This is a genomic window from Jiangella alkaliphila (genome assembly GCF_900105925.1).
Taxonomy (GTDB): Bacteria; Actinomycetota; Actinomycetes; order Jiangellales; family Jiangellaceae; genus Jiangella; species Jiangella alkaliphila.
Genome location: NZ_LT629791.1, coordinates 4,904,539 through 4,960,530, shown reverse-complemented (window position 1 = coordinate 4,960,530; position 55,992 = coordinate 4,904,539). Strand labels below are relative to the sequence as shown.

Annotated in this window: 54 protein-coding genes and 2 pseudogenes (2 of these 56 cut by a window edge); 30 read left to right on the top strand and 26 right to left on the bottom strand. The window is 72.4% G+C overall.

Annotated features, from left to right (window positions below; genetic code table 11):
- The 4 genes in view from BLV05_RS22675 to BLV05_RS22660 are tightly spaced (at most 25 nt apart) and all read left to right on the top strand, a layout consistent with a single transcriptional unit that may run on beyond the window.
- On the top strand, window positions 1-69 hold the end of the coding sequence (locus tag BLV05_RS22675; protein ID WP_046770010.1) for an ABC transporter ATP-binding protein. The gene continues 852 nt to the left of window position 1, outside the view; 69 of the gene's 921 nt are visible here — the last part of the coding sequence; its start codon lies off the left edge, out of view; it ends in the stop codon at window positions 67-69.
- Complete coding sequence (locus BLV05_RS22670; protein ID WP_046770009.1) at window positions 66-869, top strand: ABC transporter permease; 804 nt, start codon at window positions 66-68, stop codon at window positions 867-869. Before BLV05_RS22675 ends, BLV05_RS22670 begins: the two co-directional genes overlap by 4 nt.
- Window positions 870-894: 25 nt before the next feature.
- On the top strand, window positions 895-2,073 hold the full coding sequence (locus BLV05_RS22665; protein WP_197683265.1) for a sensor histidine kinase: 1,179 nt from the start codon (window positions 895-897) through the stop codon (window positions 2,071-2,073).
- Window positions 2,070-2,765 (top strand): response regulator, encoded by a 696-nt coding sequence (locus BLV05_RS22660; RefSeq protein WP_046770007.1) that lies wholly within the window; start codon window positions 2,070-2,072, stop codon window positions 2,763-2,765. Before BLV05_RS22665 ends, BLV05_RS22660 begins: the two co-directional genes overlap by 4 nt.
- Window positions 2,766-3,573: 808 nt before the next feature.
- On the opposite strand, the gene BLV05_RS22655 is transcribed toward BLV05_RS22660, so the two are convergent.
- From BLV05_RS22655 to BLV05_RS22640, 4 genes are all read right to left on the bottom strand, one after another.
- On the bottom strand, window positions 3,574-4,047 hold the full coding sequence (locus tag BLV05_RS22655; protein ID WP_046770006.1) for a hypothetical protein: 474 nt from the start codon (window positions 4,045-4,047) through the stop codon (window positions 3,574-3,576).
- Window positions 4,048-4,060: 13 nt separating this feature from the next.
- A complete protein-coding gene (locus BLV05_RS22650) occupies window positions 4,061-4,480 on the bottom strand; it encodes a VOC family protein (protein ID WP_046770005.1) in 420 nt (139 codons plus the stop codon).
- 70 nt (window positions 4,481-4,550) lie between these two features.
- On the bottom strand, window positions 4,551-5,018 hold the full coding sequence (locus tag BLV05_RS22645) for an SRPBCC family protein (protein ID WP_046770004.1): 468 nt from the start codon (window positions 5,016-5,018) through the stop codon (window positions 4,551-4,553).
- Between the two features lie 22 nt (window positions 5,019-5,040).
- Window positions 5,041-5,367: an ArsR/SmtB family transcription factor gene (locus BLV05_RS22640; RefSeq protein ID WP_046770003.1), complete on the bottom strand. Its 327-nt coding sequence runs from the start codon at window positions 5,365-5,367 to the stop codon at window positions 5,041-5,043.
- 85 nt (window positions 5,368-5,452) lie between these two features.
- On the opposite strand from BLV05_RS22640, the gene BLV05_RS22635 reads away from it, so the two are divergent.
- Entirely contained in the window at window positions 5,453-6,451 is a 999-nt protein-coding gene (locus BLV05_RS22635; RefSeq protein ID WP_046770002.1) for a hypothetical protein, read from the top strand.
- Here the strand turns inward: BLV05_RS22635 and BLV05_RS22630 are convergent.
- Window positions 6,429-7,061: a GNAT family N-acetyltransferase gene (locus tag BLV05_RS22630; RefSeq protein ID WP_052762663.1), complete on the bottom strand. Its 633-nt coding sequence runs from the start codon at window positions 7,059-7,061 to the stop codon at window positions 6,429-6,431. The genes BLV05_RS22635 and BLV05_RS22630 overlap by 23 nt on opposite strands.
- 91 nt (window positions 7,062-7,152) lie before the next feature.
- On the opposite strand from BLV05_RS22630, the gene BLV05_RS22625 reads away from it, so the two are divergent.
- From BLV05_RS22625 to BLV05_RS22595, 7 genes are all read left to right on the top strand, one after another.
- On the top strand, window positions 7,153-7,779 hold the full coding sequence (locus tag BLV05_RS22625) for a hypothetical protein (RefSeq protein WP_046770001.1): 627 nt from the start codon (window positions 7,153-7,155) through the stop codon (window positions 7,777-7,779).
- Between the two features lie 21 nt (window positions 7,780-7,800).
- The gene (locus tag BLV05_RS22620) at window positions 7,801-8,811 is read left to right on the top strand and encodes a LacI family DNA-binding transcriptional regulator (RefSeq protein WP_046770000.1); all 1,011 of its coding nucleotides are present in this window, start codon (window positions 7,801-7,803) and stop codon (window positions 8,809-8,811) included.
- Window positions 8,812-9,109: 298 nt separating this feature from the next.
- Window positions 9,110-11,275 (top strand): glycoside hydrolase family 36 protein, encoded by a 2,166-nt coding sequence (locus BLV05_RS22615; RefSeq protein ID WP_152690848.1) that lies wholly within the window; start codon window positions 9,110-9,112, stop codon window positions 11,273-11,275.
- A complete protein-coding gene (locus tag BLV05_RS22610; RefSeq protein ID WP_046769999.1) occupies window positions 11,272-12,603 on the top strand; it encodes an ABC transporter substrate-binding protein in 1,332 nt (443 codons plus the stop codon). Before BLV05_RS22615 ends, BLV05_RS22610 begins: the two co-directional genes overlap by 4 nt.
- Window positions 12,604-12,609: 6 nt before the next feature.
- Window positions 12,610-13,512 (top strand): carbohydrate ABC transporter permease, encoded by a 903-nt coding sequence (locus BLV05_RS22605; protein ID WP_046769998.1) that lies wholly within the window; start codon window positions 12,610-12,612, stop codon window positions 13,510-13,512.
- Window positions 13,509-14,366, top strand: coding sequence for a carbohydrate ABC transporter permease (locus BLV05_RS22600; RefSeq protein ID WP_046769997.1), 858 nt, complete (start codon window positions 13,509-13,511; stop codon window positions 14,364-14,366). Before BLV05_RS22605 ends, BLV05_RS22600 begins: the two co-directional genes overlap by 4 nt.
- A 51-nt stretch (window positions 14,367-14,417) precedes the next feature.
- Window positions 14,418-17,165: a carbohydrate-binding protein gene (locus BLV05_RS22595; protein WP_052762662.1), complete on the top strand. Its 2,748-nt coding sequence runs from the start codon at window positions 14,418-14,420 to the stop codon at window positions 17,163-17,165.
- Between the two features lie 2 nt (window positions 17,166-17,167).
- Here the strand turns inward: BLV05_RS22595 and BLV05_RS22590 are convergent, their stop codons facing one another.
- The 8 genes and pseudogenes from BLV05_RS22590 to BLV05_RS22555 form a co-directional block, all read right to left on the bottom strand.
- Window positions 17,168-19,054, bottom strand: a complete 1,887-nt coding sequence (locus BLV05_RS22590; RefSeq protein ID WP_082155403.1) for a hypothetical protein — start codon at window positions 19,052-19,054, stop codon at window positions 17,168-17,170.
- Window positions 19,039-19,783, bottom strand: a pseudogene (locus BLV05_RS38695) (ABC transporter ATP-binding protein). The gene BLV05_RS22590 and the pseudogene BLV05_RS38695 overlap by 16 nt, the downstream one beginning before the upstream one ends.
- Before the next feature lie 87 nt (window positions 19,784-19,870).
- Window positions 19,871-22,186: a PQQ-dependent sugar dehydrogenase gene (locus tag BLV05_RS22580; RefSeq protein WP_046769995.1), complete on the bottom strand. Its 2,316-nt coding sequence runs from the start codon at window positions 22,184-22,186 to the stop codon at window positions 19,871-19,873.
- 12 nt (window positions 22,187-22,198) lie between these two features.
- The gene (locus tag BLV05_RS22575; protein WP_046769994.1) at window positions 22,199-22,957 is read right to left on the bottom strand and encodes an ABC transporter ATP-binding protein; all 759 of its coding nucleotides are present in this window, start codon (window positions 22,955-22,957) and stop codon (window positions 22,199-22,201) included.
- Window positions 22,947-23,684, bottom strand: coding sequence for an ABC transporter ATP-binding protein (locus BLV05_RS22570; protein ID WP_046769993.1), 738 nt, complete (start codon window positions 23,682-23,684; stop codon window positions 22,947-22,949). Before BLV05_RS22570 ends, BLV05_RS22575 begins: the two co-directional genes overlap by 11 nt.
- Window positions 23,681-24,754, bottom strand: a complete 1,074-nt coding sequence (locus tag BLV05_RS22565; protein ID WP_197683264.1) for a branched-chain amino acid ABC transporter permease — start codon at window positions 24,752-24,754, stop codon at window positions 23,681-23,683. Before BLV05_RS22565 ends, BLV05_RS22570 begins: the two co-directional genes overlap by 4 nt.
- A complete protein-coding gene (locus BLV05_RS22560; RefSeq protein WP_197683263.1) occupies window positions 24,738-25,616 on the bottom strand; it encodes a branched-chain amino acid ABC transporter permease in 879 nt (292 codons plus the stop codon). The genes BLV05_RS22565 and BLV05_RS22560 overlap by 17 nt, the downstream gene beginning before the upstream one ends.
- 43 nt (window positions 25,617-25,659) lie before the next feature.
- Window positions 25,660-26,892: an amino acid ABC transporter substrate-binding protein gene (locus BLV05_RS22555; protein WP_046769991.1), complete on the bottom strand. Its 1,233-nt coding sequence runs from the start codon at window positions 26,890-26,892 to the stop codon at window positions 25,660-25,662.
- Between the two features lie 146 nt (window positions 26,893-27,038).
- Between BLV05_RS22555 and BLV05_RS22550 the strand changes: the two genes are divergently transcribed.
- Entirely contained in the window at window positions 27,039-28,091 is a 1,053-nt protein-coding gene (locus BLV05_RS22550) for a LacI family DNA-binding transcriptional regulator (RefSeq protein ID WP_046769990.1), read from the top strand.
- 34 nt (window positions 28,092-28,125) lie between these two features.
- Window positions 28,126-28,575 carry a DUF1905 domain-containing protein gene (locus BLV05_RS22545; RefSeq protein ID WP_046769989.1) on the top strand — a complete coding sequence of 150 codons (450 nt, stop codon included), beginning with the start codon at window positions 28,126-28,128 and terminating at the stop codon, window positions 28,573-28,575.
- Between the two features lie 30 nt (window positions 28,576-28,605).
- On the opposite strand, the gene BLV05_RS22540 is transcribed toward BLV05_RS22545, so the two are convergent.
- The 3 genes and pseudogenes from BLV05_RS22540 to BLV05_RS22530 all read right to left on the bottom strand — a co-directional run.
- Entirely contained in the window at window positions 28,606-29,019 is a 414-nt protein-coding gene (locus BLV05_RS22540) for a MerR family transcriptional regulator (protein WP_046769988.1), read from the bottom strand.
- A gap of 47 nt (window positions 29,020-29,066) precedes the next feature.
- Window positions 29,067-29,795 carry an ankyrin repeat domain-containing protein gene (locus BLV05_RS22535; protein WP_083421363.1) on the bottom strand — a complete coding sequence of 243 codons (729 nt, stop codon included), beginning with the start codon at window positions 29,793-29,795 and terminating at the stop codon, window positions 29,067-29,069.
- Window positions 29,796-30,188: 393 nt separating this feature from the next.
- Window positions 30,189-31,151: pseudogene (locus tag BLV05_RS22530) on the bottom strand (helix-turn-helix transcriptional regulator); the annotation flags it as partial.
- 60 nt (window positions 31,152-31,211) lie between these two features.
- Between BLV05_RS22530 and BLV05_RS22525 the strand changes: the two are divergent.
- The 4 genes from BLV05_RS22525 to BLV05_RS22510 all read left to right on the top strand — a co-directional run bounded on the left by BLV05_RS22525 (window position 31,212) and on the right by BLV05_RS22510 (window position 33,711).
- Window positions 31,212-31,565: a YybH family protein gene (locus BLV05_RS22525; RefSeq protein ID WP_046769986.1), complete on the top strand. Its 354-nt coding sequence runs from the start codon at window positions 31,212-31,214 to the stop codon at window positions 31,563-31,565.
- Window positions 31,562-32,047 (top strand): DUF488 domain-containing protein, encoded by a 486-nt coding sequence (locus tag BLV05_RS22520; protein ID WP_046769985.1) that lies wholly within the window; start codon window positions 31,562-31,564, stop codon window positions 32,045-32,047. The genes BLV05_RS22525 and BLV05_RS22520 overlap by 4 nt, the downstream gene beginning before the upstream one ends.
- A gap of 104 nt (window positions 32,048-32,151) precedes the next feature.
- Window positions 32,152-32,589, top strand: a complete 438-nt coding sequence (locus BLV05_RS22515; RefSeq protein WP_083421362.1) for an NfeD family protein — start codon at window positions 32,152-32,154, stop codon at window positions 32,587-32,589.
- Window positions 32,590-32,607: 18 nt separating this feature from the next.
- Window positions 32,608-33,711 (top strand): SPFH domain-containing protein, encoded by a 1,104-nt coding sequence (locus BLV05_RS22510; protein ID WP_083421361.1) that lies wholly within the window; start codon window positions 32,608-32,610, stop codon window positions 33,709-33,711.
- Here the strand turns inward: BLV05_RS22510 and BLV05_RS22505 are convergent.
- A complete protein-coding gene (locus BLV05_RS22505; protein ID WP_197683261.1) occupies window positions 33,700-34,482 on the bottom strand; it encodes a GNAT family N-acetyltransferase in 783 nt (260 codons plus the stop codon). The two genes, BLV05_RS22510 and BLV05_RS22505, sit on opposite strands and share 12 nt — an antisense overlap.
- A gap of 238 nt (window positions 34,483-34,720) precedes the next feature.
- Between BLV05_RS22505 and BLV05_RS22500 the strand changes: the two genes are divergently transcribed.
- From BLV05_RS22500 to BLV05_RS22470, 7 genes are all read left to right on the top strand, one after another.
- Complete coding sequence (locus BLV05_RS22500; protein WP_046772689.1) at window positions 34,721-35,605, top strand: NAD(P)-dependent oxidoreductase; 885 nt, start codon at window positions 34,721-34,723, stop codon at window positions 35,603-35,605.
- On the top strand, window positions 35,602-36,234 hold the full coding sequence (locus BLV05_RS22495) for a TetR/AcrR family transcriptional regulator (RefSeq protein ID WP_046772690.1): 633 nt from the start codon (window positions 35,602-35,604) through the stop codon (window positions 36,232-36,234). The genes BLV05_RS22500 and BLV05_RS22495 overlap by 4 nt, the downstream gene beginning before the upstream one ends.
- Window positions 36,209-36,889, top strand: coding sequence for a YoaK family protein (locus tag BLV05_RS22490; protein ID WP_046772691.1), 681 nt, complete (start codon window positions 36,209-36,211; stop codon window positions 36,887-36,889). The genes BLV05_RS22495 and BLV05_RS22490 overlap by 26 nt, the downstream gene beginning before the upstream one ends.
- Window positions 36,890-36,919: 30 nt before the next feature.
- A complete protein-coding gene (locus tag BLV05_RS22485; protein ID WP_046772692.1) occupies window positions 36,920-37,855 on the top strand; it encodes an aldo/keto reductase in 936 nt (311 codons plus the stop codon).
- A 50-nt stretch (window positions 37,856-37,905) separates the two neighbouring features.
- Window positions 37,906-38,247 (top strand): hypothetical protein, encoded by a 342-nt coding sequence (locus tag BLV05_RS22480; protein ID WP_046772693.1) that lies wholly within the window; start codon window positions 37,906-37,908, stop codon window positions 38,245-38,247.
- Window positions 38,248-38,401: 154 nt separating this feature from the next.
- Window positions 38,402-38,626 carry a hypothetical protein gene (locus BLV05_RS22475; protein ID WP_046772694.1) on the top strand — a complete coding sequence of 75 codons (225 nt, stop codon included), beginning with the start codon at window positions 38,402-38,404 and terminating at the stop codon, window positions 38,624-38,626.
- 173 nt (window positions 38,627-38,799) lie between these two features.
- Window positions 38,800-39,345: a VanZ family protein gene (locus tag BLV05_RS22470; RefSeq protein WP_046772695.1), complete on the top strand. Its 546-nt coding sequence runs from the start codon at window positions 38,800-38,802 to the stop codon at window positions 39,343-39,345.
- Here BLV05_RS22470 and BLV05_RS22465 read toward each other — a convergent pair.
- Both BLV05_RS22465 and BLV05_RS22460 read right to left on the bottom strand, forming a co-directional pair.
- Window positions 39,272-40,648, bottom strand: a complete 1,377-nt coding sequence (locus tag BLV05_RS22465) for a pyridoxal phosphate-dependent decarboxylase family protein (protein ID WP_046772696.1) — start codon at window positions 40,646-40,648, stop codon at window positions 39,272-39,274. The genes BLV05_RS22470 and BLV05_RS22465 overlap by 74 nt on opposite strands.
- Before the next feature lie 25 nt (window positions 40,649-40,673).
- A complete protein-coding gene (locus tag BLV05_RS22460) occupies window positions 40,674-41,564 on the bottom strand; it encodes a helix-turn-helix domain-containing protein (RefSeq protein ID WP_082155824.1) in 891 nt (296 codons plus the stop codon).
- Here BLV05_RS22460 and BLV05_RS22455 point away from each other — a divergent pair.
- From BLV05_RS22455 to BLV05_RS22435, 5 genes are all read left to right on the top strand, one after another.
- Window positions 41,563-43,302, top strand: a complete 1,740-nt coding sequence (locus BLV05_RS22455; RefSeq protein ID WP_083421360.1) for an HNH endonuclease signature motif containing protein — start codon at window positions 41,563-41,565, stop codon at window positions 43,300-43,302. The genes BLV05_RS22460 and BLV05_RS22455 overlap by 2 nt on opposite strands.
- Before the next feature lie 79 nt (window positions 43,303-43,381).
- Window positions 43,382-43,975: a dihydrofolate reductase family protein gene (locus BLV05_RS22450; protein WP_046772699.1), complete on the top strand. Its 594-nt coding sequence runs from the start codon at window positions 43,382-43,384 to the stop codon at window positions 43,973-43,975.
- Window positions 43,976-43,992: 17 nt separating this feature from the next.
- Window positions 43,993-45,582, top strand: a complete 1,590-nt coding sequence (gene lnt / locus BLV05_RS22445; protein WP_197683260.1) for an apolipoprotein N-acyltransferase — start codon at window positions 43,993-43,995, stop codon at window positions 45,580-45,582.
- Between the two features lie 24 nt (window positions 45,583-45,606).
- Entirely contained in the window at window positions 45,607-46,557 is a 951-nt protein-coding gene (locus tag BLV05_RS22440; RefSeq protein WP_046772700.1) for an NAD-dependent epimerase/dehydratase family protein, read from the top strand.
- Window positions 46,554-47,471: an RNA polymerase sigma-70 factor gene (locus BLV05_RS22435; protein WP_046772701.1), complete on the top strand. Its 918-nt coding sequence runs from the start codon at window positions 46,554-46,556 to the stop codon at window positions 47,469-47,471. The genes BLV05_RS22440 and BLV05_RS22435 overlap by 4 nt, the downstream gene beginning before the upstream one ends.
- Window positions 47,472-47,487: 16 nt before the next feature.
- On the opposite strand, the gene BLV05_RS22430 is transcribed toward BLV05_RS22435, so the two are convergent.
- From BLV05_RS22430 to BLV05_RS22400, 7 genes are all read right to left on the bottom strand, one after another.
- Complete coding sequence (locus BLV05_RS22430) at window positions 47,488-49,287, bottom strand: dipeptide ABC transporter ATP-binding protein (RefSeq protein WP_046772702.1); 1,800 nt, start codon at window positions 49,285-49,287, stop codon at window positions 47,488-47,490.
- A complete protein-coding gene (locus tag BLV05_RS22425) occupies window positions 49,284-50,042 on the bottom strand; it encodes an ABC transporter permease (RefSeq protein WP_046772703.1) in 759 nt (252 codons plus the stop codon). Before BLV05_RS22425 ends, BLV05_RS22430 begins: the two co-directional genes overlap by 4 nt.
- A gap of 56 nt (window positions 50,043-50,098) precedes the next feature.
- On the bottom strand, window positions 50,099-51,079 hold the full coding sequence (locus BLV05_RS22420; protein WP_046772704.1) for an ABC transporter permease: 981 nt from the start codon (window positions 51,077-51,079) through the stop codon (window positions 50,099-50,101).
- Window positions 51,076-52,710 carry an ABC transporter substrate-binding protein gene (locus BLV05_RS22415; RefSeq protein WP_046772705.1) on the bottom strand — a complete coding sequence of 545 codons (1,635 nt, stop codon included), beginning with the start codon at window positions 52,708-52,710 and terminating at the stop codon, window positions 51,076-51,078. The genes BLV05_RS22420 and BLV05_RS22415 overlap by 4 nt, the downstream gene beginning before the upstream one ends.
- 108 nt (window positions 52,711-52,818) lie before the next feature.
- Window positions 52,819-54,006: an N-methyl-L-tryptophan oxidase gene (gene solA, locus BLV05_RS22410; RefSeq protein WP_046772706.1), complete on the bottom strand. Its 1,188-nt coding sequence runs from the start codon at window positions 54,004-54,006 to the stop codon at window positions 52,819-52,821.
- Window positions 54,003-54,773, bottom strand: coding sequence for a creatininase family protein (locus tag BLV05_RS22405; RefSeq protein ID WP_046772707.1), 771 nt, complete (start codon window positions 54,771-54,773; stop codon window positions 54,003-54,005). The genes solA and BLV05_RS22405 overlap by 4 nt, the downstream gene beginning before the upstream one ends.
- Window positions 54,774-54,815: 42 nt before the next feature.
- On the bottom strand, window positions 54,816-55,992 hold the 3' portion of the coding sequence (locus tag BLV05_RS22400; protein ID WP_046772708.1) for a calcineurin-like phosphoesterase C-terminal domain-containing protein. Its footprint extends 689 nt past the window's final position; 1,177 of the gene's 1,866 nt are visible here — the last part of the coding sequence; its start codon lies beyond the right edge, outside the window; it ends in the stop codon at window positions 54,816-54,818.

The following is a 55,992-nucleotide window of genomic DNA, read 5'->3' as shown; positions in this document are numbered from 1 at the left end:
CAGGCCTACATGGAGCTGACCGACGACTCGGTGGAGTACCGGGACGAGCGGGAGAGGAGTGCGGCATGACGATCAACGCTGCCGGTGCCGGCGGGTACCGTGTGAGTTTCAGGGCAGTGGTGCGCTCGGAGTGGACCAAGCTGTGGTCCTTGCGGTCGACGTGGTGGGTGCTGGGTCTGGCCGGGCTGTTCACCGTCGGCCTCGCGGGCGTCGTCGGCTGGGCGACGCGGCGAGACGACGTGGCCGTGACCGTCGACGGGGCCGTCGAGAGCGCGTTCTTCGGGGTCGACGGGCTGTCGCTGGTCCTCGGCGTGTTCGGGGTCGTGCTGATGACCGGCGAGTACGGGTCGGGGCTGATCCGGGCGACGCTGACGGCGGTGCCTCGCCGGGTGCCGGTGCTGACGGCCAAGGCGCTCGTGCTGGTCGCCGCGACGTTGCCGGTCACGGTCGTGGTGTGCGTGGCGGCGTTCGTGGTCCACCAGGCGTTCGCGGGCGCGGCCGGCGAGGTCACGCTCGCCGACGCAGGGGTCGTGCGGGCGACGCTCGGAGCGGCGGTCGCACCGGTCGGGCTGGCCGTGCTGGGTCTGGGCCTCGGGGCGATGCTGCGGCACACGGCGGGTGGGCTGGCCGCCTACGCGGGCTCCGTCCTGATCGTGCCCGCGCTGCTGCGGCCGATGCTGCCCGAGTCGATCGAGGGCGACGTCATGCCGTACGTCCCCACGTTCGCCGGCCAGGCGATGTACACGGTCGGGGGCAGCGAGACGTTTCCGTGGATGCTGTCGCCCGGCGCCGGGGCCCTGGTGCTCGCGGCCTGGGCCGGCGTCTTCATCGCCGGCGGCGTGGCCGTCCTGCGAGCTCGGGACGCGTAGCCGTGGCGACCGTACGCTGATGGCCATGTCGACCGTCCAGGCCGCCGCTCGGCGTCACCCGCAGGTGGTCGACGCGGCCTTGGCGGGCGTGGTGGCGGCGGTCTCGGCGCAGGCGGCGGCCGAGCTCGGCCAGGTCTCCGGCGGCGGCTGGGTGTGGTTCGCCGCGCTCCATGTGCCGCTCGTGTGGCGGCGCCGTGTCCCGGTGGTCGTCTTCTGGGTCATCGTGCTCGTCGGCCTGGTGTGGGTCGGCGACGGCGACGGTGACGACGTCAGCGGGTTCTCCCTGCTGGTCGTCCCGATGATCGCCCTGTACACCGTGGCCCGCTACCGGCCGCGGCGGCACCTCTGGGCGCCGGCCGCGCTCGTCGTCCCGTTCACCGTGGGCTGGGTGAGCAACGGCGGGCCGTGGTGGGACGTCGTGGCGCTGGCCGGCCTGTTCGCCGCGGCGGCGCTGCTGGGGGTGAACCTGCAGACCCGCCGGGCCTACCTGGCGGAGCTGGAGGAACGGGCCCGCCGCCTGGAGCGGGAACGTGACCAGCAGGCCAGGCTCGCCGCGGCGGCCGAACGGGCCCGGATCGCCCGCGAGATGCACGACATCGTCGCGCACAACCTCGCCGTCATGGTCGCGTTGTCCGACGGCGCGGCGGCGACGACCCGGGCCGCTCCGGAGCGGGCCGTGGGCATGATGGAGAAGTCGTCGGCGACCGGCCGCGAGGCGCTGGGGGAGATCCGGCGGCTGGTGGGCCTGCTGCGCGACGGCGAGGCCGAGGGACCCGCGGCCTCGCCGGCCGGTGCGCCGGCCCCGCAGCCCGGCCTCGACGACCTCGACGAGCTGGTCGATCAGGTGCGCGCCGCGGGCGTGGACGTCGCCGTCACCCAGGAGCGTGTGCCTGGCGACTGGGGCCCGGGCGCCGGCCTGACCGTCTACCGCGTCGTCCAGGAAGCGCTCACGAACACGATGAAGCACGCCGGGCCACGGGCCAGGGCGCAGGTCCGGCTGCGGTACTCGGCCGGTGGCGTCGACGTCGAGATCGTCGACGACGGCGCCGGCCAGCCGGCCGGTCGCGCGGCGCCGGGGCACGGCCTGACCGGGATGATGGAGCGGGCGGCCTCCTTCGGCGGACGGATCGACGCCGGCCCGTGCCCTGGGGCCGGCTGGCGCGTCCGTCTGCACCTTCCGATCGACCCGAGCGAGGACACGTGACCATCCGGGTGCTCCTGGTGGACGACCAGTCGCTGCTGCGGCTCGGGTTCCGCGCCCTGCTCGAGCAGCAGCCCGACCTCGACGTCGTGGGCGAGGCCGGCAACGGCGCCGAGGCCGTCACCATGACGCGCGCGCTCCGGCCCGACGTCGTGCTCATGGACGTGCGGATGCCGGCCATGGACGGCATCGAGGCCACCCGGCAGATCGTGGCGGCCGGCGGGGACGCGCGCATCCTCGTCCTCACGACGTTCGACCTGGACGAGTACGTGTTCGCGGCGTTGCGGGCGGGCGCGAGCGGGTTCCTGCTCAAGGACGCGACGCCGGCGGACCTGCTGGCCGGCATCCGGGTCGTCGCCTCGGGTGACGCGGCCGTCGCGCCCGCCGTCACCCGCCGGCTGATCGAGGCCTTCGCCCACCACCTGCCAACGTCGACCGGCCGATCACCCGTCGACGAGCGGCTGGACCAGCTCACCGAGCGCGAGCGTCAGGTCCTGGGCGAGCTGGCTCGTGGGCGGACCAACGCCGAGATCGCCGCGCGGCTCTTCGTCTCCGAGGCCACCGTCAAGGTGCACGTCGGGCGCATCCTGGCCAAGCTCGAGCTGCGCGACCGCGTGCAGGTGGTGGTGTTCGCCTACGAGAACGGCCTCGTGGACCCGGAGCAGGGCGGGCAAGGAGGACGGCACGGCGGGTGAACCCTCACGGATCCTTGGTCCCGCCGTGCCCTGGTTGACGCCCGAGGGGCAAAGGCGCACAACCTCCCTGCCGGCCTTGATCGGAGGGGGATCAGCCGGCACATCAGGAGGATGGGTAACACGGAAGGTTCATCGCAGGCGAGAAGGTGTCACCGGGCGGATCGGCAATTCCGGGTAGGTCCACATCGACGAAGGAGCGGTATCCCACGGTGGCGCTGGACGAGCATGCCTCCCTCGCCGTAGCCCGAAAGCCATGCCCGGTGCCTGGCCTGACGTTGAGGCTGCCGGACGCAACCGTCCTCCAACCACAGCCAGCGGGGGTACAGAACCTCGCCTGCAAGAAAATGTCCACGTTCGCCGTACTCGGACACGTGCCAGCCACCTGTTTCCAATAGCCGTGCGCCGATGCGGCTCGAGGCTGAGCCTTCGAAACATGCACATTTTCGGCACCCTGCCGGAAAAAACAGTTGCCGGCAATGATGATGGCTGACTCAGCCAGAGGCTCGATGATGTCGTCGGGAGGCGCCGAAAGCGGAGCCCAGTAGCCTGATTCGTCTGTTCGATCCGCCTGTGGCGCCGGCGTCGCGGACGAAGTGGGCGTCGCGGCGACAAGAGTGGCCAGGAAGCCATCAAGGCAGCCGGAAGTGCAGTGTGCTTGCGGCGTCGCAGCCGACTCATTCGCCGCTTGACAGCCGTCTTCGGGCGCGTCTTACTGCTGTCAGTGTCCACCTGGGTACTCCGTTCCCGAGGCGAAAGGTCTGGGGATCCGGTCGGCAGCGGAACGCCGACGGTTAGTGACCTGACTGGCCTACGGATAGGCGAGCCCGGTGAACCGGACGGGGTTGCTCGGGGCGGACAGCCTGCCGTCCTGGTCCCGGTATCGGAGGGTGATGTCGTAGGTGCCGACCGGCATGGGGAACTCGATCAGCGTTGCGGTGTTCCGCCACCAGTCGAAGCTCGCGTAGGGGGTGGTGGCGGGGCTGTGGGTGGCGCTGGACGCGAACGGCGTCGGGGAGTCGCCGAGGTAGAGCTCGAAGTCGACGTTCCGGCCGACACCGTCGGGAAGGCGCCAGTGGAAGAACAGGTCCGGAGCGTCCGCGAAGGCGACGGTCGTTCCCGCCAGGTGGGTTGGTGCGGGCAGGGTGGAGCTCTGCCGGCTCGGGGCGTGGGCGCTGCTCGTCGGAGCGGCTTGGTCGGGTGCGGCGAGCGCCGTCGCAGCATTGCCTGCTGTCGCTGCGATGACTGCCGCGGCGGTGAGCGCCGCCGCGATTCTCGGATACATGGGGCCTCCTTGATCAGCTGGCCGGCGGGGTGCCCTGAGCGGCCTGGGGGTCCATCCAGAAGACCTCCCAGAAGTGGCCGTCCGGGTCGCGGAAGCTGCGGGTGTACATGAAGCCGAGGTCTTCGGTCTCCCGGGCGAAGGACGCGCCCGCGGCGAACGCCTGCAGGGCCAGGTGGTCGACCTCCTCGCGACTGGCGGCCGACAGTCCGAGTGTGGCCTCGGTGACCTTGGTGGCGTCGGCGACCTCGGTGGTGAGGGAGCTCTGGAAGGTCGGCCGGGCCAGCAGCATGACGTAGATGGTGTCGCTGATGACGACGGTCGTGCTGACGTCGTTGGAGAAGTTCTCGTCGAGCGTGTAGCCGAGCGCCGCGTAGAACGCGCGCGACGCCGCCAGGTCCTCGACGGGCAGGTTGACGAAGATGGACGTGGACATCGGGTCTCTTTCCGGGGGTCGTTCCGCCGACGATCGTCGGCGGTGTGGCGGTCAGGGATGCGGGCGCTGGTCAGCCGGGTTCGACGGCGCCGGCCAGCGCCTCGAGCACGTCGCGCAGGCCTTGCCGGCGCTGCTCGGTGTTCTCCAGCCCGTCGAAGAAGACGCCCTGCTCGGTCATGGTCAGCAGGGTGCCGGCGGCGGTTCCGGCCAGCTCGATCGAGGTGATGGAGACCGAGAGCCGGGTGCCGTCGACGCGCATCTCGTAGCTGTAGACGATCCGCAGGTCCTCGACGATCTCGTGGTAGCGGGCATCGAACCGCGACACCGGGCCGTCCGTGCCGAAGCGGCTCTCGTTGTGCTCGTGCCCGCCCTCGCGGAAGTCGCTGGAGGAGTCGATCAGCGTCCACCCGCCGCCGGGGTCGTCGAACCAGGTCGCCTTGATCGACGGGTCAGCGAAGGCTTGGAAGACCTTCTCCGCCGGGACCTTGTACTCGCGTTCGACGGCGAAGGTCGAGTGGGTCAGCTTGCGTTCGATCATGGGTCTCTCTTCATCGGATGGTTCAGGTCTCGTCTTCGAGCAGCGCCCCGAGGCGATCGAGCTTCCGCTCCCAGCTGGTGCGGCGCTCGGCGATCCAGTCCTCGGCGGTCCGCAGCGCGCCCGGTTCGATGCGGCACATGCGCACCCGGCCCTCCTTCGTGGTGCGCACCAGCCCGCTGACCTCGAGGACCTTCATGTGCTGCAGGATCGCGGCCAGCGTCATCTCGAACGGCCGGGCAAGCTCCGACGCGGACGCCGGGCCGTGCGTCATCCGTTCGACGAGCGCACGGCGGGTGGGATCGGCGAGCGCCTGGAACACCAGGTCGAGGTTCGGCTGTTGGTCAAGCATGTGCTTTAGTAAAGCAGTTGCTTGAGTGTCGCGCAACCCCCGTCGCAGGATTGGGCGGCGTATACCTAACTGTTAGTGTGTAACGGTGAGCCATTCTCGCTCTGTCAACGCCGTCACCGGCCGTCGTCTGGCGTGGTCGCTGGCGATCGCGCTGCTGGCGGCCGCGGGGTGCGACGCCGCGCCCGCCGAGCCGGACGAGCCGGCGCCCGCTCCGACGAGCGCGTCCAAGACCCCGTCGGAGCCGGCCGGCAAGGTGGTGAACGACGTGGCGGCAAGCGTGCCTCCAGGAACCTTCGAAGCGGTGACCCCATGCACGCCCGGAGCGCCGCCCCTGCCACAGATCCCGGGCGACGCCGACTGCGAGATGGCCATTTGGCGGGTCGACCTCGGCGTGGACGGCACCTACGAACTGCGTGCCACCTACGGAATATCGCAACCGAACACCCCAGGAATCCGCGGCGGAGGCACGTCGATCGCCATGGCCGGCACCTGGTCGGCGTCGAACGGCGCGGACACCCCGGACACCGCGGGAGCGACGGTCATCGAACTGGCCGATCCGAGCACGTCACGCCCGGTCCGGTTCAGGATGATCAGCGACGACCTCATCCACCTGCTGGACGACGACGGCGGCCTCATGGTGGGCAACGGCGCGTGGAGCTACACCCTCAACCGCACCGGACCAGAGTCCGTCTCGGCGCCGGCGTCCCCGCCGGACGTCACCGGCACGTACGAAGGCCGCACGCGGTGCTCGCCACTCGTTCACGAGTTCACCAGGATCCCCGAGGATCCAGAGTGCCAGCGGATCAAGTGGTGGCTGCGCATCTCCGCCTCGGACGGAGACCCCGCACAGGGGACCTACCTCTACCAGGGCACGGAGACCGAGCGACGTGGCACCTGGCGGCTCGCGCAGGGCGTCGACCACGACCCCTCGGCGGTGGTCGTCGAGCTCGACATGGACACGAGCGATCCGTTGCGGCTCTTCGCGGCGGACGCCAACCACCTCTACGTCCTCGACCGCGATCGAGTCCCGGTGGTGGGGGACGCGCTCTTCAGCTATACGCTCAGCCGCGCGGCCGCCGGCTGACGGTCCGTGACACGCTCCGGTTCGGCGAACGGCTCAGGTAGAGCGCGAACGGGGCGTCGTCGTGGATGCCGTCGCGGTCGGCACGGAAGCCGCGGCCGGTGACGGTGCCCACGTGGCGCATGCCGAGGCGCTCCATCACGGCGCGCGAGGCCCGGTTGTGCTCCTCGGTGAAGCTGACGACGGCGCCTGCCCCCAGCTCCGCGAACGCGACGTCGAGGGCGCAGCGGCCGAGCTCGGTGGCGTAGCCGTGCCCGTGGTGCGCGCCGGCCAGCACCCAGCCCACCTCCAGGCGGTGCTCCGCCCAGTCGTCACCGCCTGGCACAGTGGCGGCGATCTGGCGCGTCATGGCCGCGGCGACGGCCAGCCGTGACAGCCCGCCGCGTCCGACCAGTGCGCCGGTGTCGCGGTGGTAGGCGATCCACTTGCCGACGCCCGCGGTGCGCCAGCCCGACTCCCGGGCGGCGGCGAACGCGGTGACCTCGGCCCGGTCCAGGTCACCGTACCAGCGCGCCACGGCCGGGTCGCGGTGCAAGCCGACCAGTTCGTCGACGTGGCGCGGGGCGATCGGTTCCAGGACCAGCCGTTCGGTCAGCCGCCGCGCGTCAGACATGGCGGGCGAGTCTAGCTGGGCAACCTGATCGCCGGCTCGCGCGTCATCGAGGTGTCCTGCGGTGCGGCGCTCACGGACGGGGGAGCAGGCCATGCCAGTCGACGGTGAGGACGAGGCAGTGGCGGCGGCCGAGCCCGGGCGGGTCGGCTGGGTGCCCGAGCGCCCGGCCGGACCGGACCGGCTGCCGGTCTGGTCCGCGCCGCCGCAACCCCCACGGCCGCCGAGGAACGGCTTCGCCGTCGCCGCCCTGATCGTCGGGCCGGTGGGCCTGGTCGCGGTCATCGGGGTGCTCTACGTGCTCGTCTACCGTGACGACGGGGACGACGACGGCGCGCCCTACTGGCTCGAGGACACCTGGGCGGCGCTGCGCGACGGCGACTGCGTCGACGGGCTCAGCACGATCGAGGGCGAGACGCAGCAGGAGCTCGACTTCCCGGTCGTGGCCTGCTCAGGGCCGCACGAGGGCGAGGTGTACGCGACGTTCGAGCTGGCCGAGGGCGACTATCCGGGCCTGACCGTCGTCGAGGAGCGAGCGGACCAGCGATGCGCGCAGTTGCTCGACGGCAGCCCGCCGGAGACCGTCAGCGGGCCCGAATACGGCTACCTGTACCTCTACCCGCATGGCGACTGGTGGCCGGAGATCCGCACCGTCGTGTGCATCGCCTTCGACATGGACGACGTCATGCCGCCGGGCCTGACACCGGCACCGCGGGCGTGACGCGGGGTACGCTCTGGCCATATGTCCAGGTCGTCGCGTGCGCCGTCCATCACGGACGTGGCGCGCCTGGCGGGTGTGTCGGTGCCGACGGTGTCGCGCGTCATCACCGGCTCGGTGCCGGTCAGCCCGGAGCGCACCGACCGCGTCATGGCCGCCGTCCGCGAGCTGGGCTATCGACCCAACGGCGCCGCCCGCGCGCTGGTGACGGGGCGGCAGTCGGTCATCGCGGTGCTGGCGAGCAACACCACCCGCTACGGCTACGCCACGACGCTGCAGGGCATCGAGGAGGCGGCCCGGCTGGCCGGCTTCATCGTCATGATCACCGTGATCGAGACCGACGAGCCCGCCGCGGTCCAGGCGGCCGTCGACCTCGCGTTGAGCCACCCGGTCGCCGGGGTGGTCGTGCTGAAGTTCGACCCGCCCGGCGCGGCCGCGCTGCACCGGCTGCCCGACGCGCTGCCGGTCGTCGCCGCCTCCGGTGGCCGCGGCGACGGGGTGCCGCACGCCGTCCTCGACGACACGGCCGGCGCCATGGCGGCGACGGAGTACCTGCTCGGGCTCGGCCACCGCACGGTGCACTATGTCGCCGTGCCGACGTCGGGACGCCGGGCCGGCCGGGCGACGGGCTGGAAGCGGGCCCTGACCCGGGCCGGGGTCGAGGCGCCGCCCGTCCTCGACGCAGGCTGGGACCCGGAGCGCGCGTACGAGATCGGCCGTGAGCTGGCCGGGCGCGACGACGTCACGGCCGTGCTGTGCGGCAACGACGAGCTGGCCATGGGCCTGATGCGCGGCCTGCACGAGGCCGGCCGCAAGGTGCCCGCCGACATCAGTGTGGTCGGCTTCGACGGCCACCCCATGGGCCGGTTCTGGACACCCGCGCTCACCACCGTCGAGCAGGACTTCGCCGATCTCGGCCGGCGCTCGTTCGCGCTGCTCGGAGGGCTGCTCGGCACCGGACACACGGCCAAGACGTCGTCGACGGCGGCCCGGCTGGTGGTCCGCGAGAGCAGCGGCCCGCCGCCGGTCCGCTAGCCTCGCTTGTCCTTCGAGCTGCGACGTTCGAGCCGGGCTTCTGAGCGACGTGGTGTTCGTCGGCCGGTGAGAACCGTGATCAAGGGCGATTTACTGCTGCCCTGGCGACACCAGACCGCCCATGATCATGGTTCTCACGTGGCCCTGGCGAGGACAGCGCACTCACACCGCCGAAGCTTGATGATCATGGAACGGTCGCCGCGACGTCCGGCCCGGACCCCTTGACGACGAATCTGAAAACGTTATCATCGGCGGAACGCCTCGTTCCTGTGAGCGTTAACAGCACCGAGGAAGGCCGATGCCGATGACGTCGCAGCCCGCCCGCATCGAGTGGGGACACGACGCCCTGACCGTGGTCCTCGCCGCCGACCCGAGCGGTCCCGTCCGGCTGATCACGATCGACGCCGCCGGGCCGGGAGCCGGCGCCGACGCGATCCCCGAGCCGGCGCAGCCGCTGGTCGAGCTGCTGGTCGCGGGGGAGGGCAGCGCGTGGTCCGGCCCGCGGCAGGTCGAGAGCGCCGCCGGCGCACGGCTGCGCTACGCCGCGCACCGGGAGCACCGCGAGGGCGGCTGGACGACGCTCGAGATCGACCAGGTCGACGACGTCGCCGGCCTGGGGGTGACCAGCGTGCTGCGCTCGCCGCTGGGCGTGGCCGCGGTCCGCGCCGAGACGACCGTCCAGGTCACGGGGCCTGAGCCGGTGACGCTGCACGCCGTCAGCTCGCTGGCCACCGGCGCCTTCCGGCCGGGAACCAGCGGGGCCGACGGCATCGACGTCCTCTGGGCGGAGAACGACTGGCTGGCCGAGGGACGCTGGCAGCGGCAGGCGTTGCGCGAGCGGCGGCTGCCCGACATCGACCTCGAGACGCACGGCAAGAACCCGCGTGGGGCGCTGGTCGTCGCGAGCCACGGCTCGTGGTCGTCGGGGGAGTACCTGCCGGCCGGCGCGCTGGTCGACCGGGCGAGCGGGCGGGCGTGGGCCTTCCAGGTCGAGCACAACGGCGCCTGGCGGTGGGAGGTCGGCGAGCGGCTCGACGGCGTCTACCTCGCCGTCCACGGACCCGGCGACGCCGACCACCAGTGGCGGCACACCCTGGAGCCGGGCCAGGAGTTCACCAGCGTCCCCGCCGCGCTGGCCGTCGGCGACGGCGGGCTGGAGGCGGCCGTGGCCGCGCTGACGGCCTACCGGCGCGCGATCGTCCGGCCGCATCCGGACCGCATGGCGCTGCCGGTCGTCTTCAACGACTACATGAACACCCTCGACGGCGACCCGACCACTGAGCGGCTGCTCCCGCTGGTCGACGCCGCCGCCCGGGCCGGCGCGGAGTACTTCTGCATCGACGCCGGCTGGTACGACGAGGACGGCGCCTGGTGGGACAGCGTCGGCGCCTGGGAGCCGTCGGCCACCCGGTTCCCGAACGGCCTGGGCGAGGTGACCGACCGGATCCGGGCCGCCGGGATGCGGCCGGGGCTGTGGCTGGAGCCGGAGGTCGTCGGCGTGCGCAGCCCGTTGGCGGACAGCCTGCCGCCGGACGCGTTCTTCCAGCGCGACGGACGCCGGCAGGCCGAGAACGGCCGGTACCACCTCGACCTGCGCCACCCGGCCGCCGTCGCGCACCTCGACGCCACCGTCGACCGGCTGGTCGAGGAGCTCGGGATCGGCTACTTCAAGCTCGACTACAACATCGACCCCGGCGCCGGCACCGACGCGAAGGCCGACGCACCCGGCGCCGGGCTGCTCGCGCACAACCGGGCCCACCTGCGCTGGCTCGAGGGCGTCCTGGACCGGCACCCGGACCTCGTCCTGGAGAACTGCGGCTCCGGCGGCATGCGCATGGACTACGCCCTGCTCGCGCGCCTGCAGCTGCAGTCGACGAGCGACCAGCAGAACCCGCTGCTCTACCCGCCGATCACCGCCGCGGCGCCGATGGCGGTGCTGCCGGAACAGTCGGCGAACTGGGCCTACCCGCAGCCAGAGATGAGCGACGAGGAGATCGCCTTCACCGTCACCACCGGCCTGCTCGGCCGGCTCTACCTCTCCGGACACCTGAACCGGATGACGGCGGACCAGTTCGCGCTGGTCCGCGACGGCGTCGACGCGTACCGGGAGCTGCGGCCCGGCCTCGCGGCGAGCGTCCCCTTCTGGCCGCTGGGCCTGCCCGGCTGGACCGACGGCTGGATCGCGCTCGGCCTGCGCAGGGACGGCGACAGCGTGCTGGCCGTGTGGCGGCGGCCCGGCGCGGACGCCGTCACCGAACTCCCGCTGCCGCACCTGCGCGGCGCGACCCCCGAGATCGACGTGCTCTACCCGCGGCGGCTGCCCGCCTGGCCGCATGCGTGGGACGCCGACGCCGGCGTCCTGCGCGTCGACGGAGCGGTGGCCGCCCCGGCGGCCCGCGTGTTCCGCCTGCGCCACACCGATGGACCGATCCGTACCGACCGAGAACGAGGAGAGACTCGATGAGGAGATCCCTGACGTTCGTGGCGGCGCTGGCCGCCGTCACCCTGACCGCCACCGCCTGCAGCGACCCCGCGTCCGGCCCGTCCGGCAACAGCGACGGCGACGGCGAGACCGCCGGCGACGCCGCCTGGCCGGACCCGACCGGCGACCTCGACGGCGTCGAGCTGACCATCTGGGCGGCGCAGAACAGCACCACCGTCCCCGAGCAGGTCGTGGCCGCGTTCGAGGAGGGGACCGGCGCGTCGGTCGAGGTCGTCACGATCCCCGACCCGTACGAGCAGAGCATCCAGACCCGCGTCGCGACCGGTGACATGCCCGACCTGGCGTTCTGGCAGCCGACGGCGTCGATGCTCACGGCGATCAACGCGCGCACCAACCTGCAGCCGCTGGACGACGCGCCGTGGATCGAGGAGCTCGAGCCGGAGCTGCAGGACATGACCGGCATCCTCGACGACACCCGCTACGCCGCGCTGATCACCAGCCCGGCGGTCGAGGGCGTCTACTACAACACGCAGGTCTTCGCGGCGAACGGCATCACCGAGACACCCACGGACTTCGCCGGCATGGTCGACGTCGGACGGCAGCTCGACGCGGCCGGCGTCACCCCGTTCTTCGAGATGGGCGCCGACCGCTGGGCCACCCAGTGGTGGGTGCAGGTGCAGCTGGCCGACGCCGCCGCCGACGGGTTCTGGGACCGCCTCAACGCCGGCGAGGAGACGTTCGAGAGCCCGGTCGTCCTCGACGCCATCACCACCTACCAGGGCCTGGTCGACGAGGGCCTGTTCAACGACGACATCGTCACGGCCACGTTCGAGGACCAGGGCGACGCGCTGCTGGCCGGCGAGGCGGCGATGGTCGTCCAGGTCAACTCGTTCTTCGGCCAGCTCCAGGCCAAGGCCGACACCGCGACGCTGGACGAGACCATCGGCTTCTTCCCGATCTCGCCGTCGGGCAACGTCGGCACGTTCATCCCGGACCAGAGCAACGCGCTGGTCGCGTTCCGCACCGGTGACGCCGAGCGCGAGGCCGCGGCCCGGCAGCTGCTGGCGTACTGGATGGGCCCGGGCTACGAGGACTTCGTGGCCGGCCGGCAGACCGTCTCGCTGAAGTCGGACGTGCCCAGCCCGGACGGCGTGCCGCAGGCGCTGCTGGACGTGCACGCGTCGCTGGCCGACGCCGTCGGCTCGATGCAGGCGCTCGCCGTCGCCAACCCGGACCTCTACCTCAACCTCGCGGACATGCTGGCCGGGACGATGACCCCGGAGCAGGTCGCGGCGGCCACCCAGGACCAGTTCGAGCAGCTGGCCGAGGCGGCCGGGGTCGGGAGCTGACCGTCGATGGCGCACGCCCAGGCGCCCGCGGCTGACCGGCGGCGGGAGCGGACCACCCACCCGGGCTGGTTCCTGCTTCCGGCGCTGGTCGTGCTGGCCGTCTTCTTCGTCGTCCCGACGGTCTTCAACTTCGTCTACGCGTTCACCGACTGGTCCAGCTTCACCAGCGAGATCAACCCGGTGGGCTTCGACAACTTCGAGCAGCTGGCGAGCAACGGGACGCTGTTCTCGTCGCTGCGCATCACGCTCGTCTACGCGGTGCTGGTGGCGATCTTCCAGAACGTGTTCGGGCTGGCGCTGGCGGTGCTGCTGGAGCGGGACACCGCGCTGAACCGGTTCGCCCGGGCGGCGTTCTTCCTCCCGGTGCTGATGTCGGCCCTGGCCGTCGGCTACATCTTCCAGGCGCTGCTGAAGCCGGACGGCGCCCTCAACGACGTGCTCGGGTTCTTCGCCGGCCGCGACGTGACGACGCCGTGGCTGGGCAACACGACGTGGACGATCGTCGTCGTCGCGCTGATCCACGCCTGGAAGTGGATGGGGCTGTCGATGCTCATCTACCTGGCCGGGCTGAAGACGATGCCGGAGGACATCCTCGAGGCGGCGCGCATGGACGGGGCACCGGCGTGGAAGGCGTTCTGGACGATCCGCTTCCCGCTGCTGGCGCCCGCGGTGACGTTCAGCGTCGCGACCGCGCTGCTGGGCTCGATGAACGGGTTCGACATCGTGCAGGCGACGACCGAGGGCGGGCCCGCCCGGACCACCGAGATCCTCAACATCTTCATCTACCGCACGTTCGGCCAGGGCCTGTTCGCCCAGGCCACGACGATGAGCCTGGTGCTGTTCCTGATGGTCGCGCTGCTGGCCTTCCCGGTGATCAGGATGCTGCGCCGGCGGGAGCAGGTCCTGTGAGCGGGGTGAGCCTGCGACGGCGGCCGCTGCGGGAGCGCTCGACGTGGTCGCGGCTGCAGCCGGTGGTCACCGTCGTGCTGGTGGCCGTCCTCGTCGGCATCCCGATGTGGCTGGTCGTCATGACGGCGGGGAAGTCGCAGGGTGAGGCGCTCAGCCCGAACCTCGCGCCGCCGACGGACTGGCAATTGTGGGAGAACCTGCGCGAGGTCTGGGACCGCGGCGCGATCCCGTCTGCGTTCGCCGGCAGCCTGCTGGTGATGGTGCCGGCCGTGGCCGGGGTGCTGGTCCTCGGCTCGATGGCGGCCTGGGTGCTGGCCCGGCGGACCGGCCGCGGGTACGCCGTCCTGTACGCGGCCGCCATCAGCGGCATCGTGCTGCCGCCGGCGGTCGTGACGATCGTCCTGCTGCTGCGCCAGCTCGGCCTGGCCGGCACGGCCGTCGGCATGATCGGCGTCTACGCCGGCATCTACCTGTCCACGGTGATCTTCTTCGTCACCGGCTTCGTTCGCACCATCCCGCTGGAGCTGGAGGAGGCCGCCCGGGTCGACGGCGCCGGCCCGGTCAAGGTGTTCGTGCGGATCATCCTGCCGCTGCTGCGGCCGGTGCTGGCGACGGCGACGATCCTCATCTGCCTCTACGTGTGGAACGACGTGTTCTATGCGTTCTTCGTGCTCGGCGGCCGGCTGGACACGCTGCCGCTCAACCTGTTCCAGGTGGCCAGCGCGGGGCTCTACCTCAACAACTGGCACCTGATCTTCATGTACGTGGTCCTGATGAGCCTGCCGCTGCTCATCGTGTTCGTCGTGGCCCAGCGCAAGATCATCTCCGGCATCACCAGCGGCGCGGTCAAGTAGCCCCTCTCGCACCACCCTCCGAACGATCGACGACGACGGAAAGAGGACGTCATGCGAACGTGGATCGCACCGATCGCCGCGCTGAGTGTCGTGGCCGGCGCACTGGCGGCGAGCACGCTGCCGGCTCCACCGGCCCGCGCCGACGACGCGCAGCAGCTGGTCGTGGACCTGAGCGAGCGCACGGGCCCGTTCCTGGGCGCCGGCGGCGGCACCCTGTACGGGCTCAGCGACGACGGCGTGCCCAGCGACAACACCCTCGAACCGCTGCGCCTGCACAGCATCGCGCAGAAGCCGCCGGCCGGCGCGCAGCACCCCAACGGCGACGCGCTCGTCGTGGCCGACCCGTTCGTCCGCACCGGCGGCGAGTACATCCAGATCTACGTGCAGGACATGTACGCCGAGTGGGAGTACGAGAACCCCGGCGGGGTGGTGCCCTGCAACGACGTCTGCTTCGACGATTACATGGACAAGCTCGCCTGGGTGGTCGACCAGGCGTCCAGCAGCCCGCACGCCGACCGGTTCGTCTACGTGCTGTTCAACGAGCCCGACAACATCTGGTACGACCTGGGCACCGGCAACGCCGCGACGTACCGGACCCGCATGGACGCGTTCCTGCAGCACTGGAAGGAGGCCGTCGAGTACGTCCGCGCCCATCACCCGGGCGCCCGTGTCGCCGGCATGAACGACGCCACGTTCCGGCAGCGCAACTACGCCGACTTCCTCACCTTCGCCCGCGACAACGACGTCCTGCCCGACATCGCGGCCTGGCACCAGCTGGCGTCCAACAGCCTCGACCCGGCCAGCGGCAACTACTTCCGCTCGACCTACGCGGCCTACCGTGCGCTGGAACGCGAGCGCGGCATCGACGCGATACCGATCAACATCAACGAGTACGGCGGCAACCGCGACCTCACCGTCCCCGGCCAGCTGATCAAGTGGACGGCGATGTTCGAGGACGCCAAGGTCGCCGCCGGCGGCAAGGCGTACTGGACCGCGGCCGGCGGCCAGGCCGGTGACGTCGTGCAGACGAACAAGCCCGGCGGCGGCTGGTGGTTCTACAAGATGTACGCCGACCTGCACGGCGGCGACACCGTCGCGGTCACCCGGCCGGACACCACCACCGTCGACGCGCTGGACGCCATCGCCGTCATCGACGACGACCGCCGGCAGGCCCGCATCGTCACCGGCGGCACGGCCGAGCCCGTCGACGTCGTCGTCGAGGGCGTGGACCCGGAGCTGTTCGGCGACACCGTCAACGTCGAGGTCCGGGCCACCACCTGGAGCGGGCAGAACTCCGACGCGCCGCCGCCGGAGGTGCTGCACCGCGCCGACGTGACGCCGTCGGGTGGCACGGTGACCGTGCCGATCCGCGGACTGGGCGTGCATGGCGACGGCGGCTCGAACGTCGACCTGATGGCTGCCTACGAGATCGTGCTGTCGCCCGGCGGCAGCGGCAGCCGCGAGCCGGTCGACCGGCCGTGGCGGGCGACGTACGAGGCCGAGACCGCCGCGATCACCGCCGGCACCGTCTTCACGCAGGGCACGCTGCAGAACTGGAACGCCGCGGCGACGTCGGGCAACCGCGACGTCGGCGCGCTGAACCGCGTTGAGAGCGCCGTCGCGTTCACCGTCGACGTCCCGGCCGCCGGCGACTACCGCCTGGGCATCATGTACGGCAACCAGACCGGCCAGCCGTCGCAGCAGGTGCTGACCGTCAACGGCGCGGAGCCGCGATTCGTCGACTACGAAGCGACGATGAACTGGACCTGGCGGACCCGCGCCGACGTCGTCGTCACGCTCGCCGCCGGGAGCAACGAGATCCGGCTGGCCGGGTCCGACCCGACCTTGGGCCGGGCCATCGGCGAGGCGACGCTCGACCGGATCGACCTCGAGCAGCTGAGCGGCGACGGCGGGACGGAACCGGCCCGCACGTACGAGGCCGAGCTGGCGCAGAGCAGCGACACCGCCGGGCACGAGTACGACCGCGCCGACCAGTCCGGCGCCGGCCACGTCGTGCTGCGGCGCGGCGCCGAGACGCTGTTCACCGTCTACGCCGAGGACGACGGCTACTACGACCTCGAGTTCCGGCACAGCAGCCCCGGCCGGCCGGGGTCGGCCGTCGCGCAGGTCGGGCTGGACCGCCGGCCGGTCGACGGCGCCGTGCTGACGGCGGCGCCCGGCGGCGGGTTCTGGGACACCGACCGGCACCGGCTGTTCCTTTCCGCCGGCGTCAACCGCGTGACGGTGACGCCCACCGGCCCGACGCCGGTGCGGCTGGACGACGTCGCCGTCACCCGGGCCGTCGACGGCGCGCAGCCGGTGACCGCGGTCGAGGCCGAGGACGCCACCCTCGCGGGGACGGCCGAGGTCCGGTCGCACCGCGCCGCGTCGGGCGGCTCGTTCGTCGGCGGCGTCGGCAACGGGCCGGCGAACTCGCTGACGCTGACCGTCGACGCCGCCCAGGCGGGGGAGCATCTGCTGGTCGTCCATTACGCCAACGACGAGCGCGACACCGGGCATCCGTACAACGCCGACATCATCTCCCGCCCGGTCGACGTGTCCGTCAACGGCGCCGAGCCTGCGCGGCACTGGTTGAAGAACACGTGGTCGTGGGGGAACTGGTGGGCCCGCGGCGTGCCGGTGACGCTGGAAGCCGGGCGCAACGAGATCACCGTGTCCAACGACCCGGCCCGGGGCGCGACGGCGAGCGAGTGCCCGCAGCCGTGCAAGCCGGCCCTGGACAGCCCGTGGGCACCGGACCTGGACCGGTTCGAGCTCGCCCCGATCCGGGTCGGCTGAGGTCAGGGACGCCGGTCCGGCGCCGTCGACGCGGCGCAGGACCGGGCGGTCCGGTAGAGCTGGAACGCGACGAGCAGGAGGGCCAGGCCCAGCAACACCATTGCGACGACGACCGGCCACTGCCACGCCTCGGGCGCGTACAGGGCGAGGAACCAGACCGGCTCGGTCTGGCCGGTGAGCTTCATGACGGCCGGGACGATGCCCTGCGGCACGGCGGCGATCATGCCCAGCGTGACGCAGACGCTGAGCAGGGCCTGCCGGTGCCGTGGCATCATCTCGACCGGGTTGCCGGACGCCTCGCGGGTCGCCGTGGGCGGGCGGGGGCCGACGCGCATGAGCTGGAGCAACTCCGGGCCGCGGTCGCGCAGCCGCCGGTACGCCGCGCGCCCGAACGCCCAGGCGCAGCCCACGCCGGTGAGCAGGCCGGCAGGGACGGCGAGCCAGGTCAGTGCCGGGACGTCATTCGCACTGCCCAGGACGAGCAGCACCGTGGGCGGCGCCGCGGTCAGCACCGTCGCGAAGAGCATGGCGAAGTAGAGGCCGGTGGCGTCGCCGCCGGTCTCGGCCGGGTTGCCGGTGCGCTTGTGCGCGTCGGTCTCCGGTGCCAGGCCATAGACGGAGAGCAGCGGGATCAGCCCGGCCGCGCCGCCGAGCAGCGCGGGCACCAGCGCGGCGACCCAGGGGACGGGCCAGGCCTCCCGCACCACCGCCAGCCCGACCAGCGACGGGAGCACCGTCGCCGGCACGTAGATGAGCAGCCAGGCGAGCTGACGGCCCCGGACGTCGGCCCGCTCGGCGCCGGGGACGAGCAGCGTCAGCCAGAGCGCGGTGCCGTCCATCGCGTACACGTTGACGCAGGCCATCGCGCCGATCAGTGCGACGACGACACCGGCGAACGGCAGCACCTCCGGGGCCAGCGCCCACAGCGCCGCGGTCGTGAAGACGGCCGCCCACAGCGAGCTGCGCACCTCGATGCCGCGCCGCGGGTCGCGCAGCCACGTCCGCAGGTCCTTGCCGGTCACGGCGCCCAGCTGGGTCGCCGGCAACCGGCGGCGGCCGGACGCTCGCACCGTCACGCCCGGGCCGGCCCGGCCGCCGGTGAGCCGCCGGCGCAGCAGCCATGCCCACAGCAGCAGGCCCGCCCACACCGCCGCCGCCAGCCCGGCCAGCGCGGCGGCCGCGAGCGGCCAGTCACCGCGTCCGGCCGCCTCGACGGCGACGATGCCCCAGCCCGACGGGAGCGCCCGCACGAGCGTCGCGAGCCAGCCCGGCAGCAGGTCGGCGAACTCCGCACCGGCGTCGCCGGCGACGTCGGCCAGGATCGAGATGATCGCCCAGCCGACCAGCATGGCCGCGATGAACAGCCCGTACTGCAGGCTGGCCAGCTCGGTGGCGAGGCGCGACCGGGCCGCCGAGCCCAGCGCCTCGGCGACGATGCGGGAGGCGAGGATCATCAGGAGCAGCAGGAGCGGGAGGGCCGCGACGGCCATGGCGACCGCGTCCGCTCCCAGCCGCCCGCCGTAGATCGCGGGCGCGACCAGCATCACCGCCGTGATCGCCGCGCCGATGCTCACGCTCGAGGCCGCCAGCAGCCCGGCGGCCAGCCGGCGCGGCGTCAGCGGCGCCATCGCGAACCACTCCGGCCGCAGCAGGTCGGCGCCACCGGTCTGGATGGGCCCGATCACCCAGCCGACCAGCCAGGCCGCCGCGATGACGGCGAGCAGGTCGGCCGTGCTGCGTTCGCCGCCGAGGTCGCCGGTGCCGACCGCGAGGGCCGCCAGCGCCAGGGCGAGGCCGAGCGTCACGCCGACGGGCCGCAAGCCGTTCGGGGTACGCCGCCAGACGGTGAGCCGCAGCCGGACCAGCGTGGGGATCAGGCCGTCAGCCATGCCAGGCCGTCTTCGTCGGCCGCCCGGACCCCCACCAGCTCGACGAACCGCTCCTCCAGACCGGCGCCGGCGCGGACGGCGTCCAGCGGCCCGGCCGACGTGATCGCACAGCTGCTCGACCAGGGCCATGACGTGGCTGGAGATGACGACCGAGCCGCCGCCGGCGACGAAGCGCTGCAGGATGGCCCGGATGGTCATGGCCGAGACCGGGTCGACGGCCTCGAACGGCTCGTCCAGCACCAGCAGCCGGGGCGCGTGCAGCAGCGCCGTCGCCAGGCCGATCTTCTTGCGCATGCCGGCGGAGTACTCGATCACCAGGGTGGACCCGGCGTCGGCGAGGTCGAGCACGTCCAGCAGCTCGCCGGCCCGCTCGCCGATGGTGGCCTCGTCCATGCCGCGCAGCAGCCCCAGATAGGTGAGGACCTCGGTGCCGGTGAGCCGCTCGGGCATGGCCAGCGCGTCGGGAAGCACCCCGACCAGCCGCTTCGCCGCCACCGGGTCGGCCCATACGTCGTGCCCGAAGATGCGCGCCGTTCCGGCGTCGGGCCGCAGCAGCCCGACGGCCATCGACAGCGACGTCGTCTTGCCGGCGCCGTTGGGCCCGACCAGCCCGAAGAACGAGCCCCGCGGGACCGTCAGGTCGACGCCGTCGGCGGCCGCCTTCTCGCCGAACCGCTTGGACAGCCCGGCCAGTTCGAAGGCCGCCACCTCGGGCTGCTCAGCTGGCACCGCGACCCCTCACGACCGTATCGGGCTGACGACGGGTGACACGTTCTCACAACGCATCACCCGCCGCCAACCCTCGCGACCGGCCGGTCAGTTGCCCTGGAACCGGCGGTACTGCCGCCAGATCTCCTGCGCCTCCAGGTCGTCGTCGAAGAACATCAGCGCGTCCATCCGGCAGTTGCACGGGTTGCGCTCGCTGCCGTCCTGCGGGTACGAGCCGCCGATCTTGATGCCGCGCGGGTTGGTGGCCGAGGTGCCGGTCCCGTCGATCTGCCAGGGGTCGCCGGGGGTGGTGTAGAAGCCCTCGATCGGCCGGCCGTTGCGGTACAGCGCCATCTCCCCGGTCGTGTAGTCGAATGTCGCGGCCAGGTGCACCCACTCGTCCTGGGGGAGCAGCTCGCGCCAGTCCTGCACGGCGGCGAAGGTCTGTGAGGCGCCGGTGTCGATCCGCCGGCCGAGGGCGACCAGCCGCAGCTCGCCGTTGACCTGGATCAGCTCGAGCAGGGCGCGGACGCCGTGACCGTCGGAGTTGCCGCTCAGGACGCCGGCGAGGCCGATCGCGTTGAAGCCGGGGGTGGGGTTCTGGCCGTTCAGCTTGAACCAGCCCATCACCGTGATGCCCTCGGCTCCGTTGAAGCGGCTCAGTGACTCCACGCCGTCGGCGTCGGCGGAGTACACGCCCGCCTTCCACGGAACGCCGGTCGGCGAGCCGGCGGCGCTGTGCAGCTGCAGGGCGTTGAGGCTGCCCGCGTAGGCTCCGTCGTCGACCCGCAGGTCCTCACCCCCGTTGACCAGCCTGATCAGCGTGCGCGACCACCCCTGGTCCTCCTCCCAGGAGTCGTCGGCGGCGAAGGGGTGCTCGAAGTCGTACGACGCGACGAGGTCCGGCGCGATCGACGGGTGGACCTCGGGGCGGATCGACTCGTACTTCATGCCCACGACCCGCCAGATCCTTCCGTCGGCCTTCGCCAGCAGGTAGAGGTTCTGGTCGGAGTCCGTGCCGAAGCGCAGGTCGACGCGTCCGTCGCCGACGAAGTCGGTCATCCGCATGCGGGTGCCTTCGGTGTCGTAGAGCGCGAGCTCGTAGAGCGGCGCCTCCCGCGAGACGTCGTTGTCGTGGCCGGTGTCGTCGGGGCGTCCGGCGATCTGGCTGTAGTACACCCGGCCCTCGACGAGGTCGCCGAAGACGTAGGCGCCGTACAGGCCGGGCAGGTCGCCGCGGTACACGAACCCGCCGGAGGCGGCGTGCCCGGAGTCGGAGTTGCACGGCCAGTTGGCCGGCTTGTCGTGGTCGTAGGAGGTGGCCGGGTACTCGTAACCGGCGTCCTTCATCTCCTCCGTCATCGGGTAGAGCCAGCACTGGGTCTCGTTGCGGTAGGCGTAGCGACCCTCGATCACCGGCCAGCCGAAGTTGTCGCCGGCGTCGACGTCGTAGACCGCCTCGATGGCGCGCTGGCCGATGTGCCCGAGGTACATGTCGCCGGGGTGGCGGCGGTCCCAGCTGAAGCGGTGCGGGTCGCGCATGCCGACGGCGTAGATCTCGCCGGCGGCGCCCGGCTCGCCCACGAACGGGTTCGACGCGGGGATGCCGTACTGCCCGTTCGGGCCGTTCGTGCCGGCCGGGTCGATCCGGAGGATCTTGCCCGACGGCGTGGCGAGGTCCTGGGGCACGTCGCTGCTCACCCCGATGCCGCCGTCGCCGACGGCGAGGTAGAGCAGCCCGTAGTCCTCGTCGCCGTGCCGGGCGTGCGGGTTGAAGTCGATCTGCTGGATCGCGTGGATCTGGCCGCCGAAGCGGAACCGGAACAGCTCCCGGCTGGTGCCGCTGAACGTGCCGGCCGCGGGGTCGTCGGCGGTCCACTCGGTCACGACGCTCGTCACCGACGAGGAGGTCACCGGCTGGGACGGGTAGGTCAGCTCACCCGGGGCGTCGGGGGTCTCGGAGTGGACGGTGTAGAACCTGCCGTTGTCCTCGAACTCGGGGTGGAACGTCACGAAGCCGAACCCGGAGCCGAGGCCGCGCCAGGACAGGAAGTGCGGGTACCGCGCCGCGATGTCGAGGTAGAGCTGCGGCTCGCCGTCGTTCAGGAGGTACAGCGGGCCGTTGAGGTCGGGCACGTACATCCGGCCGGAGCCGTCCGGGATCTCGCCGAGATAGTTGATCCGGTTGTACCTCGAGCCGATCCGGACGTCGGTGACCGGCCCGTTGGGCACGGATGCGGGCAGCTGGGCGTACTCCTCCAGGACCAGACCGCGGGTGGACGGCTTGATCGCGTCGGGGATCGGGTCGGTGATGGGAGTGTCGGGGTCGGCGGTGTCCGCCGTGGCCGGCAGCGTGAGCGGGGTGAGCGCCGCCGCGAGCACGAATGCTGTGACAGCGGCGAGCCATCGACGTGATCTGCGCATGGTCCTCGTCCCTCACTTCAGATGTGGATGGGAAGGTGCCGTGGTGGGCCGGCCGCCGAGGTAGAGCTCGGCCAGCTGCGGGTCTTGGAGCAGCTCCGCGGCCGGGCCGTCGATGTGCACCCGGCCGAGGTCCAGCACGCAGCCGAGGTCGGCGGTCTCGAGGGCGCGGCGCGCGTTCTGCTCGACGAGCAGCACGGCCGTTCCCGCGTCGCGCATGCGGATCACCTGCTCGAAGACGGACGCCGCCGACCTGGGGTCCAGGCCCATCGACGGCTCGTCGAGCAGCACCACCCGCGGGCTGACCATCAGCGACCGGGCGAACTCGACCTGTTTCTGCTGACCGCCGGACAGCGCTCCGGCCAGTGCCTTCCATCGGTCGCGGACGACGGGGAACAGGTCCTTGACGAAACCGGCCCGCTCGGCGATCCGGGCGCGGTCGCGGATCGTGTACGCGCCCAGCAGCACGTTCTCCTCGACCGTCATCTCCTTGAACACGCTGTGCCCCTGGAGCACGTGCGAGAGGCCGGCGGCCAGCAGCTGCTGCGGCCCGAAGCCGGTCACGTCCTCGCCGTTGACCCGGATCGTGCCAGAGCGGGGCGCGAGCATGCCGCTGGCGACCTTGAGGACGGTGGACTTGCCGGCGCCGTTGGGCCCGACCAGGCACACGACCGATCCCGCCGGGACCCGCACCGTCAGGCCGCGCAGCACCAGGGCGGCGCGACCGTAGCCCGCCTCGATGTCGACGAGCTCGAGCAGGTGGTCAGATGCCAAGGTAGGCCTCCAGGACTCGGGGGTCCTGCTGGACCACTGAAGGCGGGCCGGCGCTGATCTGGGTGCCGCGGTCGAAGACGATCACGTGGTCGGAGAGGCTCATGACCAGTTCCATGTTGTGCTCGACGACGATGAACGTCTTGCCCTCGGCGTTGAGCGAGCGGACCAGCGCGGCGATCCGCTCGATGAGCGCCGGGTTCACGCCGCCGGCCGGTTCGTCGAGCATGATCGTGTCGGGGTCGGCCATCAGCACGCCCGCGAGCTCGAGCAGCTTCTGCTGGCCGTAGGACAGGGCGCGCGCCTCGGAGCTCTCGAGGTGCTCGATGCCGACGCGGGACAGCAGCTCCCGGGCCCGTGCGACGTCGCCGCGATGGTGGGCGGAGGCGAGCAGGCGGGCCCGGCTCGGCGGCCGGACCGCCGCCAGGACGTTCTCCAGCGCGGTCATCCGGGGGAAGATCCGGCACAGCTGGAAGCTGCGCCCGACGCCGGCGCGGGCGATCCGGTGCGGCGCCTTCCCGGTGATGTCGGCGTCGTAGTACGTGACGCGCCCGCTGTCGGGCTTGATCATGCCGGTGACGCAGTTGAAGAACGTCGTCTTCCCCGAGCCGTTCGGCCCGATCAGGGCGTTGATCTTGCCGTGGTGGAACTCGACCGTGGCGTCGTCGACGGCCCGGACACCTCCGAACGCCTTCGACAGCCCGGTCGCCGCGAGGCCGATCCTCGTCATCGCTTCGCCCCCTCTCTGGCCGGGGCGGAATCTCGCTGCTCGGCGAGCTCGGCCTGGCTGACCTCGCGGATGGACGACTCCTGCGGGCGGAACCGCCGTCGCAGCGCCGCGAGCGCCGGGATGACGCCGTCGGGCATGAACAGCACGACCAGCCCGAGCAGCAGCCCGGTGGCGACGAGGTGGAACTGGGTGTCGCCGTACTCGTTCTTGAAGAACTCGACGGAGTAGCCGACGACCAGGGCTCCGAGCAGCGGCCCGAACAGGCTGCGGATGCCGCCCAGCAGGCTCATCAGCACCATGTAGGAGCCGATGAGGATCGAGAACTGGAAGATCGGGTCGAGGAAGCCGAACCAGAGCGCGTAGAGCCCGCCGCCGACCGCGGTGAAGAACGCGGAGAGGACGAACGCCACGAGCTTGTAGGTGAACGTCGGGATGCCCAGCGCCTGCGCCTTGTCCTCGTCCTCGCGGATCGCCTTGAGGCCGATGCCGAACCGCGACCGGTCGATCAGCCACCAGGCGAGCAGCGCGATCGCCAGTACCGCGACGTGCAGGTAGAAGAAGCGCTCGTGCTGCTCGGGACGCAGGACGTCGGGCCCGAACGGCCGTGGCACCCGCAGCCCGTTCGACCCGCCGGTGAACTCGCCCCACGACTGGAAGACCAGCTGCAGGATCAGCACGAAGGCGATCGAGACGATGACGAACGACGCTCCGCGCACGCGCAGGCTGGCGATGCCCACCGGCACCGCGATCAGCGCGGTGATCAGTGCGCCGAGGACCAGCGCCAGCCACGGGTTGATGCCCGACTCGATGATCAGCAGTGCGGTGGCGTAGCCGCCGAGGCCGGAGTAGGCCGCGTGGCCGAGCGACATGTAGCCGGTGAACCCGCCGACGAAGTTCCAGCCGGTCGCGAGGACCGCGTAGCTCATGATCACCACGCCCACCGACAGGATGAACGGGTTCGCGGCGAACGCGGGGAACGACAACGCCGCCGCGGCGAGGGCGAGGATTCCGATGACCTTGAGCGCGGCGGTCAGCCCCGGCCCGCGGATCCGGTCAGAAGCGCTGGGCAAGACGACCTCCGAAGAATCCCTGCGGGCGGACCATGAGGGTGACGAAGAGCGCCACGTAGAAGATCGTCTGCGCCCACGTGGTGCTGAGCGGGATCTGGAGCAGCGCCTGCCCGATCCCGAGGACCATCGCGGCGATCGCGGCGCCCGGGATGCTGCCCAGGCCGCCCACCACGATGATCGCCATCAGGGGCCCGATCCAGTGCCAGTGCAGCGACGGGTAGATGGTGGAGTCCAGCGCCAGCGCGGTCCCGCCGACGGCCGCCGTCGCCAGCCCGATGCCGAAGCCGTACCCGGCGGTGCGCTCGGTGTCGATACCGACCAGCCGGGCGGCCTCGGGATGCTGGATCGTCGCCCGCAGCGCCTGGCCGAAGCGCGTCCGCGTCAGCAACAGGTACAGCGCCAGCAGCGACAGCGCGGCCAGCCCGAACGCGATCAGCTTGACCACGGCGACGTTGACGCCGGCCACCTCGAGGTCGGCGCCGCCGTAGGGCAGCTGGATCCGTCGTTGCGTGCCGGTGAAGACCCAGCCGAGCATGCCCTCGATGACCAGCGCGATGGAGAACGTCAGCAGCACCGACATCATCGTCAGCGTGGCCGGGCGGAGCCGAGCCATCAGCAGCCGCTGGATCGCGACGCCGAGGACGAAGAACAGCGGCACCGTGCCGATCATGGACAGCAGCGGGTCGAGGCCGGTCTCCCGGGTGAACACCCAGGCGAGATAGGCGGCCAGGATGAGGAACGCCGAATGGGCGATCATCACCACCCGCATCACGCCGAAGTAGAGCGTGAGGCCCGCCGCCAGGAGGGCGTAGAGCCCTCCCAGCAGGATTCCGAGCACCAGGCTCTGGACGAACAGCGACATGCCGGTCAGACCTCTCCGGGCTCGGCGCCGCCGCCGGTGCCCGTCACCACGCCGGCTTCTCGACGATCAGCTCGGCCTCGGCCGCGTCCTCCGGGAGGACGATCCGGATCTCGCCGCCGACGTACTGCTGGATCAGATGGGCGCCCTGCGGGCGGCCCTCGGCGTCCCAGCTCAGCGGGCCGACAACGGTGTCGACCTCGTTCTCCCGCAGCCAGTCGATGAGCTGCTGCTGGCAGTCGGGCTCCGGGTCGGCACACCCGACGGCCTCGACCGCGGCGGCGACGACCTGGCCGGTCGTCCACGCGTTGGCCTGGTCCTCACCCGGCGCGGTGCCGTACTCCTCGGTGTAGAACTCGACGAACTCCTGGTTGGAGGGGTAGGTCGCCTCCGGGGTGTAGCCGGTCGGCGCCAGGACGCCCTCGGTCCGGTCGCCGATCGCCGCGGGGAACTCCGGGTTGGTCGGCGCGGTCGAGAACGCCGCCATCCGCGGCTGGTAGCCCAGCTGCTGGAGCGCGAGGATCAGGTTGACCGCGTCCTGGTACTGCGTCCCGCCGACCATGATGTCGGCGTCTGTGCTGGCGATCTGCGCCGCGATGCTGCTGAAGTCGGTGGTGTTCGGCGGGTAGACCTCGTCGGCCACCGTCGTCACGCCCATCGCCTCCAGGCGCGCCTTGAGGCCGTAGGCGGTGCCCATCGCGAACGGGTCGTCCATCGCCGCGTAGGCGGCGGTCTGGGGCCGCTCGGCCGCGGGCATCGCCTCGATCGCGTCGGCCAGGTGGTTGTAGTGGTCGTCGGCGACCGCAGGTGCGGCGTAGAAGAGGTTGTCGAAGCCCTGGGTGAACACCTCCGGCGCGGCGCCGGCCGGCTCGACGAACAGGAAGCCGTAGTCCTGCGCGACCTGCGCGGCGGGGACCACGAGGCGGGTGGAGAACGGCCCGAAGACCAGGTCGACGCCGTCCTCGTTGATCAGCCGCTCGTAGTCCGAGGCGACCCGGTCCGCGCTGGACTGGTCGTCCAGGATCGTCAGCTCGACGTCCCTGCCGAGCAGGCCGCCGTTCTCGTTCATGTAGGCCGCCCAGGCCTCGTACCCCTGCTCGACGCCCTTGCCCGGCTCGGCGAAGTCGCCGGTCAGCGGGAGGGAGATGCCGATCGTGATGGGGTCGTCGCCGCCCTCGGCGTCGGGGCTGTCATCGTCGCCGCTGCTGATACACGCCGTGAGCGCCAGACCGCCGGCGACGGCCAGAGCGGTGCGGCGAACACGAATGGGGACGGTCATGTCGCTCCTCGTTGAACTGAACACTGTCGGTCCCATGCTGGAAAGCGCTTTCGTAAGCGCTTTCCAGTAGCGTAGGGGTGGAGGTTCGACGTGGCAAGGCTCACAAACCGCCCATCGTGCGTGGGTGACAGGCGAAGGGGCGAGGAGTGGCCGAGCGACCGCGGATCCTGCGCCTGAAGGACGTCGCCGAGCACGCGGGCGTCTCGATCGCGACGGCCTCGCGCAGCCTGTCCGGGGCGTCCGGCGTCAGCGAGACGCTGGCCGAGCGGGTGCGCGAGGTGGCCAGGCAACTGGGGTACACCGCCAACCCGCATGCCCGCAGCCTCGCGGCCGGCACGTCCCGGTCGGTGGGGCTGGTCGTGCACGAGATCGGTGACCCGTACTTCACCGAGATCGCCAGCGGCGCGCTGCGGGTCGGCGCCCGGGAAGGGCTCATGGTCCAGATCTGCCACACCGGTCGCGACCCGAGGCAGCAGCTCGCTCAGGTCCGCACTCTGGTGGCCAGCCGCGTGGGCGCGATCGTCATCGCCGGGTCGGGCTTCGTGGACGCCCGGCTGCAGGTCGCCGTCAAGGCGGAGCTGCAGGCCTACCGTGCGGCGGGCGGCCGGGTCGCCGTCATCGGCCGGCACCACCTGGGCGTCGACGCGGTGCTGCCCGAGAACGCCGCGGGCGGCCGGGCGATCGCCGAGCACGTCCTCGCCCAGGGGCATCGGCGGCTGGCGGTCGTCACCGGCTCGCGGGCGCTGACCACGATCGCGGACCGGATCGGGGGAGTCGCCGCGGCGTTCGGCGCGGCCGGCCTGGACTTCGCGACGGTGCCGCAGGTCGAGGCCGAGTTCACCCGCGCCGGCGGGAAGGTGGCCGCTCAGACGATCCTGGCCCAGCACCCGGACGTGACCGCGGTGCTCGCCCTCAACGACGACATGGCGATCGGGATCCTGTCGGTCTTCCGGTCCCACGGCATCGCCGTGCCGGGCCGGATCTCCGTCGCCGGCTTCGACGACGTCGCGGTCGCCCAGGACCTCGCGCCGTCGCTGACCACCGTCCGGCTGCCGATGTCGGAGATGGGCGCCCTCGCCCTCGAGCTCGCGTTGAAGGAACCCTCCGCCCGGCCCCGCCGGCGCGTGATCGGCCACGGGCTCGTGGTGCGCGACTCGACCGCACCGCCGCCGGCAGCTGTGGCGAGCGAGCGACCGTAGACTCGGCCTGGGCCGCCATGAGGAGGAGCATCCGATGAAGTTCCGGGCCGAGCTCGAGTCCAGCGGCAAGACCGCGGCGGGTTTCGAGGTACCTGCGTCGGTCGTGGAGGGCCTCGGCGGAGGCAAGCACCCCAAGGTGGTCGTGACCGTCAACGGTTTCACGTTCCGCACCTCCATCGCGAGCATGGGAGGGCGGTTCATGCTCGGCGTCAGCGCCGACCGCCGCGCCGAGGCCGGCGTCACGGCCGGCGAGACCCTCGAGGTCGAGGTGAGCCTCGACACCGCGCCACGCGAGGTCGACGTGCCGGCCGACTTCGCGGCCGCACTCGCGGCCGATCCCGAAGCCGACGCCTTCTGGCGCACGCTCTCCTACAGCAAGCAGTCGTGGCACACGCTCCAGATCGCCGGCGCCAAGACGGCCGCGACACGAGCTGCCCGCATCGCCAAGTCGGTGTCGCTGCTGCGGGAGCGCCGCGCCCGCTGAGGAAGTACAGCGGCCCTCAGCGCCCCGCGCTCATCGGCCGCCTTCCGGTCGAGGCGGCGGCTCGATGGCCACCAGCAGCCGGCAGTTGCGGTCGTCCCGCGGCAGGTCGCAGGTCTCGACGAGGTCGGCGAGGCCGTCGCGCATCCGCTGCAGGTCCGCGATCCTGGCTTCCAGATCGGACTTCCGGGCGACGGCGAGCACCCGGGCGGCGTCGCAGCCGTCCGGACCGCCGGCGTCGAGGTGGAGCAGCTCCTCGACCTCGTCCAGCGTGAAGCCGAGCTCCTGAGCACGCTTGACGAACCGCAGCAGCCGCACGGTGGTGTCCGGGTAGTCGCGGTGCCCGCCCGGCGTCCGCGGCGGCTCGTCGAGCAGTCCGCGGCGTTCGTAGTAGCGCAGCGTCTCCGGGTTCACGCCCACGTGGCGGGCCAGCTCGCTCGTCCTCATGTCGCCATCATCGACCCCGTACCTGGGTACAGGGTCAAGACCGACGTTCAGCGCAAGTCGCGGGCCGATCTGGCGCCGCGAGCACGAAGCCACGCGACCAGGTCCGACGCGCCGGCCCGGTCGGCGGCGTCGAGCGGAGTCAGGTCGTCGTACCCGATCCAGTCCGCATCGGCCCCGCGGCCGAGGAAGTACGCCGCCGCCTCACGCTGACCGCCATGGCACGCCGCCCACAGACCCTGGGTCACCTCGTGCGCGTCCGGCGCAGGCTCGGCGGCGAAGGCGCCCTCGATGCGGTCCATCAGACCGAGTGCGGCGGCCTCCCAGAGCAGAGTGGTCGCGCCGCGCTCGAGCAGGCGGCGGGCGGAGTTCCACTGGGCGAAGGCGCACGCGTCGGACATCGGCGTGCCGCCGCCGATGACGGAACCACCGGCCTCGATGTCCGCGCCCGCATCGAGCAGGGCATCGAGCACCGCGACATCGTCGGTGCTGGCCGCCCAATGCAGCGGCGTCTCGATGTGTGGGCCGGCGAACCGGGCGTTCACGTCGGCACCCGCCTGGACGAGGGCGGCCACGGTCTCGGCGCCGCGCGGGAAATGACCGGGCCAGTCGGTCGCCACGTGCAGCAACGTCCGCGACATGCCGGTCGCGGAGCCGAGGCGGTCCGTCGCCAGGCCGGGGTGCTCCACGAGCAGTTGCCGCAGCCCTTCCATGTCACCGGAGTGGATCGCTGCCACCGCGGCCACCGCGACCGGATCGCGCGTGTCCAGGAAGGCCATGTCCGAATCCTGCCCTCAGCTCGAACAACTCGCCAGGCCCGTTCACGCGGGGATGGCGTCTCCGGGGAAGCCGTGGCACTGGTAGATCTCGCAGACGATCATCCCGGCGCGGACGCAAGGATCGGCGTCCATGATGTCCTTGGCCTGCTCGGCCGGCACGGTCATGACGGCCACGCCGGCCAACGTGTCGGAGGCGATCGGGCACAGGACCGCGATGACCCCGTCGGCGCGCAGCGACACCATGCGCCGCTGGTGTTCCAGCTCGGTCGCCTCAGCGCCGTCCCTGTACCTCTCCGGGCCCCACCGCAGGACCGCCAGGCTGTAGGGCTTCGCCGTCGCCGCCAGCTCGCGGATCTGCTCGTCGGTCACGGTGTGTTGCTGATCTCTCCTGACGTCGTAGCGGGTGGCGGTCGCGGCGGCGCGGTCGCGCAGGGCGGTGCGCAGCCACTGCGGCTCCAGCGCCTCGGCGTTCGTGGCGAGCTGCCACAGCGCCCACTCGGCGTGGCGCCGATCCTGGAACGTCACCTCCAGCCGCAGCCAGCCGTCCGCGTCGGTGTCTTCGGCGTGCACGGCCAGCGCGGTGCCCACCAGCTGCGCCCGCCGCGCCGGGTCGACCCGGACGAGGACGGTGACGAGGTCGCCGCCGGTGCGGAACCGCGTGCTGCGATCCTGCCAGGCGCGGTCCAGGTCGACGCGGTCCGGTCGCTGCGCGGGTTCGGCGAGCGCCTCGGCGGCCACGACGCGGGACAGCCGGTAGGTGCGGTCCTCGCCGGACCGCGTGGCCAGCAGGTAGCCGTGGTCGCGGACGGTGACCAGGCCGATCGGGTCGACGGTGCGCCACTGCGGGGGCTGGCCCGAGGCCGCGTAGTGGATGCGCAGCTTGTGCCCGGCGAACACCGCGCGGCGGACCTCGGCCACGATGGCGTCGGGCACCTCGTCGGCGACCAGACGGCGCGAGAGGAGGTCGGTCTCCGGGTCGATGAGCAGTCGCTGGGCCGCCCCGGCCGCGGTGGCCCGATGGCCCTCGGGGAGCGCGTCGACCACCTTGAGCATGGCCGAGGCGAGCGCCGAGCCGAGGCCGAACACCTGCGCGCCGCGCCGCGACCCGGCGACCAGCAGGGCGAGCGCCTCGTCGTGGTTGAGCCCGGTGAGCTCGGTCTGGAACCCGGGCAGCAACGCGAACCCGCCGTGCCGCCCGCGTTCGGCGTAGACCGGGACGCCGGCCGCGGACAGCGCCTCGATGTCGCGCAGCACGGTGCGGGTGGACACCTCCAGCTCGCGAGCCAGCGCGGTCGCGGACAGCCGGCCGTGCTGGCGCAGCAGCAGCACCAGCGAGACCAACCGGTCGGCGCGCATCCGAGAACTCTACCGAATACGCGACACAGGATGTCGTGATTCGCTGCGAGGCTTGTCCTCATGACCAACAAGAACGCGGCTTCCGAGCCGAATGACCTGGGCCGATTCTTCATCGAGCGGGCCAACGCGGGCGACGTCGACGGCCTGGTGGCGTTGTACGAGCCCAACGCCGTGCTGGCGTTCCCGCCCGGCAACCTCGCGACCGGGCACGCCGAGATCCGCAAGGTGTACGAGCAGTTCGTCGCGGCCGCGCCGGTGCTGCTGCCGGGCCGGCAGCACCCGGCGCTGGTGGGCGACGACCTGGCGCTGACGGCGTCGACGCTGACCACCGGCGAGGTGACCGTCGAGGTCGCCCGCCGCCAGCCGGACGGATCGTGGCTGTGGGCCGTCGACCAGCCGTCGCTGGAGCCGTGACGCGCATCGCGTCGATCGGCGTCTACGGCTTCACGGGGGAGACCTTCCTGGAGCGGCTCAGCGGCGCTGGCGTGGGGTTGCTGCTCGACCTCCGCCAGCGCCGCGGCGTGCGCGGCCCCGACTACGCCTGGGCGAACTCGGCGCGGCTCCAGGGCGCGCTCGCCGCGGCGGACATCGGCTACCGGCACGTGCAGGAGCTGGCGCCGACGACCGAGCTGCGCCGGCTCCAGTACCGCGAGGACGACCGGCAGGGCGTGGGCAAGCGCAACCGCGTCGCGCTGGCGCCCGAGTACGCCGAGCGCTACACCCGCGAGATCCTCGACCCGTTCGACCTCGGCGCGCTCGTGGCCGGGCTGCCGACCGGCTCGGTGGCCGCCGTTCTCTGCGTCGAGCGCGACCCGGAGGCGTGCCACCGCTCGCTCGTGACCGCGCGCCTGAGCGCCGACCACGGCCTGCCGGTCGCGAGCCTCCGCCCGGGCTGATCGGCCACCGTGGTCGATCACGATCTGGCGCCACCCCTGCTGGACGCGGCGTCCGGCGAGCTAGATTGGTGGTAACCGTCCTGGATGTCCGGGAGGTCGGTTCCATGTCGTGGATCGTGTGGCTGCTGGTGGCTGCGATGCTGGGCGCGGCGGAGTTCTTCACGCTGACGTTCGCTCTCGGCATGCTCGCCGGGGCGGCGCTGGTCGCGGCCGTCGTCGCGGGGCTGGGCGGTGCGTGGCTGCTGCAGATCGCGGCGTTCGCGCTCGCCGGCGCCGCCGGGTTGCTGGTCGTCCGGCCGATCGCTCGCCAGCACATGAGTCACCCACCGCTCACCAGCGAGGGCAGCGACGCGCTGGTCGGGAAGCGGGCCGTGGTGATCGAGGACGTCACGACCGACCGCGGGCTGATCAAACTCGCCGGTGAGACCTGGTCGGCCCGCGTCCTGGACGGCGACCAGGTCATCCCGGCCGGCTCGGTGGTCGACGTGATGGAGATCGAGGGCGCGACGGCCATCGTCTATCCGCGGGAACTGCTGCCCTGACACGACGACGGAGGACACATGGAACTGCTGGTGCTCATCATCGTCCTCGCTGCCGTGGTGGCGTTCGGGGTCGCCTCGACGGTGCGGGTGGTGCCTCAGGCGCGCCGCTACAACGTCGAGCGATTCGGCCGCTACCGCACGACCCTGCAACCCGGGCTGAACTTCATCATCCCGATGGTCGATCGCATCAACACCAAGCTCGACGTGCGTGAGCACGTGTTCACGTCGCAGCCGCAGCCGGTGATCACTCAGGACAACCTGGTGGTGAACATCGACACGGTGCTCTACTACCAGATCACCGACCCCCGCGCCGCGGCCTACGAGGTGGCCAACTACCTGCAGGCCATCGACCAGCTGACCGTCACCACGCTGCGCAACGTCATCGGCAGCATGGACCTGGAGAGCACGCTCACCTCCCGCGAGGTGATCAACGCCCAGCTGCGGACGGTGCTCGACGACGCGACGGGGAAGTGGGGCATCCGGGTGAACCGGGTCGAGATCAAGGCGATCGATCCGCCGTCCACCATCAAGGAGGCCATGGAGAAGCAGATGCGGGCCGAGCGGGACAAGCGCGCCGTCATCCTGCACGCCGAGGGGGAGCGGCAGTCCAAGATCCTCACTGCCGAGGGCACCCGGCAGCAGGAGATCCTCGAGGCGCAGGGCAACCAGCAGGCGATGATCCTGCGTGCCGACGGCGAGGCCCGCGCCATCGAGCGGGTCTTCCAGGCGGTGCATCAGAACGACGCCGACCCGAAGGTGCTGGCCTACAAGTACCTCGAGACGCTGCCGCACCTCGCCAGCGGCGAGAACAACACGTTCTGGGTCATCCCCGGCGAGTTCACCGAGGCGATCCGCACGGTCACCAGCGCCTTCGGCGACCACTCCGGCTCGGGCGCCGCTCAGGCGTCCGGCAGCGAGGACGGCGACGGCCGGGCGCAGGCCGAGCTCGACCACGACGAGCACCGGGAGCTGACGGCGGGGGGCGTGCCCTCAGGTGATGCCGCCGCCGCGGCGCATCAGGTCGCCCAGCAGGCCGCGGCCGCCGTCGAGGACGCCAAGGCCGAGGCCGCGGCGGCCGAGAGCGGTGTCACCACCGGGCCGGGCCGCGCGTCAGGCGGGTGACGCGTTCCACTCCTCGGCGAGCAGGGCGTAGCCGTAGCCGTCGAGCCACTCGCCGGAGCGGTGCAGGGTGTCGCGGACGTTGTGCTCCTCGCGGCGCATGCCCAGCCGCTCCATCAGCCGCCACGAGGGCTCGTTGTCGGCGAAGCAGAGCGCGGTGACGCGGCGCAGGCGCAGGCCGGTGAAGCAGATCCGCAGCAGTGCGCGGACGGCCTCGGTGGCGTAGCCGTGGCCCTGCTGGGCGGGGTGGAAGACCCAGCCCAGCTCGGCGTGGACGTTCCGGGCGGTGTCGGCGACCTCGGCCTGCGCCCAGGCGTCCTCGATCTTGACCATGAGATCGCCGATGACCTGCCCGTCCAGCTCGACCACGAGGCTGGTGGCCAGCCGGCCGGGCTCCTCGAACCGGGTGCGGAAGGCGTCCTCGTCGGCCGGGAGCTCGGTGATCCAGCGGGCGACCGGCTCGAGGCTGCGGTACTGGAAGACGGCGTGGGCATCGGCCGGGCGGGCGGGGCGCAGGACGAGCCGCTCGGTGCGCTCCGGCCAGTCGAGCCGTTGCAGCAACCCGGGCGCCGGCCGGGGGAGCGCCCGCACCGACAGCAGCGCGGCGCCGAGGTCGCGCAGCTGGGTGAGCGTGCCATGCAGTTGTGCCTGGTCGGTCATCGGGCCGGTCAGCGTGGACGTGCCGTCCGGGTGGTGCTCGAGGCGAAGGCCCCCGAGCTGGGTACCCCAGTGCGCGTCCACGTGGCCGTCGACCCGGAACTCGTACGTGCTCATCGGACGCTGAGCGTATCCGGCCTCGCGTCTGGCGTGAATGAGGGGTGACGGCGAGAGTGTGCTGGGCGTCACTCTGGCGGTCGAAATAACGAAACGACGCGTATAGTTTCGTAGTGTGGCGCCGCTGAGAGAACGCGGCGCGACAGCAGACAGAGGAGCCGATCATGCGGCGAACGCGGATGACGACGACGGAACTGGGCTCGACCGGGGCGGAGCTCGAGGATCAGGGGCGGACGCCATGAGCGCCGTCGGCGTGGTCGGGCTCGGCGCGATGGGCGGCCGGATCGCCGGCCGGCTGCTCGACATCGGGCACGAGGTGCACGGGACGAACCGCACGGCCGGCCGGGCGCGGCCGCTGATCGCGCGCGGGCTGATCTGGCACGACACCCCACGCGAGGTCGCTGAAGCGGCCGACGTGGTCATCAGCATGGTGACCGACGACGCGGCGCTCGACGCGATCACCGGCGGACCCGGCGGGGTGGTCGCGGGGGTCGCGGCCGGCAAGGTCTACATCGACATGAGCAGCGTCAGCCCGGAGACCAGCGAGCGGATCGCCGAACGGGTCTCCGCGGCCGGTGCGGACATGATCGACGCGCCGGTGTCCGGCAGCGTCCCGCAGGCCGAGACCGGCACGCTGACCATCATGGCCGGCGGCGACGAGCGGGTGTTCCGCGGCGTGGAGCCGCTCCTGCGCGATCTCGGCCAGAGCGTCACCCTCGTCGGCGGCCACGGTCGCGGCGCCCTCCTCAAGCTGGCCGTCAACATCAGCCTCGCCGTCCAGACCCTCGCGTTCAGCGAAGGGCTGGTCCTCGCCGAACGGGGCGGCATCGACCCGCGGCTGGCCGCGAGCGTCATGAGCAGCAGCGCCATCGGCTCGCCGATGCTGCAGGCCAGGGTGCCGCTGCTGCTGGACCTGCCCGAGGACGCGTGGTTCACCATTCGCCTCATCCGCAAGGACATCGGCCTCGCCCTGGACGAGGCGCGGCGCGGCGGCGTGCCGCTGCCGTCCGGAGCCGCGGCGGCAGCCGTGCTGGACGAGGCGATCGAGCGCGGGTACGGCCGGCGCGACCTCGCCGCGCTTCACCAGGTGGTGCGCGAGCTGGCGACGGGCGGGGCGACGTGACCGCCGCACCGGCGCCGCGGCGCGGGCGGCCGCGCAGCGAGCGGGCGCAGGCCGCGATCCTGCACGCGTCCGCCGAGCTGATCCTCGACCACGGGCTCGGCGACGTCAGCATGGACACCATCGCCGAGCGCGCGGGCGTCAGCAAGGCCACCATCTACCGCTGGTGGCCCACGAAGGAGGCACTGGCGCTGGACGCCCTGTACACCGAGTGGGAGCCGCCGGAACCGACCGACACCGGAACGCTGCGCGGCGACCTGCTCGACCTGCTGCTGCCCTGGGTCCGGCTGGTGCGGGCCCGTCCGTACGGGCGGGTCATCGGGACCTTCATCACCAAGGCTCACAGCGACCCCGGCTTCGCCGCAGAGTACGTGTCGCGGGTGGTGGAACCGCGGCGCGACGCGGCCCGGGCGCTGTTCGCCCGCGCGGTGGAGCGGGGCGAGATTCCGGCCGGCACCCGGGTGGAGGTGGTCCTGGACCTGCTCTACGGCGCGCTCTACCACCGGTTGCTGCACGGCCACCTGCCGCTGACGGACGGGTTCGTCGCTGACGTCGTCGACCTCGCCCTCGACGGAGTACACGGACACACCGGATCGGAGGTGCGTCGTGCCGACGATCGTCCGCAGTCGTGACGAGACGCTGATCCCGGTCCTGCTGTTCGGCCTCACCGCTGTGACGGGCGTGGTCGACGCGGTGAGCTACCTCGCGCTCGGGCACGTGTTCGTCGCGAACATGACCGGCAACGTGATCTTCCTCGGCTTCGGCATCGCGGGAGCGGCGGACGTCTCGGCCGCGGCCTCGGTGGCCGCCCTGCTCGCGTTCGTGCTCGGCGCCCTCGCCGGTGGCCGGCTGTCGCGGCACCTGCAGCACGCCGGCACGCCGCGCCACCTCGCCGTCGTCACGGCGGCCGGATTGGCCGGGACGACGGCGGCGCTCGTGCTCTCGCTGCTCGTGGGTGACGACTCGGCGGCGGCCCGCTACGCGCTGATCGTCGTGCTCGCCGCCACCATGGGCCTCCAGAACGCGTCCGCTCGCGCCCTGGCGCTGCCCGATCTGACCACCACCGTGCTCACCCAGAGCATCACCGGCCTGGCCGCGGACAGCCGCTGGGGCTCCGGCGGGCGCCAGCGGGCGGGACGTCGCCTCGGCTCCGTCGCGACGATGCTCGCCGGGGCGCTGGCCGGCGCGCTGCTCCTGCGCGGCGGCGGCCCGGCTGCCGCGCTCGGCGTGGCCGTCCTCCTGCAGGCCGCCGTGGCCACCATCGCCTACCGCATCCAGCGGTCCTGACGCACCATCCCCACCGAAAGGAAACCAGCAGTGAAGACCTTCACCCTGCCCGGCACCGAGATCGTCGTCCCGAACGTCGTGCTCGGCCTGATGCGGATCGACGGCAAGACCGACGACGACGTCCGCGAGTTGGTGCGCACGGCGCGCGACGCCGGCATCGACTTCGTCGACCACGCCGACGTGTACGGGAACGAGCTGCACGGCTGTGAGCGTCGCTTCGCCGACGCGCTGCAGCTCACGCCGTCGCAACGCGACGAGATCACCATCCAGACCAAGGCCGGCATCGTCAGGGAGGGGCCGTACTTCGACTTCTCCTACGAGCACCTCGTCGAGTCGGTCGACGGGTCGCTGCGGGCGCTGCGGACGGACCGCATCGACATCCTGCTGCTGCACCGCCCGGACGCGCTCGTCGAGCCCGAGGAGGTCGCTCGTGCCTTCGACGAGCTCGAGTCCTCGGGCAAGGTGCGGCACTTCGGCGTCTCGAACCACACGCCCCGCCAGATCGACCTGCTGCGCAAGTTCGTCCGCCAGCCGATCGTCGCCAACCAGCTGCAGTTGTCGATCACGCACGAACCGATCGTCGCCCAGGGCGTCGCGGCGAACATGCTCGGCGAGCAGCAGTCGGTGACGCTCGACGGCGGCGGCATGCTCGACTACTGCCGCCTGAACGACATCACCGTCCAGGCGTGGTCGCCGTTCCAGGCGGGCTTCTTCAACGGAGTCTTCCTGGGCTCGCCCGACTACCCGGAGCTCAACGCCGTCATCGACCGGCTCGCCGCGCAGTACGACGTCCCGGCGATCGCCATCGCGACCGCCTGGATCACCCGTCACCCCGCGCGGATGCAGGTCGTGCTCGGCACCACCACGCCGGAGCGGGTGGCCGGTGCCGCCCAGGGGTCGGACGTGCCGCTGACCCGCGCGGAGTGGTACGAGCTGTTCCGCGCCGCCGGCCATCGCGTGCCGTGACTCGCGGTTATTCGAATCCAGTACTAATTCAGAAACGAAATGGACGCATCATGAGCACCCAGGAAAGAGTCCTTCCCATCGGCGATCCGAGCGTCATCCAGGAGACGGTGAGTTCATACATCGTGTCCTCCGGCGCCCTCGTCACCCGCCCGCCACGGTCCGTGCGTGCCGGCGACTACGTCGCACGCCTTGAGAGTGGCGGAGTCGGCAGCCCGTCCTTCGCGGTCCTTCCCCTGACGGACGACGCTCCGGCGGAGACGATCATTCTCTCGGGCACCGGTGAGGTCACGGCTCGCTCGCCTCGCTACGTCCGCGTAGCGACCCGGAGGGAAGCCGTGGAGTATCGGCTCGACATGCCCGCCACGTTCACCGGCTGGGCATCGCACGACTGAAAGGGCGGTGGTGCGGCGCGGCGCCGCTCGGATGACCGGCGATGATACCGGTTGTCGATCATGAGATCAAGACTGGCTGGGTCTTCTACCTGCGGTTATGGTCTGGGCGTCTCGGGTCCGAACGGGCCGGGACGGGCCGACCGGAGGAGCGAGCATGGACGACCTCACCAGCCTGCGGCACGTGGCGACCTTCTGCGGCAACTGCGATTGCGGCTGCCCGGAGCTCTACGTCGACGACGACGCGCCGGCGGATCGCCGCATCGTCATCACCGACGACTTCGGGCAGCGGATCCAGATGAGCCACGACCAGTTCGACGACCTGGTCGCGGCCGCGAAGAACGGGTCGCTGGACCGGACCCGGTTGCCGGCCGTCGTCTGAGAAGTCACCGGCGCGATCCGTGAGCTGGATCGACACCGCCGGCCGGCGGCGGACCGGCCACCCGGCTGCTGACGTCGCCGTCCGTGCTCCATTGGTGCGAGGTCGCCATGGCGGCCGGCATGGCCGTCATGGCGGCCCGGGCGCTCTGACGGGCTGCTAGCCTCGGCGGGCCGATGATCTACGACTTCCTGCTGTTCAACAAGCCGCTCGCCTACGCGACCCTGCTCGTGGTCGTCGTGGCCGGCATCGTGGCCGGATACCTGCTCACGCGCCGCGGCGAGGCGGGCCGTCGTCCGTTGTGGGTGCTTGCGGGGCTGGCGGTCCTGCCGGTGCTCGGGCTGACCCTGGTGCCCGAGCTCAAGTCGACGGCCGGCTGGCCGGACGAGGTGCGGTGCGCGTTCGCCGCGAGCGTCCCGCCGCTGAACGTCTTGGTGGTGGCGAACGCGGTGCTGTTCCTGGTGCCGGTCTTCCTCGCCGCGCTGGCAGCCCGGCGCCCGGCCGTCGTGTTCGCGGCCGGCGCGGCACTGTCGGCGCTGGTCGAGGGCCTGCAGGCGCTGATCCCGTCGCTCGGGCGCGCGTGCGACGTCGACGACTGGGTGGTGAACACCCTCGGCGCGGCGGCCGGCGCGTTGCTCGCGCTCGGGGTCATGACCGCCGCGCGGCGGCGCGAATCGCCTCGACCCCTTCCTCCACGCGGTCGCGGTGGGTTCGGTGGCTGAGCACGCACAGGCGGATCGCGTTCCGTCCGGCCAGCCGGGTGCTGGACAGGAAGACTCGGCGGCCGGCGTTGACGCGCTCCAGCAGGCGGCGGGTGGCGTCGTCGCCGGCGACCGAGTGGGCGACGATCACCGTCAGGTCCGGGCGCAGCGGGACGTCGAGGTGCGGGTCGGCGCGTAGTTCGTCGTAGGCCCAGCGCGCCAGCTCGAGCTTCTCCTCCAGCGCCGACCGGAAGGCGTCGACGCCGTGCAGCTGCAGCGGCAGCCAGAGCCGCAGCCCGCGGGAGTCGCGGGTCAGCTCCGGGCCCAGGTCGGCGTAGTCGGGCAGGCCGGGGTCGTCGACGAGGTCCTGCAGGTAGTCGCCGCCGGCGCTGAAGGCGGACCGCAGCGTCTGCTCGTCGCGGACCAGCAGGACGCCGGTGCCGTAGGGCAGGAACAGGCTCTTGTGCGGGTCGAACGTGATCGAGTCGGCCAGCTCGGCGCCGTCCAGCAGCGTCCGGCCGTACTCGGTGAGCTGGAACCCGCCGCCGTAGGCGCCGTCGACGTGGAACCAGAGGCTCTCCTCGGCGGCGAGGGCCGCGATCCGTCGCAGCGGGTCGACGGTGCCGGTGCTGGTCGACCCGGCGGTGCCGACGATCAGGAACGGGCGCCGGCCGTCCGCGCGGTCGCGCCCGATCGCCGTCCGCGCCGCGTCGACGTCCATCCGCAGCTCGGCGTCGACGGAGACCACCCGCAGCTGCGCGTCGGTGCAGCCGGCGATCCGGGCCGCCTTGGCGACGCAGTGGTGGGTGTGCTCGGTGACGTAGATCGTCGCTCTCGGGTCGGGCTGGTCCAGCCGGTCGACGCGGGCCGCATGCAGCGCCGTCAGTGTCGCGATCGACGCGCCGGACGTGATCAGGCCGCCGGCGGGCGACGGGAGCCGGAACTGGTCGCAGAGCCACCGGACGACGCTCTGCTCGAGCCCGACCAGGCCCGGCGCCGTGGCCGCCACGCCGGTGTAGCGGTTGACCGTCTGCGCCAGCAGCTCGCCGAGCACGGACGAGTACAGGCCGCCGGCGGGGAAGTAGGCGAGATAGCCCGGGCCCGCGGTCTCGACAGCGGCGGCCACGGCGGTGGCGACCTCGGTCATCAGGCCCGCGAGCGGCCGCGGCCCGGCGCCCGGCGGGGCGGTCGTCGTTGCCGCCGTCGATCCGTCCCAGCTCGCCGGGGCGTCCGGCAGGCCGTCGATGAAATCGTCGAGATAGTCGAGGACGCCCTTCGCCCACAGCGTCCGGGTCGCTCGATCCGGTTCCAGCTCCGAGTGCATGCGGGGGAGCGTAGGGGCCGCGGGCTCAGCGGTCTTGAACGTTCTTGCGCCGGTACTGCCCCGGCGGCACGCCGACCACGCGGCGGAAGTGACGGGTCAGGTGGGCCTGGTCGGCGAAGCCCACCGCGGCCGCGACCGCCGACGGCGGCTGGCCCATCTCCAGCAGCGCGCAGGCGCGCCGGATGCGTTGTTCGTTGAGGTATGCGTGCGGCGGCAGCCCGTAGCGGTGGCGGAACGCGCGGGCCAGCGCGAACCGTCCCGTCCCCACGATGGCGGCGAGCTCGTCCAGGCTCGGCGGGTCGACCAGTCGCTCCACCAGGATGTCGCGTGCGGTCGCGGCCTGGCATGTGCCGGCGGGGGCGGCCTGGCTGGCGTGGTCCCGGCGGGTCTGGCCGTGGCGGGCGCCGAGGCCGGCCAGCGTCGTCAGCAGCAGCGTGCTCGACGTCAGCGCGTCGCCCTGCTCGGCCGCGCCATGCGCCGCCAGCACCGCGCCGGCGGCGTCGCGATCGTCCACCAGCGGCTCGGCGAACCACGGCGAGGCGGCGCCGGTCAGCTCGGCCAGCAGCTGCGCCGGCGGGTAGAGGACGCGGTACGCCCAGCCGCCGGCCGTAGCAGGGACGCCCGTGTGCACGACGTCGGGGTTGATCAGCACCAGCCCGCCCGGTCCGACGTACTCCGTCCGGTCGCCGATGCGCAGCCGCTCCAGCCCGCGCTCCACCACCCCGATCGCGAACGTCGGGTGACTGTGCCGTCCGAACGCGTGGCGGACGAACCGCGCCCGCATCAGGTCCACGCCCGGGACCGCCGGATGCGCCCAGTACTTCGCCGCGTCGCGCACGCGTTCACCGTAGCGCGCGGCCCCGCCCACCGGCGTCGAGTTGATCTTGTCGGTGGGGGTGGGTAGGGTGGTGTGCATGTTCGAAGAAGCGCTGCTGTCTGCTCCGTTGCCGGGTGTTGGTCCGGTGGCGGTGGAGCCTGATGGTGTGGTCGACGCGGAGGTGCGGGCGCTGTTGGACGGGCTGGCCGCGGAGTATGCGGCGGTGCCGGCGGCTGGGGTGTTGCCGTTCGGGGCGGATGAGGTCGCGGTGGGTGCGCAGTTGGCGGCGTTGCTGGCTGGGTTCGATCCGTCGGTGGCTGATGGCTACGACTTGGTGGAGGCGTCGGCCGGGTGGGAGCGGTTGGCGGCGTGGGTGGAGGCGAACAAGGCGCGGGTCGCGGCCGCGCTCGCCTCCCGGGCCGAGATGCGTCCGGACACGTCGGGTTATCGGTCGGTGAACCCGGTGACCAATACCGCGGTCGCGATCGCTGGGCGGTGTCATGTGACGACCCGGCAGGCGGAGTACCTGGTGGGTCATTCGGTGCAGTTGGTGGAGGACTTCCCCGACACGCACGCTGTCTTGTTGGCGGGGTTGATCGATCTGCGCCGTGCTCGCGTGATCACTGACGAGCTCGGTGGGCAGGATCCGGGCGTCCGCGAGCGGGTGGAGGCCGCGGTGTTGCCACGGGCGCCGCAGTTGGATTCGGTCGCGTTGCGGAAGCTGATCCGGCAGTTGCTGCAGGAACTGGCGCCGGTGGAGACGGCCGAGCGGCATCGGCGTGCGCGTGATGGCCGGTATGTGGCGGTGACGCCCGCGTCGGATGGGATGGCGTTCGTGGAGGCGCTGATCCCGGCCGAGGACGCGACCGCCTGGGACACGGTCCTGAATGTGGCCGCTGCGGATGCGAAGCGGGCTGATGCGGCGGCGGGTGTGCCGGCGCGGACGCGGGATCAGCGTCGTGCGGACGCGTTGGCCGAGTGGGGCTGGGCCGCGCTGGGTGCGTGCGCCGACGGCGCCACGGGGTACGTCTCCGCCGCCCGGGGCGACGCCGCGCCTGAGCCTGCCGGGCGCGCTGCCCGCACCGGCGCTGGCCGCACCAGCACGCCTGAGCCCGCCGTCGGGGCCCGCTCCGCCGTCGTCGGCGGCAGCGGCGCCGCCCGCACCGGCTCGCCAGAGCCCCCCGTCGGGGCGCGCTCCGCCGTCAGCGGCAGCGGGCGTGCGTCCGCCGCCCCGGCCGACGCCGCCTCGGCCGACGCCGCCTCGTCTGAGCCCGCCGTCCGCACCGGCCCCGACGTCAGTGGCGGCCCGCCCGGCGACCACGCACCTCTTCCGTCTGCTGTGGGGTCGAGGCCGCGGCGGCGGCCGGTCAGTGTGCACGTCACCATCCCGTTCGCGACGCTGGCCGGGCTGACCGACCAGCCCGGCGAGTTGGACGGTTACGGACCGATCCCCGCCCACGTTGCCCGGGCTCTCGCGGCCGAGGGGGTGTGGACCTGGCTGGCCCATGATCCCGGCACCGGACAGCTGCTCGACCTCGGGCGCACGAGATATCGGCCGACCAAGGCGCTGGCCGAGTTCGTCATCGCCCGCGACCGGACCTGCCGCACACCGGGCTGCCACCGGACCGCCAAGGCCGCCGATATCGACCACCTGGTGCCGTTCGCGGCCGGCGGCACCACCGACCCGGCCAACTGCCACGCACTGTGCGAGACCCACCATCTGCTCAAACACCACGGCGGCTGGTCAGTCCAACGAGATCGCGACGGCACCACCCGATGGCGAAGTCCCACCGGACACCGATACGAAAAGCCGCCCGAACGCCTCGACCCCGACTGAGTGCGTCGATGAGTTCCGGGGGAGGGTGCAGTCTGTCTGTCGTCGGGCACGCCGGAACGGCCACACACAGGAGGCACGGATGGGCGTCATCTTCTCCAGCTTCACCATGTCGCTCGACGGGTTCGTCGCGTACCCGGACGACTCGGTGGGGGCGCTCTTCGACTGGTACAACAGCGGCGACGTCGAGGTGCGGCCGGCTGGTTACCCGATCACGTTCAGGATGTCCGAGGCGAGTGCCGCCTACTGGCACCAGAACGAGACCGAGGGCGTGTTCATCGCCGGGCGACGGATCTTCGACCACGCCAACGGCTGGGGCGGCAAGCCGCCGAACGACTCGCCGACGTTCGTGGTGACGCACCGGCCGCCGCCGGCGAACTGGCCGCCGATCCCGGACGCGCCGTTCACCTTCGTCGACAGCGTGCAGAGCGCGCTCGAGCAGGCCCGGGCCATCGCCGGCGGCAAGGACATCGGCGTCGCCGGGCCGAATATCGCCCAGCAGTGCGTCAACCTCGGCGTGCTGGAGGAGATCCGGATCGACCTCGTGCCGATCCTCATGCGCGACGGCGTCCGCTACCTCGACAACATCGAGAACGAGCGCACCCACCTCGAGCTGCTGCAGGTCGTCGAGGGCAAGAACGTGACCCACCTGCGCTACGGGGTCAGCTACGACTGAACCGTAGGATGGCCGCGATGCGTGGACCACTGACCGCCGCGGCCGGACTGACTGGCAAACTCACTGCTCACCAGCGGCGGGCCGTGAGCGCCGGGCTGATGGTGGCGGTCGCGGTGCTGTGGTGGCTGGCGCTGCCGCCGCGCGACTGGTGGCCGCTGTTCCCGCTCGGGGTCGCCGGGTTCGCGCTGGCGCTGGCCGGGCACCGGCTGCGCGACCGGCTCTGGCTGGGCGCGCTGTGCGGCGTGGTGCACTACGTCGTCGCGCTGCGGTGGATGACGGACTTCAGCCCGCCCGGGTACGCGGCCGTGGCGGTGCTGGAAACCGTGTTGCTGACGGCGGTCGCGGCGGTGTCGCCGGGCCGGTCGGCCGGACGATGGCCCGGCTGGTGGCTGGTCGCGCCCGCGGCGCTGGTGCTGCTGGAGGCGGTGCAGTACCGCTTCCCGTTCGGCGGCTTCCCGCTGCCCGCGCTCGGGCTGAGCCTCACCGACAGCCCGTTCCTGGCGGTCGCGCCGCTGGGCGGAGCACTGTTCGTGACGGCGCTCGCGGCGCTGGCCGGCGGGGCGCTCGCGGGCATGGTGGTCGCCGGCGGCAAGCGCGGCAACCGCGGCAACCGCGGCAACCGCACGAGGCTGGTCGCCGCCGCGACCGCCGTCGTCGCCGTCGGGCTTCCGCTCGCGCTGAGCGGCGCCGCCATGACGCGCGACGCGGGCAGCCTGGACGCGGTCATCGTGCAGGGCGGCGGGCCGCGCGGACTGCGGGCGATCTTCATCGACTCCATGGACGCCACCAACCGGCACCTGGAGGCGCTGGAGCAGGTGGACGGCGAGCCCGACGTCGTGCTGCTGCCGGAGAACGTGGCCGACGTCGACGGGCCGATCGCCGGCACCGCGCTGGACGAGGCGTTCGCCGACGAAGCCCGGCGGCTGGGCACCACGCTCGTCGTCGGCGTAACCGAGGGCGAGGTCGACGGGTTCCGCAACGCCTCGGTCGTGTGGGGGCCCGACGGCGCCATCACCGACCGGTACGAGAAGCAGCACCGGGTCCCGTTCGGCGAGTACATCCCGCTGCGCGGCCTGTTCGAGGCGCTCAGCGACGACACCCGCTTCGTCCCGCGCGACGCGATCGTGGGGACGACCGACGCCGTCGTCGAGGCGGCCGGGACGCCGCTGGCGATCGTCATCTCCTACGAGGTCTTCTTCGCCGACCGGGTCGCCGACGGCGTGCGCGACGGCGGCGAGGTGGTGCTGGCGCCGACGAACGCGTCGTCGTACGTGGGTGAGGAAGTGCCGGCCATCGAGGTGGCGGCGTCGCGGCTGCGGGCCCGCGAGTTCGGCCGGACGGTGCTGCAGGCCGCGCCGACCGGCTACTCCGCGATCGTGCTGCCGGACGGGTCGGTGACGCGGCTCAGCGGGCTGGGCACGCAGGAGCTGCTGGAGCAGAGCGTGCCGCTGCGCACCGGCCTGACCCCGTACGCCCGCACCGGCGACTGGCCGGTCCTGGTGCTGATCGCGCTGCCACTGATCGCCGCGGCCGTCGCCCGTGTCGCCGCCCATGTCGCCGCCCATGTCACGGGGCGCCGGGCTGTCTCGTCTCGGGTCCGGGAGTAACGACCGGACGAGGAGCGTGACGTGATGCGGGTGTTCGTGGCGGGCGGGACCGGGGCGATCGGACGGCGTCTGGTGCCCCAGCTCGTGGCGCGGGGCCACCAGGTGACGGCGACGACGACGAACCCGGGCCGGCTGGGCCTGCTGACGCAGCTGGGCGCCGAGGGCGTGCTGATGGACGGGCTCGACGCGGCGTCGGTCGGCGAGGCGGTGGCGCACGCTCGGCCCGACGCGATCGTGCACGAGATGACCGCGCTGTCGCCGGACTACATCGGCAAGCCTGACTTCCGGCACCCCGAGCGGTTCGCCGCCACCACCAACCGGCTGCGGACGACCGGGACGGATCACCTGCTGGCCGCCGCCGAGGCGACCGGCGTCACCCACGTCGTCGCGCAGAGCCTCGCCAACTGGCCCGCGAACCGTGCGGCCGGCTCGGTGACCGAGGACGAGGCGCTGCCGACGGAGCAGCTGCCGGCCAAGCTGCGGATCATGGTCCGGCCGCTGCGCTACGTCGAGGACGTGGTCGTCAAGGCCGGCGGCGCGGCCCTGCGCTACGGCGGGTTCTACGGTCCCGGCGGCGGCATCGAGGATCAGATCGACCTCGTCCGCAAGCGGCGGATGCCGGTCATCGGCGGCGGCGCCGGCTACTTCTCGTGGGTGCACATCGACGACGCCGCGAGCGCTACCGTGCTGGCTGTGGAGCAGCAGGCGAACGGCGTGTTCAACATCGTCGACGACGAGCCGGCCCCGGTCCGCGAGTGGCTGCCGTACCTGGCCTCGTGCGTCGGGGCGAAGCGGCCGTTGCGCGTCCCCGCATGGCTGGTCCGGCCGTTCGCCGGCGAGATGGGGGTGGCGATCATGACTCAGGGCCGGCCCTTCTCCAACGCCAAGGCCAAGCGGGAGCTCGGCTGGGACCTGCGGTATCCCACCTGGCGCGAGGGCTTCAAGAGCGAGGGTTCCAAGGAGGAAGCGGCATGACGCCCACGGAGGAGTTCCAGGACCTGCGGCCGCTGTTGTTCTCCATCGCCTACCGGCTGCTCGGCAGCGTGAGCGAGGCCGAGGACGCGGTGCAGGAGACCTGGCTGCGCTACCAGACCGCCACGACCCGCCCGGTGTCGGTGAAGGCGTACCTGTCGGCCGTGGTCACGCGGGTGTCGATCGACGTGCTGCGCTCGGCCCGGGTGCGGCGCGAGGAGTACGTCGGGCCGTGGCTGCCCGAGCCGCTGGCCACCGACCCGTACGACGACCCGGCCCGGTCGGCCGAGCTGGCCGACTCGGTGTCGATGGCCGCGCTGCTGCTGCTCGAGCGGCTCAGCCCGCTGGAACGGGCGGTGTTCGTGCTGCGTGACGTGTTCGGTTTCGGCTTCCCGGAGATCGCGGCCGCCGTCGGCCGGTCCGAGGCGGCCTGCCGCCAGCTCGCCGTCCGGGCGCGGCGGCACATGGACGACGGCCGCCCGCGGTTCGCGGCCGATCGGGAGGAGCGCGACGAGCTCGCGGCGCGGTTCTTCGGGGCGGTCCGCGACGGCGACGTCGACGGGCTGCGCGAGCTGCTCGCCGCCGACGTGCAGATGGTCGGCGACGGCGGCGGCAAGGCGCCCGCGCTGGCCAAGGGCGTGTACGGCGCCGACAACGTGGCCCGGCTGGTCGGGTCGTTCATGCCGGCGCTGGCCGCGATCGGCGCGGCGATCGAGCCACAGACCCTGAACGGCCAGCCCGGCGCGGTGGTCCGCGACCGCGACGGCGCGCTGATCGGCACGATGACGCTGGACGTGCTCGACGGCCGGATCCAGGCGATCCGCTCGGTGGTCAACCCCGACAAGCTGCACCACCTCGGCCCGCTGTCCGACGCGTGGGCGGTCGCCAACGAGGTGCGCCGGGCTCGTCGCCGCTGACCGGACCGGCTGGACCTCAGCGCGGGGCGTGCAGCGTGGGCGCCGCGGCCAGCAGCGCCTGCGTGTACGGGTGCCGCGGGTCCTCGTAGACGCGTTCGGTCGGCCCGGCCTCGACGATCGTGCCGCCGCGCATGACGGCGACGTGGTCGGTGGCGAACCGGACGACGCGCATGTCGTGCGAGACGATCAGCAGCGCCAGGTGCCGCTCTGCCCGGATCCGGTGCAGCAGCATGAGGATCTGCGCCTGCACCGAGACGTCGAGCGCGGACGTCGGCTCGTCGGCGACGATCAGGCTGGGCTCGACGACGAGTGCGCGGGCCAGCGCGACCCGCTGCAGCTGGCCGCCGGAGAGCGCCCGCACCGGCCGGTCGGCCATCGCGCCCGGCAGCCCGACGCTCTCCAGCGTGGCGCGGACGGTGGCGTCGCGGGACCGGCGGTCGCCGATGCCCAGGACGGTCAACGGGTCGCGGACCACGGCGCCGACGGACAGCCGCGGGTTCAGGGAGCTGCGCGGGTCCTGGAACACCATCGCGGCGTCGCGGCCGAGCCGGCGGAACCGCGCAACCCGCGGCAGCCGGTAGATGTCCTGCTCGCGGTGCAGGACGTGGCCCGCCGCTGGCTCGATCAGGCCCAGCAGCGACCGCGCCAGCGTGGTCTTGCCCGAGCCCGACTCGCCGATCAGCCCGACGGCCTGGCCCGCGCGGACGGTGACGCTGACGCCGTCGACCGCCAGAGTGCGTGACCGCGTGCTGCCGTAGTCGACGACGACGTCGCGGGCCTCGACGATCGCCTCGCGAGCGTGGCCGCCGCCGTCGTCGGCGTCCTCGGCGCGATCACGCACGCGGGCAGGCGCGGGCCGGGGTGGCGGCTCCGTCAGCGGGTGGAAGCAGGCGAGCAGCCGGGCGCCGCCGGCGAGCAGGTCCGGCCGGGTGGCGCAGGCGTCGTCGGCGCGGGCGCAGCGGTCGCGGAACCGGCAGCCGGACGCGAACTCGGCCGGCTGGCGGACGTGGCCGGGAATCGGCGCCAGGTCCGGCCAGCGCTCCTCCAAGCTGCGGCTCGCGTTCAGCAGGCCGGCGGTGTACGGGTGCCGCGGCCGGCCGAGCACCTCGGCGGTCGGGCCGGACTCGACCACCTGGCCGGCGTACATCACCGTCGTCCGGGCGGCCACCTCGGAGACCAGGGCGAGGTCGTGGCTGATGAACATCAGCGCGAAGCCGCGGCTCTCCTGCAGACCGCGGAGCAGCTCGACCACCTGCCGCTGCACGGTGACGTCCAGCGCCGTCGTCGGCTCGTCGGCGATGACGAGGGCGGGGTCGCGGGCCAGCGCGATCGCGATCAGCACGCGCTGGCGCTGCCCGCCGGACAGCTGGTAGGGCCGGGCGCCCAGGATGCGGGCGGAGTGCTCCAGCCCCACCGCGTCGAGCAGCTCCTCCGGCGTCGACGACGCCCCCAGCTTGCACACCTGGCGCAGCTGACGTCCGACGGTGAGGCCGGGGTTCAGGCTGGTCATCGCGTCCTGGAAGACGACGCCGATGCCGGCCCCGCGGACGCGGCGCAGCTCGCGCCGGGACAGCGCGCGGAGGTCGCGGCCCTGGAAGGCGACCGTCCCGGACGCCTTCGCGGTGGGCGGTAGCACGTGCGCGGCGGCCAGCCCGAGCAGCGTCTTCCCGCAGCCCGACTCGCCGACGACGGCGACCGCCTCGCCCGGGTGGACGGTGAGGCCGACGCCGTCCAGCACCGGCACGTCGCCGTACCGCTTGGGGAAGCGCACCCGCAGGTCGCGCAGGTCCAGCAGCGGCGCCTCGTTCGTCGTCATCGCGACCTCAACCGGGTGCCGACGGCCTCGGAGCATCGGTTCAGCACCAGCACCGCGGCGACGATGGCGAGGCCGGGGAACAGCGACACCCACCACGCGCCGGCGCCCATCACCGCCTGGCCGTCGCTGATGATGTTGCCCCACGACGGCGCCGGCGGGCGGATGCCGGCGCCGATGAACGACAGCGCCGCCTCGGTCACCACGGCGTCGGCCATGACCAGCGTCGTGTAGACCATCACCGGCAGGGCCGCGTTGAGCCCGATGTGGTAGCCGACCACGCGGATCTTCCTGCTGCCGAACAGCGTCGCGGCGGTGACGTAGTCCTCGCCCTGCTCGGTGAAGACGGCCGCCCGGACAACCCGCGCCATCGACGGCGTGTAGATGACGCCGAGCACGACGACCGTGGCCCACAGGCTGGGCCCGATCGCCGCGGCGAGCACGACCGCGAGCAGGATGCCGGGGAAGGCCAGCCCGACGTCCATGACCCGCATGATCAGCTCGTTGACCCAGCCGCGGCTGCTCGCCGCGAGCGCGCCGAGCAGGCCGCCGCCGAGCAGCGCCGCGCCTCCCGAGCAGACCGCCACGAGCAGGCTCAGCCGCGCGCCGTAGACGACCCGCGACAGCACGTCGCGGCCGAGCTGGTCGGTGCCGAACCAGTGCTCGCCCGACGGCGCCTGCAGGGCCGCGGCGCCGTCGATGGCCCTCGGCGAGTACGGCATCAGCAGCGGCAGCACCACCAGCACCACGACCAGCACGACGGCGGTGCCGGCCAGTCAGCGTGCGCCCGGCCGGGCCCGCAGGACCGCGCGGATCATGGCCGCACCACCTCCGCGCTGCGCGGGTTCAGCAGCAGGTACAGCAGGTCGATCACAACGTTGACCAGCACGTACGAGACCGCGCCGACGATCGCCACGCCGCGGACGATGCCGAGGTCGCCCTGCCGGACACCGGTGACCAGCAGCGTCCCCATGCCGGGGATGGTGAAGACGGTCTCGACGAGGATCGCGCCGGACATCATCGCGCCGACGTAGACGCCGAGCACCGTGATCGGCGTGATCAGCGCGTTGCGCAGCACGTTGGTGACCAGCACCGTGCCGGTCGGCAGCCCCGCGCAGACCGCCGTCCGCACGTAGTCCTTGGCCAGCTCGTCGGCGACGGAGGCGCGGATCACCCGTGTCATCGCGGCGGCGAACGGCAGCGCCAGCACGATCGCCGGGCCGATCAGCGACGAGAACCAGTAGCTGAACCCGGCCGACAGCGGCGTGTACCCGCCCACCGGCAGCATGCCGAGCCCCACCGCGAACAGCTGCACGAACAGCAGGCCGATCCAGAACTGCGGCGCGGCCTGGAAGAACGCCGCCACCACACTGATGGCGCGGTCGGCCGGACGGCCCTCGTGCCGGGCCGCGACGATCCCCAGCAGCAGCGACGCCGTCACCGCGATGACCGTCGCCAGCAGCATCAGCTGGAGGGTGATCGGCAGCGCCATGCGGATCAGCTCGTTGACCGACTCGGCCCGGACGACCGAGTCGCCCAGGCGCAGCTGGAGGAGGTCGCCGAGGAACCGGACGAACCGCACCGGCAGCGGGTCGTCGAGGCCGTTCTCCGCCGCGAACCGGGCCCGCTGCTCGGCGTCGGCGAACACCCCCAGCGCCGCCCGGGCGGGGTCGTTCGGCGACAGGTCGACGACCACGAAGACGGTGAAGACGACGCCGAGCAGGATCAGCGGTGCCAGCAGCAACCGCCGGAGCACGAAGCGGACGTGCGGCGCGGCGGCGTCGACCGACGTCATCCGGTGACGCCGTCCAGGTCGAACCCGGCGGTGGGCAGCGGCCGGAACCCCTGCAGCGTGTCGGACCAGCCGGTGAGGTAGTCGGCGCGGTGCAGCCGGGCCAGCGGCGCCTGGACCTGCAGGATGTTCTGCGCCTCGGCCAGCGCCGCGGACCGCGCGGCCGCGTCGGGCGTGGTCAGCGCGACGTCGAGCAACTGCTCGACGCGGTCGCGCTCGGGGACGTTCCAGTAGAGGAACTCGCGCGGGATGGTGCCGTAGAAGGACCAGCGCAGCAGGAACTCCGCGTCCGTCGCGCCCAGTGCCGCGGTGTCGGTCATGATGAGGAACAGCTGGTAGCTGCCCTCGGTGACGCGCGCGTACAGCGACTCCAGCTCGCCCGGGACGACGTTCGGCTCGAACCCGACCGCCCGCAGGTTCTCCTCGATGATCGGGGTCTGCGAGGCGAGGAACTCCAGGTTGCCGGCGATGAAGTCGATCGGGACGCCGCCGGCTCCGTATCCGGCGTCGGCCAGCAGCTGGCGGGCGTGGTCGGGGTCGTACCGGTAGATCAGCTCGGGCTCCACCCACTCCGGGTTGTCGGTGGTCATGACGCCGTCCCAGGCCGGCGTGGCGTGCCCGAAGAAGCTGGTCTGGGTGATGGTGTCGCGGTCGATCGCGAACAGCACGGCCTGCCGCACGCGGACGTCGTCGAACGGCGGCTTCCCGCAGTGGAACATCAGGCCGGTCTGGTGGTCGCCGGGTGCGCCCTCGACCTGGAGGCCGTCCATGCCGGCGAGGCTGTCGAACGAGCTGCTCGGGACGTCCTCGATGACGCGGGTCCGGCCGCTGCGCAGCCCGGCGACGCGGGCATTGCCGTCGGCGGTGACGGTGATGCCGACCTCGTCGAAGCTCACCCGGGCCGGCCCGGTGTAGTCGGAGAACAGCGTCAGCGCGACCTCCTGGCCGGACACCACCGACTGGACGCGGTACGGCCCGGTGCCGACCGGCGCGATCGTCAGGGCGTCGGGGGAGCTCTCGATCGCGCGCCGCGACATCCCCTTGACCAGCACCAGCCGCTGCGCGAGCAGCGTGGTCGGCTGGGTGAGCAGGAGCTCGACCTCGTGCTCGCCGACGGCAGTGACGGACTCGACGATCTCGAAGAACCGGGCGAACAGCGACGCGGCGGCCGGGTCCTTGATGCGCTGGATGGTGAAGACGACGTCGTCGGCGGTCAGCGGGGTGCCGTCATGGAACACCGCGTCGGTGCGCAGCGGGATGCGGTACGTGGTCGGGTCGATCTCCTGTGGCAGGTCGGCGGCCAGCTCAGGCGTCAGGTCGGCGCGCGGCGGGAACGGGTCGAGCCGGTACAGCGACTCGTAGACGAACCGGTTGATCGCGATGGTGCCGACGGTCGCGGCCGTGGTCGGGTCGAGGTCGGCGAAGGTGTTCGCCATCGCCGTGCGCAGCACCGGATCGCCGCCGCCGGGCGAGCCGTCGCCGTCGCCGGAACCGCCCGGTGGCGACTCGGCCGTGCACGCGGCGGCTATGGAGCCGAGCCCGGCGACCGCCAGGCCGGCGCCCGCGGCGCGCAGCACCTGCCGCCGGCTGAGCAGGTCGGGCCACCGGAACACGTCGTGGGGGACAGGCGGCATGGGGGGCCTCCTCCACTGGTTGTCCAGCGAACCTAATCCGCCCTCCGAGCAGGTGTCAACGGCCGGTATAACTGATTCACTAGGTGAAACGGATGTTCGGCGGAGTGATCATGAGGTCAGCCGGAACGTGGGGACGAACGCCGGGTCGGTGAGGGCAGGGCGGTCGGCGCGGAAGGCGTCGATCGGGTACGGCGTCGAGCCGTCCGCCGCGAGGTCGGCGAGGATCCGGCCGAGCAGCGACGCGAACTTGGCCGCGTGGCCGCCGCCGACGAAGGCGACGACGCGCGGGTGGCCGGGGACGTGGTCGAGGATGAACTCGCGGTCCGGCGGCAGGTCGTAGACGCAGGTCTTGCTGACCAGCTCCGGCCCGGCGGCGCCGGGCAGGCGGTCGCGCAGGAACGCCGCGACCTCCTCCGTCGCGGCCGGGTCGGGGACGTCGCTGCGGGTCTCCTGGGTGACGAACCGGCCGCTGAGGTCGCGGGCGGCCTTGACGGCGACCTCGCCGTAGACGGGGAAGCCGTAGAAGAACGCCTCGCCGTGCCAGATCCACATCGGGAACCGGTCCGGGGCGAAGTCGCGCAGGTTCGGGGTGGCGAAGTAGCTGACCTGCTCCTGGCTCAGCGTGATCGGCCAGTCGACGCCGAGGCTCGGCAGCAGGGTCGGCGTCCAGGAGGCGGCGCACAGCACGACCGAGCCGGCGGTGAACTCGCCCCGGCTGGTGGTGACGGTGATGTGCGTGTCCGTCGATGTCAGCCCGAGCACGGTGGTGCCGGGGGCGAACTCGACGCCGCGGCCGCGGGCCAGCGCGATGTGCGCGGCGGTGGCGCGGCGGACGTCGAGGATGCCGCCGTCCGGCTGGAACAGGCCGACGACGTCGTCGTCGATGCGCCACTGCGGCCACCGCGACCGCACCTCGGCTGCGTCCAGGCGCTCCCACGTCACGCCCTGCGCCGCGAGCGGATGCAGGGAGGACTCGTACCGGTTCAGTTCCTGCTCGCCGGGGGTGCCGGCGACGGCGAGGTCGAGGCCGCCGACCTTGAACACCAGCTGCAGGCCGGTCTCGTCCTCGACCTCGTCCCAGGCGGCGTAGGCGGCCGGCGTGAGCGCGGTGTAGGTGGTGGAGTGGTAGGTGTGCCGGATGATGCGGGAGTGGTCCTCCGACGCGCCGCGGGTGTGGCCGAGCTCGTACTGCTCCAGCACCAGCACGTCGGTGTGGCCGGCCGCGGCCAGCCGGTACGCGGCGGCCGAGCCCAGCGCCCCGGCCCCGATGACGATGTGGTCGTAGGCGGTCTTCACGAACGGCCCTCCAGGACGGGTGCGAAGTGCGCGGCCAGCAGGTCGGTCAGCGCGTCCAGGTAGCGCGTCCCGCGGGCGGCGTCGGCCGGCCGGGCGTCGCCGAGGACGCCGTTGGCCGACAGCGCGGCGGTGCCGCCGGTGAACACCCGCCGGGCGGTCTCGTCGTCGAAGACACCGTCGAAGCCCTGGACGGCGGCGCTCATGTCGACCAGGTCGGGCCGCTCGGCCAGCAGGATGGACGTCTCGGCCTCGCCCGCGTGCACGCCGCCGACCTCGGGTGCGATGCCGTCGTCGCGGCCGACCCGCTCGAGCACGGCGATGAACGCGCTGAGGTCGGTGTACGGGACGAACCGGGCTCCGCCGACGTCGCCGCCGGTGGACTCGAGCAGCTGCGCCAGCGGCGCGAAGTTGCCGCCGTGGCTGGGCACCACCAGCACCGTCTCGAACCCGTGCGCGGCCAGGCTGCCGACGTACTGCAGGACGACCGCCTGGAACGTCTCGGTGTCGAGGGTCAGCGTGCCGGGGAAGGCCATGTGGTGGGTGGCGACGCCGAACGGCACCGTCGGCCCTACGAGGACGTCGCCCAGCCGCGGCGCCAGCCGGCTGACCAGGGCGTCGCCGAGCAGGGTGTCGGCAGCGAGTGGCAGATGTGGGCCGTGCTGCTCGGTGGACCCGACGGCGAACAGGGCGGTCCGCTGCCCGGCGTCGAGGGCGGCCCGCACCCGCGGCCAGGACACGTCGGTCAGTCGCAGCACTCCGGCGCTCATCGCCCTATCGAACCATGAGCGCCGGAGGCTGCTGGGGGACGGTCAGCGCTGCGCGACCACCTGGAAGGTGAGCGTGTCGGCGTAGCGGCGGCCGTGGACGTCGGTGGCCGTGACGTGCGCCCGGTGGGTACCCGGGGCCAGGTCGGCCGGCAGGTCGAAGCGCCACAGGTGCATGGTCCGGTCGGCCACGCTGCCGCCGTGCACGAGCTGCTCGGCGACGGCGACCGGGTCGGAGTACTCGGGGCCGATGAGCTGGTCCTCGCCCTGCATGGCCTGGGTGCGGACGGCCTGGACGGGGCGGCCGCGGTCGAGGCGGACGGTGACGGTGGAGCCGGTGCCGCCGATGAAGAAGTTCGTCGTCAGCCAGGTGCCGCCGGCGAGGTCGGCCTGGTCGACGACGAGCGGGTCGCCCAGCTCGGGGGCGGCGCCGGCCGGATTGTCGTTCCAGGCGTCCCGGGCGACGAACCAGTCGCGGTAGGCCGGCGTGTTGAGGCCGAGTTGGGTCTGCTCCCGGTCCGGCTCGCCGGTGACGGTGAACCGCTCCTGGAACGAGGCGTCGTCGAGCTCGAGGGTGAGGACGCCCGGCCGGCCGCCGTCGCGCTGCAGGGCGGTGGGGTAGCCGTCCTCGGTGACCCGGCCGGAGAACCAGTCGCCGGCGATCGCGCCCACGGTCAGGTGCGGGAACGGCAGCGAGTCGACGCCGAACAGGTCGTTCCAGCCCTGCATGGAGTCGCCGGTGCGCAGGTTCTCGATCGAGTGGCTGTGCCCGGCCAGCGCGACCGCCTTGCGGCCGTGCAGCAGCTCGTACACCTCGCGGACCTGGTCCACCTGGTGGATCGCGCTGCCCTCGTCGGCCCAGTTCAGCAGCCCGATGTGGCCGGCGATGACGATGAGCTTGTCGCGGTCGACCTGGGCGAGGTCCTGGCGCAGCCACTCCATCTGGGTGGCGTCGATGAACCCGTTGTAGCGCGGCCGGTTGACCGGGTCGTTGCACTCCGGGCGCAGGCCGTCGGCGTTGTCGAGGTCGGGGGTGCACGGGTAGCGCACCGTGTTCAGCGCGATGACGTGCGCCTCGCCGACGTCGTAGGAGAAGTACGCCGGCGCGAGCTGCGCCCGGAACGTGTCGAACGAGTGCTCGGCCGTCGTGGCGTCGAAGTCGAGGTCGTGGTTGCCGGGCAGGAACCGGGCCGGCCCGTTCGTCTGCGCCGTCAGCCCCTTC

Coding starts and splice junctions, on each gene's coding strand:
- BLV05_RS22670 (WP_046770009.1), top strand. CDS start 66: ATGACGATCAACGCTGCCGGTGCCGGCGGGTACCGTGTGAGTTTCAGG.
- BLV05_RS22665 (WP_197683265.1), top strand. CDS start 895: ATGTCGACCGTCCAGGCCGCCGCTCGGCGTCACCCGCAGGTGGTCGAC.
- BLV05_RS22655 (WP_046770006.1), bottom strand. CDS start 4,047: ATGTATCCGAGAATCGCGGCGGCGCTCACCGCCGCGGCAGTCATCGCA.
- BLV05_RS22650 (WP_046770005.1), bottom strand. CDS start 4,480: ATGTCCACGTCCATCTTCGTCAACCTGCCCGTCGAGGACCTGGCGGCG.
- BLV05_RS22645 (WP_046770004.1), bottom strand. CDS start 5,018: ATGATCGAACGCAAGCTGACCCACTCGACCTTCGCCGTCGAACGCGAG.
- BLV05_RS22640 (WP_046770003.1), bottom strand. CDS start 5,367: ATGCTTGACCAACAGCCGAACCTCGACCTGGTGTTCCAGGCGCTCGCC.
- BLV05_RS22630 (WP_052762663.1), bottom strand. CDS start 7,061: ATGTCTGACGCGCGGCGGCTGACCGAACGGCTGGTCCTGGAACCGATC.
- BLV05_RS22625 (WP_046770001.1), top strand. CDS start 7,153: ATGCCAGTCGACGGTGAGGACGAGGCAGTGGCGGCGGCCGAGCCCGGG.
- BLV05_RS22620 (WP_046770000.1), top strand. CDS start 7,801: ATGTCCAGGTCGTCGCGTGCGCCGTCCATCACGGACGTGGCGCGCCTG.
- BLV05_RS22615 (WP_152690848.1), top strand. CDS start 9,110: ATGCCGATGACGTCGCAGCCCGCCCGCATCGAGTGGGGACACGACGCC.
- BLV05_RS22610 (WP_046769999.1), top strand. CDS start 11,272: ATGAGGAGATCCCTGACGTTCGTGGCGGCGCTGGCCGCCGTCACCCTG.
- BLV05_RS22605 (WP_046769998.1), top strand. CDS start 12,610: ATGGCGCACGCCCAGGCGCCCGCGGCTGACCGGCGGCGGGAGCGGACC.
- BLV05_RS22595 (WP_052762662.1), top strand. CDS start 14,418: ATGCGAACGTGGATCGCACCGATCGCCGCGCTGAGTGTCGTGGCCGGC.
- BLV05_RS22590 (WP_082155403.1), bottom strand. CDS start 19,054: ATGGCTGACGGCCTGATCCCCACGCTGGTCCGGCTGCGGCTCACCGTC.
- BLV05_RS22580 (WP_046769995.1), bottom strand. CDS start 22,186: ATGCGCAGATCACGTCGATGGCTCGCCGCTGTCACAGCATTCGTGCTC.
- BLV05_RS22570 (WP_046769993.1), bottom strand. CDS start 23,684: ATGACGAGGATCGGCCTCGCGGCGACCGGGCTGTCGAAGGCGTTCGGA.
- BLV05_RS22560 (WP_197683263.1), bottom strand. CDS start 25,616: ATGTCGCTGTTCGTCCAGAGCCTGGTGCTCGGAATCCTGCTGGGAGGG.
- BLV05_RS22555 (WP_046769991.1), bottom strand. CDS start 26,892: ATGACCGTCCCCATTCGTGTTCGCCGCACCGCTCTGGCCGTCGCCGGC.
- BLV05_RS22545 (WP_046769989.1), top strand. CDS start 28,126: ATGAAGTTCCGGGCCGAGCTCGAGTCCAGCGGCAAGACCGCGGCGGGT.
- BLV05_RS22540 (WP_046769988.1), bottom strand. CDS start 29,019: ATGAGGACGAGCGAGCTGGCCCGCCACGTGGGCGTGAACCCGGAGACG.
- BLV05_RS22535 (WP_083421363.1), bottom strand. CDS start 29,795: ATGGCCTTCCTGGACACGCGCGATCCGGTCGCGGTGGCCGCGGTGGCA.
- BLV05_RS22525 (WP_046769986.1), top strand. CDS start 31,212: ATGACCAACAAGAACGCGGCTTCCGAGCCGAATGACCTGGGCCGATTC.
- BLV05_RS22515 (WP_083421362.1), top strand. CDS start 32,152: ATGTCGTGGATCGTGTGGCTGCTGGTGGCTGCGATGCTGGGCGCGGCG.
- BLV05_RS22510 (WP_083421361.1), top strand. CDS start 32,608: ATGGAACTGCTGGTGCTCATCATCGTCCTCGCTGCCGTGGTGGCGTTC.
- BLV05_RS22505 (WP_197683261.1), bottom strand. CDS start 34,482: ATGAGCACGTACGAGTTCCGGGTCGACGGCCACGTGGACGCGCACTGG.
- BLV05_RS22500 (WP_046772689.1), top strand. CDS start 34,721: ATGAGCGCCGTCGGCGTGGTCGGGCTCGGCGCGATGGGCGGCCGGATC.
- BLV05_RS22480 (WP_046772693.1), top strand. CDS start 37,906: ATGAGCACCCAGGAAAGAGTCCTTCCCATCGGCGATCCGAGCGTCATC.
- BLV05_RS22475 (WP_046772694.1), top strand. CDS start 38,402: ATGGACGACCTCACCAGCCTGCGGCACGTGGCGACCTTCTGCGGCAAC.
- BLV05_RS22470 (WP_046772695.1), top strand. CDS start 38,800: ATGATCTACGACTTCCTGCTGTTCAACAAGCCGCTCGCCTACGCGACC.
- BLV05_RS22465 (WP_046772696.1), bottom strand. CDS start 40,648: ATGCACTCGGAGCTGGAACCGGATCGAGCGACCCGGACGCTGTGGGCG.
- BLV05_RS22455 (WP_083421360.1), top strand. CDS start 41,563: ATGTTCGAAGAAGCGCTGCTGTCTGCTCCGTTGCCGGGTGTTGGTCCG.
- BLV05_RS22460 (WP_082155824.1), bottom strand. CDS start 41,564: ATGCACACCACCCTACCCACCCCCACCGACAAGATCAACTCGACGCCG.
- BLV05_RS22450 (WP_046772699.1), top strand. CDS start 43,382: ATGGGCGTCATCTTCTCCAGCTTCACCATGTCGCTCGACGGGTTCGTC.
- lnt (WP_197683260.1), top strand. CDS start 43,993: ATGCGTGGACCACTGACCGCCGCGGCCGGACTGACTGGCAAACTCACT.
- BLV05_RS22440 (WP_046772700.1), top strand. CDS start 45,607: ATGCGGGTGTTCGTGGCGGGCGGGACCGGGGCGATCGGACGGCGTCTG.
- BLV05_RS22435 (WP_046772701.1), top strand. CDS start 46,554: ATGACGCCCACGGAGGAGTTCCAGGACCTGCGGCCGCTGTTGTTCTCC.
- BLV05_RS22430 (WP_046772702.1), bottom strand. CDS start 49,287: ATGACGACGAACGAGGCGCCGCTGCTGGACCTGCGCGACCTGCGGGTG.
- BLV05_RS22420 (WP_046772704.1), bottom strand. CDS start 51,079: ATGACGTCGGTCGACGCCGCCGCGCCGCACGTCCGCTTCGTGCTCCGG.
- BLV05_RS22415 (WP_046772705.1), bottom strand. CDS start 52,710: ATGCCGCCTGTCCCCCACGACGTGTTCCGGTGGCCCGACCTGCTCAGC.
- BLV05_RS22405 (WP_046772707.1), bottom strand. CDS start 54,773: ATGAGCGCCGGAGTGCTGCGACTGACCGACGTGTCCTGGCCGCGGGTG.